At 73.5% G+C, this 56,079-nt stretch carries 51 protein-coding genes and 1 riboswitch (2 of these 52 cut by a window edge); of the genes, 31 read left to right on the plus strand and 20 right to left on the minus strand.

Annotation, left to right across the window (positions count from 1 at the left end; genetic code table 11):
• On the minus strand, positions 1–197 hold the beginning of the coding sequence (locus tag BX285_RS28060) for an ABC transporter substrate-binding protein (protein ID WP_121178624.1). The gene continues 817 nt to the left of window position 1, outside the view; 197 of the gene's 1,014 nt are visible here — the first part of the coding sequence; its start codon is at positions 195–197; its stop codon lies beyond the left edge, outside the window.
• 58 nt (positions 198–255) lie between these two features.
• A complete protein-coding gene (locus BX285_RS28065; RefSeq protein ID WP_259470818.1) occupies positions 256–1,059 on the minus strand; it encodes a MerR family transcriptional regulator in 804 nt (267 codons plus the stop codon).
• Between the two features lie 186 nt (positions 1,060–1,245).
• On the opposite strand from BX285_RS28065, the gene BX285_RS28070 reads away from it, so the two are divergent.
• From BX285_RS28070 to BX285_RS28080, 3 genes are read left to right on the plus strand one after another with little or no spacing between them, the layout of a single operon-like run.
• Positions 1,246–2,859, plus strand: a complete 1,614-nt coding sequence (locus BX285_RS28070; RefSeq protein ID WP_121178626.1) for an NAD(P)/FAD-dependent oxidoreductase — start codon at positions 1,246–1,248, stop codon at positions 2,857–2,859.
• The gene (locus BX285_RS28075; RefSeq protein WP_121178627.1) at positions 2,856–3,890 is read left to right on the plus strand and encodes an alpha/beta fold hydrolase; all 1,035 of its coding nucleotides are present in this window, start codon (positions 2,856–2,858) and stop codon (positions 3,888–3,890) included. Before BX285_RS28070 ends, BX285_RS28075 begins: the two co-directional genes overlap by 4 nt.
• On the plus strand, positions 3,887–4,792 hold the full coding sequence (locus BX285_RS28080; protein WP_097235344.1) for an SDR family oxidoreductase: 906 nt from the start codon (positions 3,887–3,889) through the stop codon (positions 4,790–4,792). The genes BX285_RS28075 and BX285_RS28080 overlap by 4 nt, the downstream gene beginning before the upstream one ends.
• Positions 4,793–4,892: 100 nt before the next feature.
• Here BX285_RS28080 and BX285_RS28085 read toward each other — a convergent pair whose 3' ends face one another.
• Positions 4,893–6,233, minus strand: a complete 1,341-nt coding sequence (locus BX285_RS28085; protein ID WP_121178628.1) for a PLP-dependent aminotransferase family protein — start codon at positions 6,231–6,233, stop codon at positions 4,893–4,895.
• A 152-nt stretch (positions 6,234–6,385) separates the two neighbouring features.
• Here BX285_RS28085 and BX285_RS28090 point away from each other — a divergent pair, with 152 nt between their 5' ends.
• The 4 genes from BX285_RS28090 to BX285_RS28105 all read left to right on the plus strand — a co-directional run bounded on the left by BX285_RS28090 (position 6,386) and on the right by BX285_RS28105 (position 10,033).
• Complete coding sequence (locus BX285_RS28090) at positions 6,386–7,048, plus strand: LysE family translocator (protein ID WP_121178629.1); 663 nt, start codon at positions 6,386–6,388, stop codon at positions 7,046–7,048.
• Between the two features lie 5 nt (positions 7,049–7,053).
• Entirely contained in the window at positions 7,054–7,242 is a 189-nt protein-coding gene (locus BX285_RS28095; RefSeq protein ID WP_121178630.1) for a hypothetical protein, read from the plus strand.
• 56 nt (positions 7,243–7,298) lie between these two features.
• The gene (locus tag BX285_RS28100) at positions 7,299–8,072 is read left to right on the plus strand and encodes an SDR family oxidoreductase (protein ID WP_097235341.1); all 774 of its coding nucleotides are present in this window, start codon (positions 7,299–7,301) and stop codon (positions 8,070–8,072) included.
• A 125-nt stretch (positions 8,073–8,197) separates the two neighbouring features.
• Complete coding sequence (locus BX285_RS28105; RefSeq protein WP_121178631.1) at positions 8,198–10,033, plus strand: ABC transporter ATP-binding protein; 1,836 nt, start codon at positions 8,198–8,200, stop codon at positions 10,031–10,033.
• 34 nt (positions 10,034–10,067) lie between these two features.
• On the opposite strand, the gene BX285_RS28110 is transcribed toward BX285_RS28105, so the two are convergent.
• A complete protein-coding gene (locus BX285_RS28110; RefSeq protein WP_097235339.1) occupies positions 10,068–10,736 on the minus strand; it encodes a 1-acyl-sn-glycerol-3-phosphate acyltransferase in 669 nt (222 codons plus the stop codon).
• A 175-nt stretch (positions 10,737–10,911) separates the two neighbouring features.
• Here BX285_RS28110 and BX285_RS28115 point away from each other — a divergent pair, with 175 nt between their 5' ends.
• Complete coding sequence (locus tag BX285_RS28115) at positions 10,912–11,124, plus strand: EF-hand domain-containing protein (RefSeq protein ID WP_097235338.1); 213 nt, start codon at positions 10,912–10,914, stop codon at positions 11,122–11,124.
• A 64-nt stretch (positions 11,125–11,188) separates the two neighbouring features.
• Here BX285_RS28115 and BX285_RS28120 read toward each other — a convergent pair whose 3' ends face one another.
• The gene (locus BX285_RS28120) at positions 11,189–13,393 is read right to left on the minus strand and encodes a bifunctional glycosyltransferase family 2 protein/CDP-glycerol:glycerophosphate glycerophosphotransferase (protein ID WP_121178632.1); all 2,205 of its coding nucleotides are present in this window, start codon (positions 13,391–13,393) and stop codon (positions 11,189–11,191) included.
• A gap of 924 nt (positions 13,394–14,317) precedes the next feature.
• On the opposite strand from BX285_RS28120, the gene BX285_RS28125 reads away from it, so the two are divergent.
• Together BX285_RS28125 and BX285_RS28130 are read left to right on the plus strand one after the other, a co-directional pair.
• The gene (locus tag BX285_RS28125; RefSeq protein WP_097235336.1) at positions 14,318–14,584 is read left to right on the plus strand and encodes a hypothetical protein; all 267 of its coding nucleotides are present in this window, start codon (positions 14,318–14,320) and stop codon (positions 14,582–14,584) included.
• Positions 14,585–14,821: 237 nt separating this feature from the next.
• Positions 14,822–15,268 carry a YjbQ family protein gene (locus BX285_RS28130; RefSeq protein ID WP_259470819.1) on the plus strand — a complete coding sequence of 149 codons (447 nt, stop codon included), beginning with the start codon at positions 14,822–14,824 and terminating at the stop codon, positions 15,266–15,268.
• A 30-nt stretch (positions 15,269–15,298) separates the two neighbouring features.
• Here BX285_RS28130 and BX285_RS28135 read toward each other — a convergent pair whose 3' ends face one another.
• Entirely contained in the window at positions 15,299–15,853 is a 555-nt protein-coding gene (locus tag BX285_RS28135) for a DUF1990 family protein (protein ID WP_121179055.1), read from the minus strand.
• A gap of 150 nt (positions 15,854–16,003) precedes the next feature.
• Positions 16,004–17,131 (minus strand): FAD-dependent monooxygenase, encoded by a 1,128-nt coding sequence (locus BX285_RS28140; protein ID WP_121178633.1) that lies wholly within the window; start codon positions 17,129–17,131, stop codon positions 16,004–16,006.
• Positions 17,132–17,367: 236 nt separating this feature from the next.
• On the opposite strand from BX285_RS28140, the gene BX285_RS28145 reads away from it, so the two are divergent.
• Positions 17,368–18,438: a TetR/AcrR family transcriptional regulator C-terminal domain-containing protein gene (locus tag BX285_RS28145; RefSeq protein ID WP_121178634.1), complete on the plus strand. Its 1,071-nt coding sequence runs from the start codon at positions 17,368–17,370 to the stop codon at positions 18,436–18,438.
• Between the two features lie 9 nt (positions 18,439–18,447).
• Complete coding sequence (locus BX285_RS28150) at positions 18,448–18,669, plus strand: hypothetical protein (protein ID WP_121178635.1); 222 nt, start codon at positions 18,448–18,450, stop codon at positions 18,667–18,669.
• A 46-nt stretch (positions 18,670–18,715) separates the two neighbouring features.
• Here BX285_RS28150 and BX285_RS28155 read toward each other — a convergent pair whose 3' ends face one another.
• Positions 18,716–21,757: an AAA family ATPase gene (locus BX285_RS28155; protein WP_121178636.1), complete on the minus strand. Its 3,042-nt coding sequence runs from the start codon at positions 21,755–21,757 to the stop codon at positions 18,716–18,718.
• Positions 21,754–22,923 (minus strand): exonuclease SbcCD subunit D, encoded by a 1,170-nt coding sequence (locus BX285_RS28160; RefSeq protein WP_121178637.1) that lies wholly within the window; start codon positions 22,921–22,923, stop codon positions 21,754–21,756. Before BX285_RS28160 ends, BX285_RS28155 begins: the two co-directional genes overlap by 4 nt.
• 560 nt (positions 22,924–23,483) lie before the next feature.
• Here BX285_RS28160 and BX285_RS28165 point away from each other — a divergent pair.
• From BX285_RS28165 to BX285_RS28175, 3 genes are all read left to right on the plus strand, one after another.
• The gene (locus BX285_RS28165) at positions 23,484–24,410 is read left to right on the plus strand and encodes a hypothetical protein (protein ID WP_121178638.1); all 927 of its coding nucleotides are present in this window, start codon (positions 23,484–23,486) and stop codon (positions 24,408–24,410) included.
• 329 nt (positions 24,411–24,739) lie between these two features.
• A complete protein-coding gene (locus BX285_RS28170; protein ID WP_183107241.1) occupies positions 24,740–25,378 on the plus strand; it encodes a hypothetical protein in 639 nt (212 codons plus the stop codon).
• Positions 25,379–25,783: 405 nt separating this feature from the next.
• Positions 25,784–26,581, plus strand: a complete 798-nt coding sequence (locus BX285_RS28175) for an SGNH/GDSL hydrolase family protein (protein ID WP_097235329.1) — start codon at positions 25,784–25,786, stop codon at positions 26,579–26,581.
• 136 nt (positions 26,582–26,717) lie between these two features.
• Here BX285_RS28175 and BX285_RS28180 read toward each other — a convergent pair whose 3' ends face one another.
• The 3 genes from BX285_RS28180 to BX285_RS28190 form a co-directional block, all read right to left on the minus strand.
• Complete coding sequence (locus BX285_RS28180; protein ID WP_121178639.1) at positions 26,718–27,614, minus strand: nitroreductase/quinone reductase family protein; 897 nt, start codon at positions 27,612–27,614, stop codon at positions 26,718–26,720.
• A 341-nt stretch (positions 27,615–27,955) separates the two neighbouring features.
• The gene (locus BX285_RS28185) at positions 27,956–29,113 is read right to left on the minus strand and encodes a polysaccharide deacetylase family protein (protein WP_121178640.1); all 1,158 of its coding nucleotides are present in this window, start codon (positions 29,111–29,113) and stop codon (positions 27,956–27,958) included.
• A gap of 248 nt (positions 29,114–29,361) precedes the next feature.
• Positions 29,362–31,191: a long-chain fatty acid--CoA ligase gene (locus BX285_RS28190; protein ID WP_121178641.1), complete on the minus strand. Its 1,830-nt coding sequence runs from the start codon at positions 31,189–31,191 to the stop codon at positions 29,362–29,364.
• Positions 31,192–31,320: 129 nt separating this feature from the next.
• Here BX285_RS28190 and BX285_RS38740 point away from each other — a divergent pair, with 129 nt between their 5' ends.
• The 6 genes from BX285_RS38740 (at position 31,321) to BX285_RS28215 (ending at position 38,222) form a co-directional block, all read left to right on the plus strand.
• Positions 31,321–31,446 (plus strand): hypothetical protein, encoded by a 126-nt coding sequence (locus BX285_RS38740; protein ID WP_259470820.1) that lies wholly within the window; start codon positions 31,321–31,323, stop codon positions 31,444–31,446.
• Positions 31,447–31,659: 213 nt separating this feature from the next.
• Positions 31,660–34,698, plus strand: coding sequence for a nitrate- and nitrite sensing domain-containing protein (locus BX285_RS28195; RefSeq protein ID WP_121178642.1), 3,039 nt, complete (start codon positions 31,660–31,662; stop codon positions 34,696–34,698).
• Positions 34,695–35,114 carry a roadblock/LC7 domain-containing protein gene (locus BX285_RS28200; RefSeq protein WP_097235324.1) on the plus strand — a complete coding sequence of 140 codons (420 nt, stop codon included), beginning with the start codon at positions 34,695–34,697 and terminating at the stop codon, positions 35,112–35,114. Before BX285_RS28195 ends, BX285_RS28200 begins: the two co-directional genes overlap by 4 nt.
• A 245-nt stretch (positions 35,115–35,359) precedes the next feature.
• Positions 35,360–35,764 carry a DUF742 domain-containing protein gene (locus tag BX285_RS28205; protein ID WP_097239848.1) on the plus strand — a complete coding sequence of 135 codons (405 nt, stop codon included), beginning with the start codon at positions 35,360–35,362 and terminating at the stop codon, positions 35,762–35,764.
• Entirely contained in the window at positions 35,745–36,395 is a 651-nt protein-coding gene (locus BX285_RS28210; RefSeq protein WP_121178643.1) for an ATP/GTP-binding protein, read from the plus strand. The genes BX285_RS28205 and BX285_RS28210 overlap by 20 nt, the downstream gene beginning before the upstream one ends.
• Before the next feature lie 1,161 nt (positions 36,396–37,556).
• A complete protein-coding gene (locus tag BX285_RS28215; RefSeq protein WP_121179056.1) occupies positions 37,557–38,222 on the plus strand; it encodes a winged helix-turn-helix domain-containing protein in 666 nt (221 codons plus the stop codon).
• A gap of 203 nt (positions 38,223–38,425) precedes the next feature.
• Here BX285_RS28215 and BX285_RS28220 read toward each other — a convergent pair whose 3' ends face one another.
• On the minus strand, positions 38,426–39,418 hold the full coding sequence (locus tag BX285_RS28220; protein ID WP_097235322.1) for an aldo/keto reductase: 993 nt from the start codon (positions 39,416–39,418) through the stop codon (positions 38,426–38,428).
• Positions 39,419–39,800: 382 nt separating this feature from the next.
• Between BX285_RS28220 and BX285_RS28225 the strand changes: the two genes are divergently transcribed.
• From BX285_RS28225 to BX285_RS28245, 5 genes are all read left to right on the plus strand, one after another.
• Entirely contained in the window at positions 39,801–40,367 is a 567-nt protein-coding gene (locus BX285_RS28225) for a TetR/AcrR family transcriptional regulator (protein ID WP_121179057.1), read from the plus strand.
• Positions 40,368–40,429: 62 nt separating this feature from the next.
• The gene (locus BX285_RS28230) at positions 40,430–41,023 is read left to right on the plus strand and encodes a DUF4865 family protein (protein WP_121178644.1); all 594 of its coding nucleotides are present in this window, start codon (positions 40,430–40,432) and stop codon (positions 41,021–41,023) included.
• A gap of 47 nt (positions 41,024–41,070) precedes the next feature.
• Positions 41,071–41,580, plus strand: coding sequence for a carboxymuconolactone decarboxylase family protein (locus BX285_RS28235; protein ID WP_121178645.1), 510 nt, complete (start codon positions 41,071–41,073; stop codon positions 41,578–41,580).
• Positions 41,577–42,488 carry a phosphotriesterase gene (locus BX285_RS28240; protein WP_121178646.1) on the plus strand — a complete coding sequence of 304 codons (912 nt, stop codon included), beginning with the start codon at positions 41,577–41,579 and terminating at the stop codon, positions 42,486–42,488. Before BX285_RS28235 ends, BX285_RS28240 begins: the two co-directional genes overlap by 4 nt.
• Positions 42,489–42,649: 161 nt before the next feature.
• Positions 42,650–43,339 (plus strand): Pr6Pr family membrane protein, encoded by a 690-nt coding sequence (locus BX285_RS28245; protein ID WP_121178647.1) that lies wholly within the window; start codon positions 42,650–42,652, stop codon positions 43,337–43,339.
• A 58-nt stretch (positions 43,340–43,397) separates the two neighbouring features.
• Here BX285_RS28245 and BX285_RS28250 read toward each other — a convergent pair whose 3' ends face one another.
• On the minus strand, positions 43,398–44,162 hold the full coding sequence (locus BX285_RS28250; RefSeq protein WP_097235317.1) for an SDR family NAD(P)-dependent oxidoreductase: 765 nt from the start codon (positions 44,160–44,162) through the stop codon (positions 43,398–43,400).
• A gap of 138 nt (positions 44,163–44,300) precedes the next feature.
• On the opposite strand from BX285_RS28250, the gene BX285_RS28255 reads away from it, so the two are divergent.
• Positions 44,301–44,921 (plus strand): TetR/AcrR family transcriptional regulator, encoded by a 621-nt coding sequence (locus tag BX285_RS28255; RefSeq protein WP_257032299.1) that lies wholly within the window; start codon positions 44,301–44,303, stop codon positions 44,919–44,921.
• A 154-nt stretch (positions 44,922–45,075) separates the two neighbouring features.
• Entirely contained in the window at positions 45,076–46,218 is a 1,143-nt protein-coding gene (locus tag BX285_RS28260) for an esterase family protein (RefSeq protein WP_121178648.1), read from the plus strand.
• A gap of 22 nt (positions 46,219–46,240) precedes the next feature.
• On the opposite strand, the gene BX285_RS28265 is transcribed toward BX285_RS28260, so the two are convergent.
• Entirely contained in the window at positions 46,241–46,570 is a 330-nt protein-coding gene (locus BX285_RS28265; protein ID WP_097235315.1) for a MoaF-related domain-containing protein, read from the minus strand.
• 355 nt (positions 46,571–46,925) lie between these two features.
• Positions 46,926–47,090: riboswitch (cyclic di-AMP (ydaO/yuaA leader) on the plus strand.
• 1 nt (position 47,091) lies between these two features.
• Between BX285_RS28265 and BX285_RS28270 the strand changes: the two genes are divergently transcribed.
• Positions 47,092–48,411, plus strand: a complete 1,320-nt coding sequence (locus BX285_RS28270; protein WP_097235314.1) for a glycoside hydrolase family 16 protein — start codon at positions 47,092–47,094, stop codon at positions 48,409–48,411.
• Between the two features lie 54 nt (positions 48,412–48,465).
• Here the strand turns inward: BX285_RS28270 and BX285_RS28275 are convergent, their stop codons facing one another.
• Both BX285_RS28275 and BX285_RS28280 read right to left on the minus strand, forming a co-directional pair.
• Positions 48,466–49,173 carry a hypothetical protein gene (locus tag BX285_RS28275; protein ID WP_147465244.1) on the minus strand — a complete coding sequence of 236 codons (708 nt, stop codon included), beginning with the start codon at positions 49,171–49,173 and terminating at the stop codon, positions 48,466–48,468.
• A 172-nt stretch (positions 49,174–49,345) separates the two neighbouring features.
• The gene (locus BX285_RS28280; RefSeq protein WP_097235312.1) at positions 49,346–50,143 is read right to left on the minus strand and encodes an IclR family transcriptional regulator; all 798 of its coding nucleotides are present in this window, start codon (positions 50,141–50,143) and stop codon (positions 49,346–49,348) included.
• Positions 50,144–50,343: 200 nt separating this feature from the next.
• On the opposite strand from BX285_RS28280, the gene aceB reads away from it, so the two are divergent.
• Positions 50,344–52,023 (plus strand): malate synthase A, encoded by a 1,680-nt coding sequence (gene aceB / locus BX285_RS28285; protein WP_121178650.1) that lies wholly within the window; start codon positions 50,344–50,346, stop codon positions 52,021–52,023.
• 146 nt (positions 52,024–52,169) lie between these two features.
• On the plus strand, positions 52,170–52,571 hold the full coding sequence (locus BX285_RS28290) for a gamma-glutamylcyclotransferase (RefSeq protein WP_097235310.1): 402 nt from the start codon (positions 52,170–52,172) through the stop codon (positions 52,569–52,571).
• A 273-nt stretch (positions 52,572–52,844) separates the two neighbouring features.
• Here BX285_RS28290 and BX285_RS28295 read toward each other — a convergent pair whose 3' ends face one another.
• The 3 genes from BX285_RS28295 to pucL form a co-directional block, all read right to left on the minus strand.
• Positions 52,845–54,230, minus strand: coding sequence for an 8-oxoguanine deaminase (locus tag BX285_RS28295; RefSeq protein ID WP_097235309.1), 1,386 nt, complete (start codon positions 54,228–54,230; stop codon positions 52,845–52,847).
• A gap of 76 nt (positions 54,231–54,306) precedes the next feature.
• The gene (locus tag BX285_RS28300) at positions 54,307–55,767 is read right to left on the minus strand and encodes a nucleobase:cation symporter-2 family protein (protein WP_121178651.1); all 1,461 of its coding nucleotides are present in this window, start codon (positions 55,765–55,767) and stop codon (positions 54,307–54,309) included.
• 296 nt (positions 55,768–56,063) lie between these two features.
• Positions 56,064–56,079, minus strand: the 3' end of a protein-coding gene (gene pucL / locus BX285_RS28305; protein WP_097235307.1) for a factor-independent urate hydroxylase. The gene runs 905 nt beyond the window's last position; 16 of the gene's 921 nt are visible here — the last part of the coding sequence; its start codon lies beyond the right edge, outside the window — the gene reads right to left on this strand; the stop codon is at positions 56,064–56,066.

Genomic DNA, 56,079 nt, shown 5'->3' on the forward strand with positions numbered 1-56,079 from the left:
ACGGCGCTCTCGCCGCGCGCGTGCCGGACCGTTCGGGCGCCGCTGCCGCCGCTGCCGCCGCTGCCGCCGCCGTTGGCGCCTCCCGGCGAACCGGCGCTCGGCGCACGGGAGTCGGTCCCGCAGGCTGCGAGCGCGAGGCCCGGGGCGAGCCCGGCGGCGAGGCCGAGTGCGGTGCGGCGGCTGAGGGAGCTGGGCATGGCGGCACCTCCGTCGTACGGGCAGGGCGCGGGGATCCCTGCCCGCTCGGCCGTCCGGCTACGCCTCGGAGCTGTCGTCCTCCGGCTGTGCCTCCGAGCCGTTCTCCCGTCGCTGGCGCAGCAGTTGGTCGTACTCGGCGTGCACCCGACGGTCCATCGCGAGGGCGAACTGGGCGTCGGCGACGGTCCTGGCCAGCGGCCGTACCCGCATGATGCGTTCGGTGAGCCGGGCCGCCTCGCCGGGCGGCAGCGGGGTGTCGGCGGCCAGGGCGCTGAGCAGGTGCTCGCTGACCACGTCGATGAAGATCTCGGCGATGGCGTCCACGTGTTCCCGGGTGCGCCGGCTGGCGTCCAGCACCGCCGACAGCGGAACGCCTTCCGCCACCAGCTCGGTGGTGGCGTCCATCAGCCGGCGGCTGACGTGGGTGATGCCGTCCTCCTCGACGGTGATGTAGCCCTGGGCGATCGACTCGGCGGTGTTCTCCTCGGTGAGCTGGTCCCCGAAGGCGGTCTTCAGTTCCTCCCAGTCCAGCCGCACCGGGGTCTCGTCCGACCAGGGTGCGACGATCGCCGCCTCCAGCCCGATCAGCTCGGCGACGTCCCGCCCGCTCTCGCCGGCGCCGATCAGCTCGGCGATGCCGCCCAGGGTGTGGCCGCGGTCCAGCAGCTCGCCGATCATCCGCAGCCGGGCCAGGTGCTCCTCGCCGTACCAGGCGATCCGGCCCTCCTTGCGGGGCGGTTGGAGCAGTTTGCGCTCGCGGTAGAAGCGCAGGGTGCGGGTGGTGATGCCGGCCGCTTCGGCCAGTTCCTCCACCCGGTACTCGCGTTTTCTGTCGTCCGCAGCAGCTCTGACCTTGTCCACGGCGATCAGCATAGGTCCGAGGGCTCGGAACGCTCCCGGAACCGGAGCGGTCGCGCTTCTTCCCTCCGGTGGCGGCAAGGGCTACCCTGCCAACCATGCCAGTGATTACTGGCGCGATTGGCAGGGTTCCGGGGCGCGGCCCCGGAGAGCGCGACGATCACCGCCCCACCCTCAGGAGGAGGCCGCATGGCATCCAGCAGCAAGCGCCCCCGCTCCGGCGTGTCCGGCACGTCCGGCGCCTCCGCGGACACCGGCTCGTCCCCCGAAGCTCGGGAGCCGGAGGAGTCCGTGCCACATGTCCGGGTCGCGGTGATCGGCTCCGGCTTCGGCGGACTCGGCGCCGCGGTCCGGCTGCGTCGCGCCGGCATCACCGACTTCGTGGTCCTGGAGCGGGCGGACTCCGTCGGTGGCACCTGGCGCGACAACAGTTACCCCGGCTGCGCCTGCGACGTGCCCTCGCACCTCTACTCCTTCTCCTTCGCGCCCAATCCCGACTGGCCGCGCAGCTTCTCCGGCCAGCCGGACATCCGCGCCTACCTGGAGAAGGTCGCCACGGTCTTCGGCATTCGCCCCCACCTGCGATTCAACACCGAGGTGCTGGAGGCGCGTTGGGAGAGCGAGGCGACCCGCTGGCGGATCACCACCTCGGCCGGCCAGTGGACGGCCGACGCCGTCGTCGCCGCTGCCGGACCGCTCGCCGACCCGCAGATCCCCGAACTCCCGGGGCTGAGCGCCTTCCCCGGCAAGGTGTTCCACTCCTCCCGCTGGGACCACGAGTTCGACCTGGCCGGCAAGCGCGTCGCCGTGGTCGGCACCGGAGCCTCCGCCGCCCAGATCATCCCGTCGATCCAACCCGAGGTCGGCAAGCTGACCGTCTTCCAGCGCACCCCGGCCTGGGTCCTGCCGCGCCGGGACCGCGAGATCAGCCCGCTGGAGAAGTGGCTGCACGGCCGGCTGCCGGTCACTGCGAAGATCCGCCGCGGCACCCTCTTCGCGCTCCGCGAGCTCCAGGTGGACGCCTTCGTCCGGCGCCCCGGACTGCTGCGCGTCGTCCAGCAACTCGCCGAACGCCACATCGCCCAGAGCGTCCAGGACCCGGCGCTGCGCGCCAAGCTCACCCCGGACTACCGGATCGGCTGCAAGCGCATCCTGCTCAGCAACACCTACTACCCGGCGCTCGCCGCGGCCAACACCGAGGTCGTCTCCTCCGGTCTGCGCGAACTGCGCGGCTCCACACTGGTCGCGGCCGACGGCAGCGAGCACGAGGTGGACGCCATCGTCTTCGGCACCGGCTTCCACGTCACCGACATGCCCATCGGCGCCCGGGTGTTCGGCGCGGACGGCACCACGCTGGCCGAGGAGTGGAAGGGCGGAATGGAGGCGCTGCGCGGCTCGACCGTACGCGGCTTCCCGAACCTGTTCTTCGTCATCGGCCCCAACACCGGCCTCGGCAACAGCTCGATGATCCTCATGATCGAGTCCCAACTGAACTACCTGATCGACGCGTTGACCACGCTCGCCTCGGTCGGCGCCACCGCCATGCAGCCGACCGCGCGCGCCCAGCGGCAGTGGAACCTCGAACTGCAGCACCGGATGGACCGCACCGTCTGGACCACCGGCGGCTGCCGCAGCTGGTACCTCGACCCGAGCGGCAAGAACACCGTGCTCTGGCCCGGCTCCACCACCGCGTTCCGCCGCGCCACTCGCAAGGTGGACCTCGCCGAGTACGAGCTGATCATGCGCACGTCCCCGACCGCTGCCCCGACCACCGCCCGGACCGTCCAGGAGGTCACCGCATGAGTGCCGTCCAGCTGCCCGCCGAGTACGAACCACCCACGCCCGTGGAGGAGTTGAGCGCCCGGTCGGCGGACGGCAGCCGGCTGCACGTCGAGGTGCACGGTCGACCCGGCGCGCCGACCGTGGTGCTGGCGCACGGCTGGACCTGCTCGACCGCCTTCTGGGCCCCCGTGATCCGCGAACTCGCCGACCGATACCGGGTGGTGGCGTACGACCAGCGCGGGCACGGGCACAGCGAGATCCCGCCGAGCCGGGCCCGCTACTCGACCCGGGCGCTCGCCGAGGACCTGTCCGCGGTTCTCGCCCGGACCGTTCCGGCGGGGGAGCGAGCCGTACTCGCGGGGCACAGCATGGGCGGGATGACCATCATGGCCGCCGGCAGCCGCCCCGAGGTGGCCGAGCGCACCGCCGCCGCCGTCCTGATCTCCACCGGGCCGGGCGAGTTGGTGGCCGAGCTCACCGTCCTGCCGCCGACCGTGCGCTCCCCGAAGCTGCGCCGCTTCCTGCACCGGCAGCTGCTGCGCTCCCGGCTGCCGCTCGGACCGGTCTCGCCGGTCAGCCGGGCCGCACTCAAGTACGCCACCATGGGGCCGAGTTCGCCCGCCGGCCAGGTCGAGGCGACCGCCCGCATCGTGCACGCCTGCCCGACCGCCGTCCGAGCCAACTGGGCCGCGGTGCTCGACCGGCTGGACGTCCATGCCGGACTCGGTCGGCTCGCCGCGCCCACCTCGGTCGTGGTCGGCACCGACGACCGGCTGACCCCGCCGGTGCACGCGCACCGGATCGTCGCCGAACTCAAGGACCCGCAGGGTCTGTTGCTGCTGCCCGGGGTCGGGCACATGTCGCCGCTGGAGCGGCCGGCGGAGGTGGCCGGCGAGATCCACCGGATGGCCGCCGAGCACCTGGTCGGTGCGCCCGCCGTGACCGTGGCAGTCCCCGTCGTTCCCGCTCCCACCGTTCCCGCTCCCGCCGTTCCCGCTCCTGCGTCCGCCGATTCCGCTGACCCCACCGATGAGAGGACTGCCGTCGCATGAAGGCCGTACCGCCGTTGTCCGCGCAGGTCGTCGTCGTCACCGGAGCCGCCCGCGGGGTCGGTGCGTCGTTGGCCCGCAAGCTCGCCCGGCGCGGGGCCGAGGTCGCGCTGCTGGGGCTGGAGCCGGAGGAGCTGAAGGCCGTCGCCGCCCAGTGCGGCCCGACCGCGACCAGCTGGGAGGTGGACGTCACCGACCTCGACGCGCTGGAGGACACCGCCCGCCGGATCAAGGAGCACTACGGGCGGATCGACACCGTGGTCGCCAACGCCGGCATCGCCATCGGCGGACCGCTGGCGGACAGCGACCACCGGGCCTTCAGCCGGGTCATCGAGGTCAACCTGCTCGGCAGCGTCGCCACCGCGCGGGCCTTCCTCCCGGCGCTCACCGAGAGCCGGGGCTACCTGCTGCAGATCGCCTCGCTCGCCGCGCTGACGCCCGCGCCGCTGATGAGCGCGTACTGCGCCAGCAAGTCCGGGGTGGAGGCCTTCGCCCACTCGATCCGCGCCGAGGTCGCCTACCAGGGCGTCAAGGTCGGTGTCGGGTACCTGAGTTGGACCGACACCGACATGGTGCGCGGCGCCGACGAGGACGCCGTGCTGAAGCAGATGCGCGCCCGGCTGCCGTGGCCGGCGAACAAGACGTACCCGCTGGAACCCGCGGTGGACCGGATCGTCGCCGGGATCGCCCGCCGGTCGGCTCATGTGTACGCCCAGGCCTGGCTGCGCGGCATGCAGCCGGCCCGCTGGCTGCTGCCGAGCCTGATCGCCGTGGTCGGCTCCCGCGACGTCGCCCGGCTCGCGCCCCAGCTCGCCGCCACCGCCGCGAGCCGGCTACGCGCGATCGGCGCCGGGGGAGCCGCGGACACCGCGACCCGGGGGAGCCGCAACGGCTCGGGCGGCTGACACCCGGCAGGGGACAGCCGGCAGCCGACAGCTGACAGCCGACAACTGACAGACGACAGATAACAACTGACAGATAACAGATTTCGAAATCTGTTATCTGTCAGCTGTCGTCCGTTCCCCGTCCGCCCTCCACGATCCGTGCCAGCGTTTCCAGCGCCCGCGCCAGCACCGGCAGCGGGGGCGAGGCGAGTCCGACCCGGACGGCGGTCGGTGAGCTCCGCGGATCCACGGCGAACGCCGTCGCGGGCGTGATCGAGATCCCGGCGCGCGCCGCCGCCGCGACGAAGGTCTCCGCCCGCCAGTCGCCCGGCAGCTCCCACCACAGGTAGTACGAGTACGGGTCCGCCCGCAGCCGCTGCCCTGTCAGCACCTCGCGCGCCAGCAGCTGGCGGGCCGCCGCGTCGGCCCGCTTCGCCGCCTCCACCGCGGCCAGCGTGCCGTCCCCGATCCAGCGCACCGCCGCCTCCAGCGCGAATCCGCTCGGCGTCCACCCGCCCGAGCGCAGCGCGCCCGCCACCCGCTCGCGCAGCGCGCCCGGGACGACCGCGAACCCGGTGGTCAGGCCCGGGGCGAGCCGCTTGGAGAGACAGTCCACGAGCACCGTCCGCTCCGGTGCCAGCGCGGCCAGCGGCGCGAGTCCGGGCCGCAGGAAGGACCAGATGGCGTCCTCGACCGCCGGCAGGTCGAGCCGCCGCAGCTCCTCCGCGAGCGCTGCCGCCCGCTCGGGCGGCAGGCTCCCACCGAGCGGGTTCTGCAGCCGGGGCTGCACGTACACGGCGCGCAGCGGCGTCGCCCGGTGGGCGGACGTGACGGCCCCGGGTACCAGCCCGTGCTCGTCCATCGCCAGCGGTACCAGCCCGATGCCCAGCCGTTCCGCCGCCGCCTTGACCACCGGGTAGGTGAGCGCCTCGACTCCGAGCCGGTTCCCCGGCGGCACCAGGGCGGAGAGCGCCCCGACGATGGCCTGCCGCCCGCTGCCCGCGAACAGCAGGTCCGCGGGGTCGACCTCCCAGGAACCGGTCGAGGGCAGCCCGGCGAACGCCCGCCGCGCCGCCCCCGTCCCGGCCGCGCCGACCGGCCGCAGCGCGTCCCCGAGCGCGTCCGCGCGCAGCAGCGGCGTCAGTCCGCCCGCGAGCAGTTCGGCCTGCCCGGGGACGGCGGGGTAGTTGAGCTCCAGGTCCACGGGTGCGGCGCCCGGCTCGGCGAGCGCGACCCGCCCGCCGTCCGCCCCGCGCCCGGCCCGGACGAAGGTCCCGCGGCCGACCTCCCCGACGGTCAGTCCGCGCCGGGCCAGCTCCCGGTAGACGCGTCCCGCCGTCGAGCCGGCGATGCCGTGGCTGCGGGCGAACGCGCGCTGGGTGGGCAGTTGTTGGCCTGGCCGCAGCCGCCCGTCGGCGATGTCGGCGGCGATCCTGTCGGCAATCAGGCGGTAGTCGTCCATCGGTGGCAGGCCTCCTGTGGACCTCGGCGTAGGCCCTGGTGCCTCGGCGTAGGCCCGGGCGCAGACCCTGGCGCGTCGGACCCGGTGGCTACATTGCACCGAGTGCAAAGTCATCATTGCATCGAGCTGATCCTCGGTCCTAGCCTCCCAGCATGGACACGTTGACATCGGCCGTGAGCGGCCACGCCGTGCTCGGGATCGCCGCCGTGGCGCTGGGCATGGTGCTCTCGCCGGGGCCCAACATGATCTACCTGGTCTCGCGCTCGATCGCGCAGGGCCGTCGGGCCGGGCTGATCTCGCTGGCCGGGGTGGCGACCGGTTTCCTGGTCTACCTCGTCGCGGTGACGGCGGGGGTGGCGGCGGTGTTCTCGGTGGTGCCCGCCCTCTACACCGCGATCAAGCTGGCCGGCGCCGGCTACCTGCTCTGGCTGGCCTGGAAGGCCGTCAAGCCGGGTGGCACGGCGGTCTTCGCGCCGCAGGAGCTGCCGCCGGACCCGCCGCGCCGACTGTTCGCGATGGGTTTCCTGACCTGCCTGCTCAACCCCAAGATCGCCATCATGTACGTCTCGCTGCTGCCGCAGTTCGTGGCGCCGGAGCGCGGTCACGTCGCCTTGCAGAGCCTGGTGCTGGGCCTGACCCAGATCGCGATCGCCGTCACCGTCAACGGACTGATCGCGGTCAGCGCGGGCAGCATCGCCGCCTTCCTCAACCGCCGCCCCGGCTGGCTGAGGGTCCAGCGGTACGCGATGGGCACCGTCCTCGCCGGCCTCGCCGTGCACATCGCCGCCGACCGCGCCAAGGCGGTGGCGGTATAGACGGTATGGACGGCAAGGACGGTATGGACGGCATGGCGCGCAAACTCGCCCGGAGCAGCTCGTACCCCGCCTGGATGAGCCGCCCGCCCAGCGCCGGTGCCGTGTTCGCCAGGACCGCGATGGCGGCCGAGTGCTTCGAGGCGAACCCGGCGAAGGGGGAGTACGACCGGATGTCTGCATCCGCAGCCCGCTGAACTGGGGCGTTGCACTGGGTGTGGGCTCGGATGCGGCGAGTCGGTACGGTCGGGGCATGACCACAGCCTTGATCACCGGCGCGACCGCCGGCATCGGAGCCGCCTTCGCCCGCCGGCTCGCCCGCAGCGGCTACCAGCTCGTCCTGGTGGCGCGGGACACCGAGCGCCTGGAGCGCGCCGCCGCGGACCTGCAGGGGAAGTACGGAGTCGAGACGGAGGTGCTGACCGCCGACCTCGCGACCGACGAGGGCATCGGCGCCGTCGAGGCCCGCCTGGCCGACTCGGCCCGCCCCGTGGACCTCCTCGTGAACAACGCCGGCTTCGGCAACAAGGGCCAGTTCGGGACCGTCCCGCTCCAGGACGAGCTGGACATGCTGAAGGTGCACATCGAGGCGATCCTGCGGCTGACCACGGCCGCGCTGCCGGGGATGCGCGAGCGCCGCCGGGGTGCGATCGTCAACGTCGCCTCGGTGGCGGCCTTCCTGCCGCGCGGCACGTACGGGGCGAGCAAGGCCTGGGTGGTCAGCTTCACCCAGGGCGTGCTGCGCGACCTGGGTGGTACGGGCGTGCGGATGATGGCGCTGTGCCCGGGCTTCACCCGGACCGAGTTCCACCAGCGGGCGGGCATGGGCACCGGCAACATCCCGTCCTGGTCCTGGCTCTCGGCCGAGCGGGTGGTGGACGAGGCGATGCGCGACCTGGCCCGCGGCCGGTCGTTGTCCGTGCCGGGCAAGCGCTACAAGGCCGCGGTGGCCATCGCCCGGGTGCTGCCGCCGGGCAGGCTCGGGGGCCTGTCCTCCAAGGCGGCGCGCACGTACCGGACCGACTGACCCCGAGGTGGCCGGGCGGGCGGGCGCAAGGGAATAGAGGGAATCTCACTATTAGCTTGTCTAACTATGAGCTATCCTCGCCATATCGACCCCCGCCCGACCGTCCCACCCAGGGAGGCCCGTCCTTGAGGCCAGCCGCCATCGACTGGACCCCGCCCGATCGTGCCGAGGGCGAGCCCCGCCCGCCGGCCCAGTGGCGGCGGATCCTCACGCTCTTCCGCCCGTACCGCGGCCGGCTCGCCACCGTCGGACTGCTGGTCGCCGCCTCCGCCGTGGTCTCGGTGGTCTCGCCGTTCCTGCTGAAGGCCGTGCTGGACACCGCCATCCCGCAGGGCCGCACCGGGCTGCTCAGCCTGCTCGCGCTCGGGATGATCCTCACCGCCGTGGTGAACAGCGTCTTCAACGTGCTGCAGACGCTGATCTCCACCACCGTCGGCCAGCGCGTGATGCACGACCTGCGCACCGCCGTCTACGGCCACCTGCAACGCCAGTCGCTGGCCTTCTTCACCCGCACCCGCACCGGCGAGGTGCAGTCCCGGATCGCCAATGACATCGGCGGCATGCAGTCCACGGTGACCTCCACCGCGACCAGCCTGGTCTCCAACCTCACCGCGGTCGTCGCCTCCGTCGTCGCCATGGTCGCCCTCGACTGGCGGCTCACCGTCGTCTCGCTCGTCCTGCTCCCGCTGTTCGTCTGGATCAGCCGCCGGGTCGGCCAGGAGCGCAAGAAGATCACCACCCAGCGGCAGAAGCAGCTGGCCGCGATGAGCTCGGCGGTCCAGGAGTCGCTCTCGGTCAGCGGCATCCTGCTCGGCCGCACGATGGGCCGCTCCGACTCGCTCGCCCGCGAGTTCACCGGCCAGTCCGACCAGCTCGCCGACCTGGAGGTCCGGGCCAGCATGGCCGGACGCTGGCGGATGAACACCATCCAGATCGTGATGGCCGCGATGCCCGCGCTGATCTACTGGGCGGCCGGACTGACCTCCGCCGCCGGCGCGCCGATCGTCTCGGTCGGCACCCTGGTCGCCTTCGTCACCCTCCAGCAGGGCCTCTTCCGCCCGACCGTGAGCCTGCTCTCCACCGGCGTGGACGTCCAGACCTCGCTCGCGCTCTTCCAGCGCATCTTCGAGTACCTCGACCTGCCGGTGGAGATCGCCGAGCCGGCGCAGCCGGTCACCCTCACCGACATCCGCGGCGAAGTCCGCTTCGAGCAGGTCGACTTCCGTTACGACCCCGCGCAGGAACGCCCGACCCTCTCCGGCGTCGACCTCAAGGTCCGGGCCGGCACCTCACTGGCCGTGGTCGGCGAGACCGGCTCGGGCAAGACCACCCTCAGCTACCTCGTCCCGCGGCTGTACGACGTCACCGGAGGCCGGGTCACCCTGGACGGCGTGGACGTCCGCGACCTCTCCTTCGACACCCTGGCCCGCGCGGTCGGCGTGGTCTCCCAGGAGACCTACCTCTTCCACGCCTCCGTCGCCGAGAACCTGCGCTTCGCCAAACCCGGCGCCACCGACGCCGAACTGGTCGAAGCCGCCCGGGCCGCCCAGGTCCACGACACCATCGCCGCCCTGCCGGACGGCTACGACACCCTGGTCGGCGAGCGCGGCTACCGCTTCTCCGGCGGTGAGAAGCAGCGCCTGGCACTCGCCCGGACGATCCTGCGCAACCCGCCGGTGCTGATCCTCGACGAGGCCACCAGCGCACTGGACAACCGCACCGAACGCGCCGTCCAGCAGGCCGTGGACACCCTGGCCGCCGGCCGCACCACCATCACCATCACGCACCGGCTCTCCACCGTCCGGGCCGCCGACCAGATCGCCGTCCTGGACCACGGCGAGGTGGTCGAACTCGGCACCCACGAGGAGCTGGTGGAGCTGGACGGCCGGTACGCGGCCCTGCTGCGCCGGGAGGCACCGGCGGCGGCCGTCCTGTCGGACACCGCCCTCGGTCACGCGTGAACCGGTCCTCGCGGACCGCTGCGGCGACCGACCGTCAGGCCGCCTTCGGCACCTCGTTGTAGCTCTCCGCGACCTCCTGGCCGGAGAGCCGCTGGATCGCCGCCATCACCTCGTCGGTCACCTGCCGACGCGCCTTCAGCGAGCGGGCCTGCCCGTGCAGCTCGTCGAAGTGCAGCGGCTCGCCGAAGCGGACCGTCACCTTCTTGAGCCGCGGCACCCGCTTGCCCACCGGCAGGATCTGCTCCGGCCCCTCCAGCGCCACCGGCACCACCGGCACGCCCGCGGTCAGCGCGAGCCAGGCGACGCCCGTCTTGCCCCGGTAGAGCCGGCCGTCCAGCGAGCGGGTGCCCTCGGGGTAGATGCCGAAGGCCTTGCCGGCCTCCAGGATCTCCAGCGCCGACTCCAACGAGGCCTGGGCGGAGCGGTAGGTGCCGCGCTCGACCGGCACCGCGCCGATCGCCTCGAAGAAGCCCTTGGAGAGGCGGCCCTTGAAGCCGGTGCCGGTGAAGTACTCGGCCTTGGCGAGGAAGTGGACCCGGCGCGGGGCGGTCAGCGGGATCACCACGCTGTCGATGAACGACAGGTGGTTGCTGGCCAGGATCACCCCGCCCTTGCGCGGCACGTTCTCGATGCCCTCGATGGCCGGGCGCCAGATTCCCCGTGAAACCGGTTTCAGCACCAGCCTGGTGACGAGGTCGAGCACGTTTCCCTCCCTGGACGAACGACCGCCCGGGAGGTGCCCGGGCCCGCAATCAGATCCGCAGACTACGGCACCCGTCCCGGAGCCTCCACTCCCGGCGACCGTGGCGAACACCACGGCCGGGTAGGGTACGGCCGTCCGAAACCGAGCACGACCCAGCAGTACCCAGGAGGGCACGATGGAGACCACCGAGGCGATCAAGGCCTTTTTCGACCGCTTCGACCAGGACGGCGACGGCAAGATCACTGCGGCCGAGTACGCGCTCGCCGCGAACGAGATGGGCGACCACGACGTCACCATCTCGATGGCCGAGGCGCTGATCCACACCATGGACACCGACCACGACGGCGTCCTGACCTTCGAGGAGTTCCTGGCCGCCCGCCGCCGCTGAGCCCGCGCCGACGGGGCCGGTGCCGTACCGGCGGCACCGGCCCCAACCGGCTTCCGTGCAGGCCCTACCGCTTGCCGTCCACCGGGAACACCCGGCGCACCACCCGCTCCGCCGCCCCGCCGTCGTCCCAGACGCAGAACTTCGCCCGGAACCGCGCTCGCGCCTCCGGAGCCGGATCGCCCGCCAGCAGCGCCCGCGCCAGCTCCTCCGCGGTCTCCGTGACCGCGCCCGGCGGCTCCGCGAACAGGTCGAAGTAGACGCCGCGCTCGCGCTGGTACTCCTCCCAGTCCGGCGCGAAGACCACCACCGGCCGGTCCAGCACCGCGTAGTCGAACATCATCGACGAGTAGTCCGTCACCAGCACGTCCGCCGCGAGGTAAAGGTCCTCGACGGTCGGGTGCGCCGAGACGTCCACGATCCGCGCCGCCTCCCCGTCGGCCGTCAGGTCGCCCGGCCCCCCGGTGTGGAAGTAGTGCGTGCGCACCAGCAGCGTGAAGCCCGGGCCCAGCCGCCGGGCCAGCTCGGCCACGTCCAGCAGCGGCACGTAACCGCCCTTGCCGCCGCGGTGGGTCGGCGCGTACAGCACGGCCGTGGTGCCCGGCCGCAGGTCGAACCGCTCGCGCATCGCGCGCACCTGGTCCGGGGTGGCGTCCGCGAGCCGGTCGTTGCGCGGGTAGCCGGTGTCCAGCATCTCGTACCGGCCGGGGAAGGCGCGGGCGAAGTGCTCACTGGTGTGCGGGTTGGGGGAGACCAGGAAGTCCCAGCGGTCGATGGCCTCCTGGAGCAGGTCGAAGTCCATCCCCTCCGCCGCCGCGGGGCGGTCGCGCAGGTCCATGCCCATGGCCTTGAGGGGGGTACCGTGCTGGGTCTGGACGTGCACCGAGCCGGGCCGCTTGGCCATCGTGCGCGGGAAGTTGACGTTGTTGACGAAGTACTTGGCGGTCGCCATCGCCTTGAGGTACGCGGGGGTGTTGACGATCACGTACGGCACCCCGGCCGGCAGCGTGGCGGCCTGCCGGCGGTTCTCCACCACCCACACGCCCCGTACCTGCGGCGCGAGTTCCTTCGCCTTCTCGTAGATCGCCGCCGGACTGCAGGCGTAACCCCGGTGCCAGTACGCGGCGTAGACCGCCAGGTGCTCGTCCAACGGCAGCCGGCGGAAGGCGTTGTACGCGGTGAACCGGGCGCCGCTGCGCATCCCCTTCTTCACCGCGGGCGCCACCGCCCTTGCCCCGCGCTTGAGTTCGCGCGGCAGCCGGCCGGTCCGGCGCAGCTCGGCGTAGGCGATCCGGGCGCCGCGCGCGGCCAGCCGGTACTGCACGCCGCGCAGCCCGCCGGGGAAGCGGTAGCCGGCCGGGCGGTGGCGGTCGAAGTGCCGGGCGATGCGCTGGAAGAAGTCCTTGCGCAGGTCGGTCGGGACCAGGCCGGGGGTGTCGTAGACGTTGAGCGCCTGGCGCACCGTCCGGTCGAAGACCAGGGTGCGCAGCGACTCCGGGACGGGCCGGCCGGGGCGGTCCTGGCGGTCCAGGAAGGCGAAGATCGCGTCGTACTGGGCGAACACGTCCGCGTGCTTGGGCGAGGCGGTGGCGGTGATCGCGCCGTCCCGGCCGCGCCGGTAGAAGTAGCAGGGGCGATCGAGGTAGCGCAGCCGCCCGGCGGCCAGCAGCGCCGGGTAGGTGACCGAGATGTCCTCGTAGTATCCGCGGCCGAAGGAGACGCCCAGGCCGTCCAGGAACTCGCGGCGGAAGACCTTGTTCCACACCGACATCACGGTCTGGAACAGCGCCGGGTGCTCGGCCAGGGTGCAGCCCTCGACCAGCGGGGAGCCGACCAGCACGTGCCGCCAGGGGTTGGGCTCGGTCTCGCCGTCCGGGTAGACGTGGGTGAAGTCGGTGATCAGCACGTCGGCCGGGGCCTCCCGGCGGCGCTCCTGCTCCAGCTCGTCCAGGAGCACGCCGACGGTCCGCTCGGGCACCCAGTCGTCGCTGTCCACGAACCAGACGTACTCGCCGCGCGCCTGCGGCAGGGCGGCGGTGCGGGCGCCGCCGAGGCCCTGGTTCTCGGTGAGGTGCATCACCCGCAGCCGGGGGTCGCGGGCCGCGTAGGCGTCCAGGATCGCGCCCGAGCCGTCGGGGGAGAGGTCGTCGACCGCGATCACCTCGAAGCGGGACTCCTGGGCGGGGGAGTCACCGAGGACGGAGTCGAGGCAGCGCGGCAGGTACCGCTCCACGCCGTGGACCGGGAGCACGATGCTGAGGAGGAGGGACACGCTGGCCGAGTGTACCGACCGACCCGGCGCGACCTGCGCGGACGTCGGGCCGGGAGGCGATGGGGGGCTCTGCGGCGGCTTTGCAGCGGCTTTGCAGCGGCGTCCGGGGCCCTGCAGGGGATCGGTGGGGGGCTGCGCGTGTGCCGGGAGTCTCGCAGGGGGGTGCGGTGATGCGGGGGTGGTGGACCCGGGACCGCCGGTGCCGGGCCCCTTGCGGGGTGGCACCGGCAGTCAGGTGGCGGCCCGGCCGACCCTCTACGGCCGGCCGCCGTTCCGGGCACCCTGCGAGCCTGGCCACCGCAGCGTCGAGGCGGCCGGGCAGTGGCTCGCGGGAGCCGGAGTTCTTCATCACTCGAACACGTACCTGGTGCGGTGCGGGCACCTGGCGTGTGCATCAGATACTGCTTGGAGCTTTCGCGGGAGTCAATCCCTCGAATGTGTTCACTTCATGAAGCCTGGGGTCTCGGTCGGGCGAAGCTCTCGAAGATCACTTTGTCGATCTGGCGGCTGTCCCCTTTATAGGGAGCCCGCTGCGCCGGGTGCTCGTGCGGCGCGTCCGTAGCGCAGGGTGTCCGCCTGTGTACGCGGGTGCGCGGGCGCTCCGCCGGGTGCGGGCCGGGTGCGGGCCGGGTACGGACCGGGTGTGGGGTCGGGGTCCGGGCCGGGTACCGCCGTGGCGCCCCCGTGCGCCGGGCGCGTGTCGCGCACCCGGGCGCCGGGCCCGCACCTCCTGGCCCTGCTGACGGATGGCCGGTCGTGCACCATCATTGATGCCTAGTCGTGACCGGCCCGGTAGCCCCTGGTGCATCGTCAGTTGACGCCGCACGGTACGGTGGCACAACACCAGGACGGTTGCGCGAAGGCCGTCTGTCACGGATAGTCTTCGCCTCACGGCCCTGGCGCCTCGTAGGGGTGGGAAAACTGATGGAACACATGCAAGTGCGGACTCGGCCCCGTGTGCCGGCGATCCAGTGCGGTATCGGTACGACCGGCCGCCGGATCGAGCGACACCTGGCCGTGCTCGGCGCGCCCGCACTCCCGGCGGTGGACACCGCCGAGGCGCTCGGGCTGATAAGGGAGTTGACGCCGCGCGGCGCCGAAGCCCCGGCGACTCGTCGCCGCCATACCAGGATCTCGCTGCTGACGCCGCTGCGTCGGCTGCGTCGGAGCCTCTTCGGGGGGCGCGGCTAGGGGCTTCGCCCCAGTCGCCGTCCCGGCCGGAACCAGACCCGGCGGACCCATCCGGTCCGCCGGGTCATCGGTGTCTCCGGCGGCCGGTCGCGTCGCTGGTCCCGTCACTGGTCCCGGGGTGCGCCGGCCCGCCCGCCGCGTGCTCTGAACCTTGCACCCTATGCCAGTTCACCTCCCAGGCGAGCCGAGTCGGCGAGGCAGTACGCCCGGCCCCCTGACCTGCGCCAGGATGGCGCCATGGCGGACAACAACCACTCCATGTCGACCGGTCTGTTCCAGACCACCACCCTCGAAATCACCACGGGCAGCCGCGAGGTCGCGCTCGACATCACCGACCGCTGCGCCGCGTTCCTCGACGAGCGTGCCGCCGGGCGCGACGGCCTGCTCAACGTCTTCGTCCCGCACGCCACCGCCGGGATCGCCGTCCTGGAGACCGGGTCCGGCAGCGACGACGACTTCCTCGCCACCCTGCGCGAACTGCTCCCGGCCGACGACCGCTGGCGCCATCGGCACGGCAGCCCCGGCCACGGCCGGGACCACGTGGTGCCCGGACTGGTCGCCCCGCACGCGACCCTGCCGGTGCTCGGCGGCCAACTGGCCCTCGGCGTCTGGCAGTCCGTGGTACTGGTCGACACCAACGGCGACAACCCGCGCCGTACCGTCCGGCTCTCGTTCCTCGGCTGATTCCCGTGGCTCCGGGCTCCGGGCTCCCGGCTACCGGTCGCCGACGTGGGCGGCCACGGTCGTGAGGTAGCGCTCGATCGCCAGGTGCTGGCAGAGCAGCGCGACCGGACGGCCCAGGCGGGCGTACCAGGCGGACAGCCGGGAGAACGCGGTGACCTCGAACCACACCTCGCCGTCGGCGCCCATCGACACCAGGAACGCCTCCTCGCCGCACTCCGGGTGCCCGGGGAGCGTCCCGTATGCGAATCCGATCCGGTCCGGCTCGTCCACCGTCCACACCACCCGGCAGGGGATCACCAGCCGGGGCCACCGGCTCGCCGGCAGGCTCAGCCGCAGCAGCACCGTGTGCCCGTCCCGGGCCGGACCGCCCGGGTACACCGCGAAGCCGGTGCCCAACTGAGTGCCCCAGCCGAGCACGTACCGCCCTGCCCGCTCCAGCACCTCGGGGCCGTGCCCGAGGTGCACCCGCCGTCGCAGGTGCGCGTAGCCGTCCGGCAGCCGCCCGCCCCGGGTGGCCCCGACCTCGGCGTACGAGGGGGTGGTGGCGCGGGCGGCGAGCAGGCGCTGGTGGAGATGCGTGGGCATGCCGGTCACGGTAGCTCCGGCGGGCGGGCGCCAGCGAACAGGGTTCAGCGGTCAGCGAACAGATTTCAGATGACAGCTTTCAGCGAACGTTTTCTGAAATCTGTTCGCTGAAAGTTGTTCGCTGAACCTTGTCACCTTCGTCCGCGCCGGTCAGTCGTCCAGCGAGATCGCGTTCTTGGCCCGCTCCACCGACTCCTCGGCGGCCGGCCCGCCGGGATTCTCGGTCGCCAGGGCCTGGTTGAGTTCGACGAACGGGCGCAGCCGCTGCTCGTACGCGGCGAAGGCGGCCCGGTGGTCGCCCTCGGAGCGGCTGCGGGCCTCGGCGAGCGCGTCGGCGAGGACGTGGGCGCCGACCAGGGCGAGGCTGGTGCCCTGGCCCGACAGCGGGGAGGCGCAGTAGCCCGCGTCCCCGAGTAGGACGACCCGGCCGCGCGACCAGCGGTCCATCCGGATCTGCGTCATCGAGTCGCAGTAGAGGTCGGGTGCCTCGGCCAGGGCCTTCAGCAGCCTCGGGGTCTCCCAGTGCAGCGCCGCCATCCGCTCGGCGACGAGCGCCTTCTGCGACTCCGGAGCGCGCCGCTCCTCCGGCAGCGGCTCGCCGGCGAAGCCGAAGGCGATCCGCAGCTCGGAGTTGTCCCGCACCGGGTAGACGCCGTAGCCGGCCTCGCCGTCGCGCAGCCACAGCTGCCAGTCCTCCAGGCCCAGGAAGTTGTCCGCGCTGAAGATGGCCAGATGCGTGCCGAGGTGGCGGGCGAAGCGCTCCTCGGGTCCGAAGGCCAGTCGGCGGACGGCCGAGTGCAGGCCGTCGGCGCCCACCACCAGGTCGTACCGGCGTGGTCCGGCGTGTGCGAAGGAGACCCGGACGCCGTCCTCGTCCTGGTCGAGCGCGGTCACGGCGTCCCCGAACACGAAGCGGGTGCCCGCGTCCTCCGTCGCCCGTTCGTGCAAGATCCGGACGAGGTCGTCGCGCAGCAGCTCGATGTCGTCGCTGTCGAGCCGTCCGCTGCTGATCGTGCTCTCGGTGGAGCGGTACACCTCCCGGCCCTCACCGTCCAGAACGGTCATGCCCCGCATCCGGGTGCGGTGGGCACGGGCTCGCTCCAGCACGCCCAGCCGCTCGACCACCTCCAGGGCGACGCCCCGGATGTCCACGGCCTGTCCGCCGCCGCGCAGCCCGGGGGCGCGCTCCACCACCGTGGGGGCGAAGCCCCGGCGGCTCAGCAGGGCGGCGAGCGCAGTACCGGCGATACCGCCGCCGGAGATGAGCACGGTCTTCATGAGGTCGCTCCTCGCTGTCCGTCCGCGCGCGGTGTCGCGCGTCGGCTCGTACGCTGTACGCGGGTCGAATGTACGGCGTACGCGTTGGCCCGCCAACTGCCGTTTTTGCCAGTACTGACCTAGTACAGAGGACGGATCTGGCGCGGCGCTGCTGGTAGCGTCTGAGCTAGTACAGTCTGTAGTACAGTCCTGGCCGCCGCGGAAAGAGATCCGCGTCACATGAGGGAGCCGGCCGCATGACCGCGAGGCCCGAGTCCGTCCCGCCGTACCGGCGCATCGCCGACGAGATCGCCGGGCGGATTGCCGACGGCACGCTCGCGCCGGGCGCGCAAGTGCCCTCGACCCGGCGGATCGCCCGGGAGTGGAACGTCGCACTGGCCACGGCCACCAAGGTGCTCACCACGCTGCGGCTGGAGGGACTGGTCGAGACCCGGCCCCGGGTCGGCACGGTGGTGGCTGCCCCCGCCGCCGCTTCGGCCACCACCACCCCGGCTACTGCTGTGGCACCCACCGCTGCGGTGTCGCCGGCCGCGGGACCGTCCGTCGAGCTCACCGCGGAGCGGATCGTCCGGGCCGCCACGGAGATCGCCGACCACGAGGGGCTCGCCGCGCTCTCCATGCGCAGCGTCGCGGCCCGGCTCGGCGTCGCCGCGATGTCCCCCTACCGGTACGTCCCGAGCAAGGACGACCTGGTGCTGCTGATGGCGGACGCGGCGTTCGGCGAGGAGTCGTACCCGGCCGAACCGCCGGGGGAGTGGCGGGCACGTCTGGAGCTCGGCGCGCACACGCTGTGGCGGATCTACCGGCGCCATCCATGGCTCGCCCAGGTCGGCGCGCTCACTCGCCCGCTGATGCTGCCCGCCCTGCTGGACCACGCCGAGTGGGCGCTCGCCGCGCTCGACGGGCACGGCCTGGACGCCGAGACCATGCTCGACCTGCACGTCCTGCTCTACAGCTACGTCCAGGGGATCGCCGTCCACCTGGAGCGGGAGGCCCAGGCCGAGGCGACCACCGGTCTCACCGAGGACCAGTGGATGGACCGTCAGGGTTCGGCCCTGACGGCGATCGTCACCGGTGAGCGCCATCCCGTGTTCGCGCGGACGACCGGCAGCCTCGGGGACGGCTACGACCTCGATCTGGACGCGCTGTTCGCCTTCGGACTGAAGCCGCTGCTGGACGGCGTCGCCGCCATGATCGAGTCGGCCGGGAGTGGGAGCGGGCACGAAACCCGGAACGGACGCGCAAGCGGGAACGGACGCGGGGCCGACGCCGGTGCGGCCTTGCGACCGGGCGGGGCGGCGGAGTAGGAAGGCGGCATGAGCGACAGCGTGACGAACGAGCCCGCGGCGGTCTGCGAGCTCACCCCCGACGGCGGCAGCGCCGAGGCCGCGCTGCTGCACGACCCGACGGCGTCCGGGCCGCGCGCCGACTGCGTGCTGTGCGGCGAGCCGACCGAACTGCCCGCCGACCAGCCGGGCAGCACGCTCTGCCCGGTGTGCGCCTGGCAGCAGGCGCAGCGGATCGCCTGCTCGGGCTGACCCCGCGCCCTTCCGGGGAGCTCCGCGAGGCAGTGCCCCCGGCCGGCTACGCGTCCTCGCGTTCGGCCAGGGCCAGGGTCGAGCCGCGCCGGCCCTTGCGGACCAGCAGCTGCGCCGGGATACGGGTGCGCAGGTCGGCGACATGGCTGACGATGCCGACCGCGCGGTCCCGCTCGCGCAGGCCGTCGAGGACGTCCATCACCTCCTCCAGGGACTGCTCGTCCAGGGTGCCGAAGCCCTCGTCGATGAACAGGGTGTCGAGCGGCATACCGCCGGCCTCGTCGGTGACCACGTCGGCCAGGCCGAGGGCGAGGGAGAGCGAGGCGAAGAAGCTCTCGCCGCCGGACAGCGTCGCGGTGTCCCGCTCGGTGCCCGTCCAGGCGTCCACCACCCGCAGGGCCAGGCCCGAGCGCCTGTTGCCGGTGCCCCGGTCGTCGCTGTGCACCAGGGTGTAGCGGCCGCCGGACATCCGGACCAGCCGGTCGCTGGCCGCCGCCGCGACCTGCTCCAGCCGAGCCGCCAGGACGTACGACTCCAGGCGCATCCGCAGCCGGTTCTCGGTGGAGGTGCCGGCGGCCAGGGCGGCGAGCCGGTTGATCCGGCCGTACCGGTCCAGCGCCGGGGCCAGCTCGGCGGCGAGCCCGGCGAGCTGCCGGCCGATCCCGGCCAGGGCTCCGCACCGCTCGTCGGCCGCGGCCCGGACGGCGTGCGCCCGCCCGAGCCGATCGGTGGCCTCGCGGAGCGCGGCCGCGGCGGCGGACAGGTCGACCGGCGGACGGGCCGCGGCCTCGGCCAGCTCCGGCAGTGCCAGCTCGCTGCGGACGGCGGCGGTCTCCGCGCGGTGCCGCTCCAGCCGGGCCTCCAACCGCTCGCGCTCCTCGCGCGGCAGCAGGACGGCCAGTGCCGCCGCGGCGTCCGGGAAGCCCGCCGCGGCGGCGGCCTTGCCCAGTTCGTCCTCGGCCTCGTCGAGCCTGGCCGCCGCCTCCGCGCGGGCCCGGGCGGCTCCGGCCGCAGCGGCTACGTCCTCGGTGAGCCGGGTCAGGGCCGCGGCCCGGTCGGCGACCGAGGCCGCCTCTCCCCGGGCGGCCGCCACCCGGGCGGTCAGCTCCTCCCGCTCGGCGTCGAGCGCCTGCAGCCGGTCGGTGAGGACAGCGGCGCGTTCCCTGGCCTCGTGCAGTTCGTCGCCGCGGCGGGTGCGCTCCCGCGACAGCCGGGCGATCTCCTGCTCGACGCGACCCAGTGCCTCCGCGGTGTGCCGGGCGTCCCGGTGCTCGCGTTCCAGCCCGGCGAGGGCCCGGGCGAGCACGTCCACCGGGTCGGGACCGGCCGCTGCGGCCGCGGCCGCCTCGCGCACCCGCAGGGCGGTCAGTGCCTGGTCGGCTTCCGCCCAGGCCTGCTCGGCGGCGGCCTGGGCCCGCCGGGCCCGCTCCTCGTCCTCGGCGCCGACCCGGCTGCCGGGCGCCGCCTGCGCGGGCGCCGGGTGCTCGGGCGAGCCGCAGACCCGGCAGGGCCGGCCCGCGCGCAGCTGCTCGGCCAGCTCGGCGGCCATGCCCGCCAGCCGCCGGTCCCGCAGGTCCAGACCGTGCTCGCGGGCGTCCAGGGCAGCGGCGCGCAGCTGCGCGACCCGTGGTTCGGCCGCCGAGATCCCGGCGCGCAGGCCGTCGCGCTCCCGGGCTGCGTCCAGACGGGCGGCAGCCTCGGCCCGCTGCCCGTCCAGCTGCTCGACCTTCGTGGTCGCCGCCCGGGCCTCGGAGTGCCGCTCCTCCAGGCGGGCCAGCTCGCCCTCGAACTCGGCCAGCCAGTCCTCGGCGTCCTCGGCCAGCTCCTCGGCGGCACGCCGGTCCGCCGTCAGGGAGCGCTGCTCGCGGACGAGTTCGGCGCAGCGCCGCTCCTCCGCCCGGGCCGCCTCCAGGCGCACCACCTCGGCGCGCAGCCGCAGTTCGGCCTCGGCCAGCCCGGCGGCGTCGGCCCCGTCGAGCCCTCGGACCTCCGTGCCACGCGCGCCGGCCAGCGTCTCGCGGCGGCGGCGCTCCGCCTCCCGGGCACGCCGGAAGGCCTCGGCCGCGCTCTCCCGCAGCCGCAGCGCGGACTCCACCCCGACCGCGTCCTGTGCGGCCGCCAGTCGGCGCCGGTCCTCGGCCGCCGCGGGCTCGAACCCGGCCAGCCGCTCGGCCCGGGCCAGCGCCTCCCGGTGCCGGCGCTGCCGCCCGGCCAGCTCCTCGGCTGCCTCGCGCCGCTGCTGGGCCGTGCGCTGCGCGGCCTCGGCGCCCGCGAGCGCAGCCTCGGCGACGGCGAGCTGTTCGGCCGCGCCGCTGCGCAGCACCGCGGCCCAGCCGAGCACGTCGGCCGTCAGCCCGGCGTCGGCGTCCTCGGCCGGCACCCAGTCCTCGGCGGGCTCGGCCCCGGGACCGGCCGCCTGCTCGGCCCTGCCGACGAGGTCACGCAGCCGGCGCCGGCCGGCCTGGACCGTCGCCTCCTGGGCGCGCCGCTGCTCGGCGAGCCAGTCCTCGACGTGCCGATAACGCTCGGTGTCGAACAGCCGGCGCAGCAGCTTGCCGCGCTCCTCCGAGTCGGCCTTGAGGAAGCGGGCGAAGTCGCCCTGCGGCAGCAGCACCACCTGGCAGAACTGCTCCCGGTTCATGCCGATCAGCCGGTGGATCTCCTCCCCGGCCTCCTGGTGGGACTTGCTGAGCCCCCGCCAGCCCGGCGAGCCGTCGCCGGTGTCCTCGACCCACTCGCGCAGCAGGGTCTGCGCCCGTTCGACGGTGGTGCCCGCGCCGACCTTCTTCGGGCGCCGCTGCTCCGGCAGGCGGGTGATCTGGAGGCGCCGCCCGCCGAGGGTCAGCTCCAGCCGCACCTCGGTCAGTCGCTTCGGGTCGGCGTGGTCGCTGCGCAGCCGGGTGGCCCGGCGGGTGCCGGGCGGCTCGCCGTAGAGGGCGAAGCAGACCGCGTCCAGCACGCTGCTCTTGCCCGCGCCCGTCGCCCCGCGCAGCAGGAACAGTCCGCCGGCGGCGAGCGCGTCGAAGTCCACCGTCTCGGAGCCGGCGAACGGGCCGAAGGCGGTGACGGTGAGCCGGTGCAGCCTCATCGGGGCAGGTCCGCCTTCCGGTCGGTGCTCTCCCGGACCTGCTCGAAGCCGTCGCGCAGCCAGCCGAGCTCGTCCGGCTCCGGCTCGGCGCCGGGGCGGACGTGCCGCAGGAAGCCCTCGGCGATCTCCAGGTCGGCCCGGCCGCTCACCCGCGCCGCGTACGAGCGGGAGGGCTCGGCCTTGCTCTCCGCCGGGTCGAACAGCAGCTGGAGGGTGTGCGGGAAGCGGCGGCGCAGCTTCTCCATCGGCTCGCTCGGCCGGGCCGCGTCGGTGAGCGTGGCCTGCACCCAGGACTGCTCGTGCTCGGCGTACTTCTCCTCGGTGAGCAGGGCTTCGAGGGTGTCGCGCAGGGTGGCGAGGCGGCGCGGCTCGGGGCAGGGGATGCGCTCGGCGGCCACCGAGCCGTCGGCCGCGAGGTCGACCAGCCACATGCTCTTGCGCTGCTTCGCCTCGGAGAAGGAGTAGGCGAGCGGGGAGCCGCTGTAGCGCAGGTGCGGGGCGAGTGTCTGGCAGCCGTGCAGGTGGCCGAGCGCGGCGTAGTGCACCCCGTCGAACACCGAGGCGGGCACCGAGGCGACGCCGCCGACCGCGATGTCGCGCTCGCTGTCGCTCGGCGCGCCGCCGGTGACGAAGGCGTGCGCCAGCACCACCGCGCGGGTGCCGGCCGGGCGCGCCGCGAGGTCGGCCCGCACCTCGTCCATCGCCGACCCGAGCACCGCCGCGTGCCCGCCCCTGGCCAGCCCGAACCGCTCGCGCACCAGCGTCGGCTCCAGGTACGGCAGCCCGTACACCGCCACCGGCCCGTGCTCGTCCGCCAGCAGCACCGGCTCGGCACACCGGCCCGGATCCGTCCGCAGGTGGATCCCGGCCCGCCCGATCAGCCCCGCCCCGACGCCCAACCGGCGGGCCGAGTCGTGGTTGCCGCTGATGAACACCGTCGGCACGCCGAGGTCGGCCAGCCGGTGCAGCACGTCGTCGAACATCGCGACCGCCTCCAGCCCCGGCAGGGCGCGGTCGTACACGTCCCCGGCGACCAGCACGGCGTCCACGCCCTCGGACCGGACCACGTCCACCAGGTGGTCCAGGAAGGCGCGCTGGGCGTCGTGCAGGCTCTCCCGGTGGAACGAGCGCCCGAGATGCCAGTCGGAGGTATGCAGCAGTCGCATGGTCACCGACCCTAACCCGCACCACTGACAATCCCGCCCGGATCGGCTGAGGCATCCGTCCCACCGGCCCCGGGGGTCGCTCGGCGCACCGACGGGGGCCGTCAGGGGCCGTCAGGGGCCGTCAGGGGCCGTCGGGAGCTCCGGGCTCCCCGCCGGCTGCCCGGTGTTCGATTACTGGGGGTGGATTGTCAGTGGCTCTGTGTATGTTCCTCGACGTCGGCGGCACCGTCCTTCGGTGCGGTCGGCGTCCCGGTGCCGTCCGGTGCCGGGTGCCGGGTCCCGGGGGTCGGATCCCGGGCGAGTGAGGAGCAGGAGGAGCCATGGCTGCGGTGCGGAGGTTGGTGCGCGAGGTGGTGGCGGCTGCGGGGAGGCGTCGGCGGGTGCTGGCGTTGTCCGGGCGGAGGCCGGGGGCGGGTGCCGGCGGGGCGCCGGCCGCTGGGCCCGGTGGGGCGCCGCCGCCCGGGGGAGACCGGCCGCCGGGCGGGCGGGCGGGAGCGGGTGGGGCGCGGTCGCGGCGCGGCGGGCGAGCCCGGGGAGCGCCGCCGCCGCAGCCGGTCGCGGTGGCGCTGGCCGTCGGGGCCGGGGACTTCGCCGACTTGGCGCGGTACGGGCTGTTCGGCGAGCTCGGCCACCGGGACTACCTGCGGCGCACGGAGGAGCAGCTGACGGCCCTGTACCGGCAGGGGCTGGAAGTGCACCTGAGGGTCCTGGAGGCGCACGACTTCGAGGACTACTGCGAGGCGCTCGGCCTCGACCCGCGGGCGCCCGCCGCCCGGGTCGCCTACGCGGGCGATCCCGAGCTGGCCGGGGAGCCGTTCGTCTACGCCGGGGAGCGGCTGGCCGAGCTGGCGCCGGTGCTGCTGGACGACCACCGGGCCCGGGTGCGGATGTCCGTGGCCTGCGCGGCCCTGCTGGACGCCGTCGGCGACGACCCGGCCGGGCAGCGCCGGATGGCGGCGGTGATGCGGTACGTGACGTCGGTGTACCTGGCGCTGGTCGACGGCGCGGGGGAGGGCTGCCACCTGCTGACGCTGCGCTGCCACGGCCCCGAGGACGGTGAGGAGCTGACCTCGGCGGTGGACGTCTGCGTGGAGGGCGGTCAGCTCTACCCTGCGGGCCGGGACACCGAGGCGTTCTGCGTCACGCTGGCGGCGGGTGTGGCCTGCGGCGGTGCGGGGGCGCTGCTGCTGCACGGTGATCCGTCGGCGGACGGTCAGGGGAGCCCGGGTCAGGGCGGCCCGGGCGGTGGGAGTTCGACGGGCGATGCGGCGGAGCCCAAGGCCGACGGCGCCCGTGCGCGGCCGCCCGTGCGCGGCTGGGCGCTGGCCGACGGGCGGCTGCGGCCGATGACGGCGCACGAGGTGTTCGACGTGCTGGCCGACGACGCCGCGCGCGGGCTGCCGTTCCCGCCCGGAGTGGATCCGCGGCCGGGGTTCCCGTTGCCCGGGTTCCCGGGCCCCCGGGACGGGGGTGGGCCGCTGGGGTGAGCAGGGCGTCGGCCGCCTCGGCATCCGTCCCCGCATGAGGCTCCGCATCCGCCAAGCGGCGCTGGGGACTGTTCATCGACCGCCTGTTCGGGGAAGATTCGGAGAAGATCAACAGCCAGGAGCGCGGTACCCCACGCCGTCGCTCCGGCCGCTCCGCTCCGTACCGCGCCCCGCAGGCCTCTCCGCGCACCGCCGGTCCGGCGAGCCCGACAGCGAGAGGGGGGACGCATGAGCGAGCGGAGCGAGCTCGGCGCCGGAGGGCGCGTGCCGGCGGGCGCCCCGGCCGGTGACCCGTCCGACGCCCCCGCCGAGCGCTGCGAGGCCGGAGCATGAGCCCGATCGAGTACAGCGCGGAGATCGCCGAACTGCTCGGGAAGGTGCGGCGGCGCCCGACGGCGGGCTGGCCGTGGCGGCCGGGCGAGCAGGTGCCGGACGGGCTGCCGGTCAAGCAGTCCTGGGGGTGGCTGTTCGCCCCGGACGGGCGGGTGCTGACCCTGGTCAACCCCAGGGACGGAATCTGCTCGCTGCCCGGCGGCTCGTTGGAGCCGGAGGACGCCGGGGATCCGGCGGCCGCCCTGGCCCGGGAGGCCGCCGAGGAGGCGCAGGCGGTGATCGGCCGGCCGTACTACCTCGGTTACCTCTACGACCGGGTCGGTTCGGCGAACGGCGGGCACGAGTGCGCTCGGGTCCGGATGGCGGCCGCGCTGCGGGCGGTCGGCCCCAGCGTGACCGACCCGGCCTCGGGCCGGCACTACCGGCGGCTGCTGGTTGCGCCGGGCCTCGCCGTCGAGCTGCTCGGCTGGGGCGGCCCCGGGCTGCGCCAGGCACGGACGGCGGTGGCCACCGCCGTGCGCTGGCTCGGCGTGCCTGCTGCCGCGAACGAGACGATCGAGGAGCTCCCGGTCGAGGGTTGCGTGATCTCCCCGGGCACCGTGTACCCCGGATCGGGCAGCAGCCAGCCGTTCTGACGGCGGCTCACACCCGAGCCTCCCCGCGCAGGTCGGTGCTCGTGCGCCCGCCACGGTCCCCGGGCGCTCGCCGTGGCCCCTGCGTGCCCTGCGCGGTCCCCGGGCGTCCCTCCTCGCCCCGGGCTTACTCCGTCGACGCGCGCGTCGCAACCGGCCCGACGGTGGTCGGAGCTTGACTCCAGGGTGAAGTAGCCCTGAACGCAGGAAAGTTGCCGGTCTACGCGCGCAGTACTACGCGCGTCAAAACACACCTGTGCTGACCAGTACGAACTCACCGACTGTCGGCCGCCGTTCACCTCTGAGCTATCAGACGGTCCGTCAATATCTTTGGCATGAGCGCTTCCGGACGGCCCTACCGCCTGGTATCACTTCTGTGACCCCCCGCCAGCCCCACCTGGAGGTGTGATGATCCGCCCTGCCCGTGCCCTGTCCATCGCCGCGATTGCGGCAGGTCTGACCATGACGACGCTCTTCGCCGCCTCGTCCGCCAACGCCGCCGGTGTCAACTACGTGGCCCTCGGGGACTCGTACTCCTCCGGTGTCGGCGCCGGCAGCTACCTGAGCGACGGCAGCAACTGCAAGCGCAGCACCAACGCGTACCCGTACCTGTGGAAGAACGCGCACGCGCCGTCCACCTTCAAGTTCGTCGCCTGTACGGGTGCCAGAACGGGTGACGTCCTCAACAGCCAGATCTCCGCCCTGGACTCCAGCACCACGCTGGTCAGCATCACGGTCGGCGGCAACGACGCCGGCTTCGCCAGCACCATGCAGACCTGCGTCCTGAGCTCCGACGACGACTGCATCAGCGCCGTCAACACCGCGAAGGACTACGCGCTCAACACGCTGCCCGGCCAGCTGGACAACGTGTACTCGGCCATCAAGGCCAAGGCCCCGAACGCCCACGTCGTGGTGATGGGTTACCCGCGGATCTACAAGATCGGCGGCGACTGCATCTTCGGCATCGGCGACACCAAGCGCACCGCCATCAACGGTGCCGCCGACACCCTGGACGGCGTCCTCGCCAAGCGCGCCGCCAACGCGGGCTTCGCCTTCGGCGACGTCCGCAGCATCTTCACCGGCCACGAGATCTGCGGCAACCTGACCACCTGGCTCAACAGCACCACCCTGCCGGTCGACGAGAGCTACCACCCGAAGGCCGCCGGCCAGTCCGGTGGCTACCTCCCGGTCTTCTCGCAGTCGTGACGACGCGCTGCCGTGACGACGTGCTGCCGTAACGACGTGCTGCCGTAACGGCGTAACGCCGTGAGGACGTAACGCCGTGACAACAACGCCGCCGCCCCCTCCGGAGCCACCCGGAGGGGACGGCGGCAACGCCGTTTCAGCTGCCGTTCGCGGAAGGTCCGGGCCCGGCCGGCGGGAACGGGATGCCGGCCAGCACCGGCAGCAGTTCCGCCTCCTCGTGGTCCAGGTGCGCCTCCAGCTCCGCCGACATCCGGTCCAGCTCGCCGCGGAGCCGTTCCGGTTCGGTGACCGCGATTCCGGCCAGCAGCTCCACCAGCCGCTCCTTGATCAGCCCGATGGCCCGGTGCTGCTCGTCGAGCCGCGCCAGCACGTCGGCCAGCTCCGGGTGGCTGCGCGCGAGGGCGGGGAAGATCGCGGCGTCCTCGCCCTTGTGGTGGTGCGTCAGCCCGTCGCAGAACGCCAGGCAGTGCTGCCGCAGCTGCAGCCCGAGCCCGGCCGGTAGGCCGGGAACGTGGGCGTGCGCCTCCTCCCGTACGTGGCGCAGCTGGGCGCGCAGCCAGGTGTGCGCCTCCAGCACCTTGTCGGCGAGGGTGCGTACCACGGGCGCCGGCCCGTCGGCAGGCGGCTCGGGACGTTCCAGGACGACGACCGGCAACTCGCGCTCGGTCCGCGCCTGGTAGTCGCCGTACCCCGGCGCCGCCCGGACGACGGCGGCGAGCAGTCGCTCCCGGCGGGCGCCTTCGGCAGGGACGGCGATCACGTCGTAGGCCTCGGTGCCGAGTTCGACCCGGGCCACCGGGTGGGCCAGCAGATTGCGGTACCACTGCGGGTGCTCCGGCGCCCCGGCGGCCGAGGCGACGACCAGGAGCAGGCCCTCCGCCCGGACGTACCCGAGCGGCACGGTGTGCGGCCGCCCGGACCGGGCCCCGGTGGTGGTCAGCAACAGCAGGTCGCCGCCCTCGAACGGGCCGCCGACCCGCCCGCCGTTGGCGCGGAACTCCTTGATGACATTCAGGTTGAAGGACATGGGCATGTGTGTGTGGTGGATCTCCAAGAGGTGGGGGAGTCGCGGCCACACGCGGTGACGCTCAGGGGGTGGCGCATCGCGCGCACGGACAGCCCGGGGGCACCGCGGTGACCGCCTGGCGTCAGATCAGGGCAGCGGAGAGAGTCCTCATCGCGCATCGTCCCTTCGGAAAGGTGCTCGCTCGGCTGTCGGCCGGCCCACTGCTCTGTGGCCGACGCCGCGCTGCACGCGCCCATTAGAGCGATGTCCCGGGTGCGCTGTCAACGAGAGTGCGACGACGCGCCGCCGCTCCCCCGGGAGGCGGCGGCGCGTCGGGTCGGTGACGGCCGGGGGACGGGCGCGTCAGGTCAGTGCAGGTAGTCGGCCAGACCGGTCGGCTTGAGGCCGGCGGCGTCGGCGGCGGCCAGGGCGCGCTGGAGGTCGGTGGCCAGGGTGTCGGTCCAGTGCATCAGGACGACGTCGCCGGGCTGCAGCGGGCCCGGGTGCCAGATGTTGGAGGCGCCCCCGCTGAAGTCCGCGTCGGCGGTGAGCACGGTGCGGATGCCGCAGTTGGCGGCGGCCTGCAGGGTGTCGGCGTTCCAGGTGAAGAAGGGCGGACGGAAGACCACCGGCGCGGTGCCGAAGATGCGGGTCAGCGCGTCGCGGGCGTCGCAGATCTCGACCTGCTGCTGGTCCGCCGGGAGCTTGCTGAGGTCGGAGTGGGAGACGCTGTGGTCCTGGATCGAGGAGCCGGGTACGGCGGTGACCCGCTGGAAGAACGCCGGGTCGGCGGCGGCCGGCATCGGCAGCGGGAAGGCGGTGATCGGCAGGCGGTGGTCGGCGATGAACCGCTCCGCCTCGGGGGTGCGCTGCCAGCCGTCGTCCACGGTGAAGAAGACGACCTTGTCGGTGGTCGGCACGGAGCCCGCCGCCGCGGCCGGGGCCGGTGCGGGGCCGTCCACCCGGACGTCGTCCACCGAGAACGGGCCCTGCTGGTACCAGCCGTGCACGTACAGCCGGATGCTGTGCGCGTTCGGGCCGGTGATGAAGCGGGTGGTCAGCCGCTGCCAGCCGCCCTGGGTGCTCTCCGTCCAGTCGGGCGCGACGTCCCGGCCGGTGCCGGTGGCGCCCAGGTAGACGAAGTTGCCGCGCACCCAGGCGGAGGCGGTGTAGGTGGTGTCGGGCTGGACCGAGACGGTCTGCGTGCACTCGCCGGTGGAGTCGGCGTCCGCCGGGGTGACGGTCAGCGCGGAGGCGCCGGAGTGCGGGGCGGTGGTGGTGACGGCGGCCTCGGCCGGACCGCCGGTGCAGCTCCAGCCGGGGATGCTGCCCCAGTCCGCGAGGTTCGGCGCGGGCACCTCGAAGCCGGGGTTGGTCGCCAGGTTGACGGTCGGGGCGGGCGGGGAGCCCGGGCTCGCAGGGGTGTCGGCGGAGGCCGCCGGCACGGCGAGGGCGGTGAACAGCGCGACGGAGGCGGCCAGTGCCGACAGGCGGGTGGAGCCGTGGGTGGGCGGGCGCGTGGACATGGGCACGTGAGGACTCCAGGGTGTGGGGGAGGCGCCCCGTGGGGAGGGCGTGACGGAATCCGGGCGGGAGCGGAAAGGGATGGTGGGTGCGCCGCGCTCGGACCGAAGAGAAACAATGGACTGGACCAATCCACCCGTCAAGGGAACGGCCGGTGAACCGCTACGGCCATTGCGCCTGCGCCACAAGGGACAAGACGGACCGTCAAAGCCCGTATCGGACAAAGCGATCGGGAGACGGGTGGCGGACGTCAGTTCAGGTAGAGCTCCTCGATGTCCTCCGCGTAGTACTCCGCGGCCGCCTCCCTGCGCAGCTTGAGTGAGGGCGTGAGCAGGCCCTGCTCCTGGCTGAACTCCCGTGGCAGCAGCCGGAACGCGCGGATCGACTCGGCTCGGGAGACCGCCGTGTTCGCGGCCGCCACCGCGCGCTGGATCTCGACGTGCAGCTCCTCGTCGGCGAGCACCGCCCACGGGTCCAGCTGCTCCCGTCCGCGGGTCTTCAGCCAGTGCGCCAGCGCCGCCGGGTCGAGCGTGATCAGGGCGGCGACGTACGGGCGGTCGTCGCCCACCACCAGGCACTGGGAGACCAGCGGGTGCGCCTCGACCCGCTCCTCCAGCGCCGCCGGGGCGAGGTTCTTGCCGCTGCTGGTGACGATCAGGTCCTTCTTGCGGCCGGTGATGGTCAGGTAGCCGTCCTCGTCCAGCCGCCCCAGGTCGCCGGTCGCGAACCAGCCGTCGACCATCGACTCGGCGGTGCACCGCGGGTGGTTGAGGTAGCCGTCGAAGACCGAGGCGCCGCGCACCCACACCTCGCCGTCGTCGGCGATCGCCACCGAGGCGCCCGGCACCGGCTGCCCGACCGTGCCGAGCTTCTGCCGTCCGGCCGGGTTGGCGGTGATCGCGGCGGTGGTCTCGGTCAGCCCGTACCCCTCGTACAGCTGGAGGCCGGCGCCGCTGAAGAACAGGCCCAACTCGCGCCGCAGGGTGGAGCCGCCGGACATCACGCTGCGCACCCGGCCGCCCAGCACCGCGCGCAGCCTCGGGTAGACGGTTCGTTCGTACGCCAGGTGGCGCAGCCGTAACGCGGCGCCCGGCCCGGGGCCGCGCCCGAAGGCCTTCTGCTCCCGTGCGGCGGCCCAGTCCACGGCCACCTGCCGGGCCTGTTCGAAGAGTTCGCCCCGCCCGGCGTCCTCGGCGGCCCGCCTGGCCTGCTGGAAGATCTTCTCGAAGACGTAGGGGACGGCGTGCAGGAAGGTCGGCCGGAAGCTCTCCAGCGCGGGCAGCAGGACGGCGGTGGAGACGTCGGGGACGTGGCCGATCCGGAAGCCGCCGCGGATCGCCGCGATCTGCACGGCCCGCCCGTACACGTGGGCGAGCGGCAGGAACAGCAGGGTGGCGGGCCGGCCGCCGCCGGTGTCGCGCAGGACGTCGCCCCAGCCGGCGAGCAGGGCGTCGGCCTCGGCGGCCAGGTTGGCGTGGGTGATCAGGCAGCCCTTGGGACGGCCGGTGGTGCCGGAGGTGTAGACGACGGTGGCGATGTTCCGGGCGGCCACGCCGAGGCGTTGGCGGTGCACCAGCGAGTCGGGCACGCCCCGGCCGTCCTCGGTGATCGCGGCGACGCAGTCGCGGTCCAGCTGCCAGATGCCGGTGAGGTCGGGCAGCGCGTCGCAGACCGCGCCGACCGTCATCGCGGCGTCCTCGTCCTCGACCAGGCAGGCCACCGCCTGGGTCTCGGCGAGGATCCAGCGCACCTGCTCGGGGGCGGCCGTCGGGTAGACCGGGACGGTGATCGCGCCGATCGACCAGAGCGCGTAGTCGAAGAGCGTCCACTCGTAGCGGGTGCGGGACATCAGGGCGACCCGGTCGCCGTAGCGGACGCCGTGGGTGAGCAGGCCCTTGGCCAGGGCGAGCACCTCGTCCCGGAACTCCAGGGCGGTGACGTCCTGCCACGGTTCGTCCGCCGTCCGCCGTCGGGACAGCTGGACCAGGCCGGGGGTCCGGTCGGCGGTGTCGTAGAGGGAGTCGGCGAGTCCTCCGGCGGCCTCGGGGGCGGCCGCGGCGGGGCTGGTGAACTCGCGCACAGTCCTCCCCAGTTCGGCGCCGGTTGTCCGGGTGGAGCGAAACTATCGGATCGCTCCGTCACTGCCCAGGGTTGTGGCGGTGACGCGACGAGATCGGCACCGGCCCGCACCGATGGTGTCGCGGCCGGTGTGGCGGTCGATGTGGCGGTGGGCGTGGTGGTCGGCGTGGCGGCCGGTGTCGCGCTCGACGTGGCGGTCGGTGCGGCGGTCGGTTCGGCGCTCGGTGTCGAGGTCGGTGTCGAGGTCGGTTCCTGACGTGTGCGGGCCAAGGTGGCGAAGCGGACTGGTTCGACCCTCGAACGAGTGGTCAGGGCGTAGTAGAGTCGCGCAGACCCGTGGCCGGGAGCCCCCTCCGTACCCTCCTCACCGTCCCCCACCGCCCCACGCCGCCGTCCCACCGCTCCCACGGCTCCCGCCGTCGCGCCCACCCTCCCCGTCCGCGCCTGGCACTTCCCGACCGAGGACTCCATGCGTCTGCGCAGCAGCTCGATCCGCGCGAAGATCATCGCGCTGCTCCTGGTGCCCATCGTGGCGCTCACCGCCCTGTGGGTGTACGCGACGATCGCCACCACCGGGGACGCCTGGAACCAGCTGGCGATCAGCCGTACGTACAAGGAGTTCTCCGGTCCGGTCGACCAGTACGCCGGCGACCTGCAGAACGAGCGCCGCGCCGCCGTCCAGCGGCTGGCCGACCCGCGCTCGCCCGTCGCCCGGGACGCCTACGAGCACGCCAAGGCCCTCACGGACCGCAGCCTCGCCGTCTTGCGGCAGAAGAAGGACACCTCCGGCAGCAAGCTCTCCGCCCCGCAGCGAGGCCGCTTCGTGCAGATCCTCGCCGCCGCTGACCAGATCGGCCCGCTCCGCGCCCAGGTCGGCCGCGCCGCGCTGAACTGGGAGTTCGCCCTGGACCAGTACAGCGACCTGGTCAAGCCGGTGTTCGGCTTCCGCTCCGCCTACGTCGCCCGGCAGACCGGCCAACTCCCGCGCCAGGGCACCATCCTGATCGAGCTGGTGCGCGCCCGCGAGTACCTGTCGCAGGAGGACGCGGCCATGGAGGGCCTGCGCACCGGCGTCGCCAAGCCCACCGCCGAGCAGTACCAGGTCGCACTGGACGCCCTGCACAACCAGCAGGCGCTGTTCACCGTCTACGTCGCCGAACTGGAACCCGCCGACCAGTCCGATTACATCTCCCTGCGCGGCGGCGAGGCCTGGGGCGCGCTGGCCCGCGCCGAGGCCGACTTCGTCGGCGCCGGTGGCCCCGACCGGGTCGTCCAGGCCCTCAACAGCGACTCCTGGCGGGTGACCGCCGACCGGGCGCTCGGCGACCTCACCTCGATCGACAACCGGATCGCCGCCGGCCTGGACGAGAGCGCCCGCTCCACCGCGATCGCGATGCTCTGGCGCGGCGGCATCGCCGGGGCGGTCGGCCTGATCGCGGTCGTGCTGTCGGTGATGATCTCCTTCCGGATCGGCCGGGGACTGGCCCGCGAGCTGATCGGCCTGCGCAACGCCGCCAACGAACTGGCAAGCACCCGACTGCCCTCCGTCATGCTGCGGCTGCGCCGCGGCGAACCGGTGGACGTGGCCGCCGAGGCGCCCGAACTGCACTTCGGGGACGCCGAGATCGGCCAGGTCGGCCAGGCCTTCAACGCGGTGCAGCGGGCCGCCGTCGAAGCCGCCGTCGAGCAGGCCGACCTGCGCCGCGGCGTCTCGGCCGTCTTCGTCAACCTGGCCCGGCGCAGCCAGGTGCTGCTGCACCGGCAGCTCACCCTGCTCGACACCATGGAGCGCCGCACCGAGGACCCGGCGGAGCTGGCGGACCTCTTCAAGGTCGACCACCTCACCACCCGCATGCGCCGACACGCCGAGGGCCTGATCATCCTGGCCGGCGGCTCGCCCGGGCGCGCCTGGCGCAAGCCGGTCCGGATGGTGGACGTGGTCCGGGCCGCCGTCGGCGAGGTCGAGGACTACGCCCGGGTGACCGTCCGGCCGTTCCCCGGCACCGGCCTGCTCGGCAGCGCCGTCGCGGACGTCACCCACCTGGTCGCCGAACTGGTCGAGAACGCCGCGGTGTTCTCCCCGCCGACCACCCAAGTCACCGTCCAGGGCGAGGTGGTGGCGCACGGATTCGCGCTGGAGATCGACGACCGGGGGCTCGGACTGAGCGAGCAGCTGCTCGCCGAGATCAACGAACGTCTCGCCGTGGAGCAGGAGTTCGACCTCGCCGACACCGACCGGCTGGGCCTGTTCGTGGTCAGCCGGCTGGCCCGGCGGCACGGCATCCGGGTGCACCTGCGGCCCTCCCCGTACGGCGGCACGACGGCGGTGGTGCTGATTCCGCGCGAGCTGCTCGCCGAGGCGCCGGACGGGCTGCCGGAGCCGGCCGCGGCCGGGCGGCGGCCGGCGGGCGGCGGGCGGCGCGGGCAGCGGGACCTGGTCGCGGTGCCGGGTTCGCCGGCGGGGGGTGCGTCCGGGGGGTCCGGAGCGTCGGTCGGAGCGTCGGCTGCTGCGGTGTCCGACGGCGCTACGGGCGGCGTCGGCGCTGCGGGCGGCCCGGGCGACACCGGCGGGCGGCACCGGGATCGGGATCGGGACCGGGGGACGGGTGGGCCCCGGCCCTCCGCGCCGGAACCGGGTCGTACGGCGGGCGGTCTGCCGCGTCGGGCCTCGCGGGCCAAGGGTGGGCCGGTCCTGGTCCCCGTGCCCGGGACGGAGGCCGAGGAGGCGCCGGGGACGGGTCGGCACCGGCGGGAGGACGTGGTGCTGGCTGCCGCCGCCGAGGCCGTCGCGGCCGCCGAGACCGCGGCCGAGGCGGTGACCGGCGTCGGCTCCGGGGGCGCGCCCGTGGACGCCGCACCCCGGACGGCGGGCGGCCTGCCGCGGAGGGTCCGGCAGGCGAACCTGGCACCGCAGCTCAGGGAGCAGCTCACCGAGCAGCTGAAGGAACGATTCCGTGACGAGGGCGGGCCGGAGGACCGGACCGGGGAGGGCACCGCCGGGGACGCACGGGCGGCTCGTGACGCCCGGCAGGCCCGGGAGGCCCGCGAGGTCCGGGAGCGCTCGCCCGAGGAGGCCCGGGCCACCTTCGCGTCGTTCCAGCGCGGCTTCACCCGAGGGCGCGGCGCCACCGCCCCGGCGGACCGCACCGCCCCGGAGGACCGGACCGTCCAGGGGAGCGCCCAGCGACCCGGCCGGCCCAGCGCCGTACCCGCCTGGCAGCCGCCCGAGCAGTCCCGTCGGGCGATCAGCCCGGCGCCCTCCCCGGCGGCGCTGCCCGCGCCCTCGGACACCGGGCGGGCGCCGCTCGCCCGGCGGCTGCCTCCCGGACAACCGGTCCGCCGGAACTCGGACCCCGGATCATCCGTATCACCCGTGTCACCCGCCGTGCCGGTACCGCCCGTACGACCGGAAGCATCGGCTCAACCCGCGTCACCCGCGAAACCCGCATCACCTGTCTCATCTGCACGACCCGCACCACCCGCTCCAGCGGAAGGAACTGATTCATGACCACTTCGACGCAGCCGTCCGGGGACCTCAACTGGCTCCTGGACGACCTGGTGGGGCGCGTCGCAGCCCTGCGGCACGCGGTGATCCTCTCCAGCGACGGGTTGGCCACCGGTGCCTCCCGCGACCTCGACCGCGAGGACGCCGAGCACCTGGCCGCCGTCGCGGCCGGGTTCCACAGCCTGGCCAAGGGAGCCGGCGGGCACTTCAAGGTCGGCGGCGTCCGGCAGACCATGGTCGAACTGGACGAGGCGTTCCTGTTCATCACGGCCGCCGGCGACGGCAGCTGCCTCGCCGTGCTGAGCGACGCCGAGGCCGACATCGGCCAGATCGCCTACGAGATGGCCCTGCTGGTCAAGCGGGTCGGCGAGCACCTGGCCGCCGAGCCGCGCACCGAAACCGCCCCGCCGGTGAGATGAGCGGGCCGATGGCGGATCCGAAGGCGGACGTGCCGGACGGCCCGGAGGTGCCGGTGGGCACGGCCGGGCCGTCCGGTGCGGCGTCCTCACCGGACCGGGACGCTTCGCCGGACGGAGGCGCACCGTCGGACGGGGGCGCGACGGCGGCCCCGGGGTCTTCGGCCGGCCCGGGCGCGTCCCAGGATGCGGACACCACGGCGGACGCGGAACGGGAGGCCCCGGACGGGCCGGGGCCGGAGGTCGACATGTTCCGGCCGCGCACCCCGGTCGACGACCGCTGGTTCGACGACGAGGCCGGCCCGGTGGTGCGGCTCTACTCGATGACCCGCGGCCGCACCCGGCCGGTGGAGGAGGGGCTGTTCGACCTGATCTCGCTGGTCACCGCCGTCGAGCCCGGGCCGGGCTCGGGGGCCGTGCCCGCGCACGCCCTCGACCCGGAACACCAGATGCTGCTGGCCCTGTGCCGGCGCGAACCGCTCTCCGTCGCCGAACTCGGCTCCTACACCGACCTGCCGGTCAGCGTGGTGCGGGTGCTGCTCGGCGACCTCCACGACGCCGACCTGATCAGCGTCACCCGACCCGTTCCGCTCGCCGAGCTGCCGGACGAGCGCCTGCTGCGAGACGTGATCAATGGACTCCGTGCGCTCTGACCACCACCCCCGCCAGGACGGTGCCGCCACCCGCCCGGTGAACGCCAACGACCCGCAGTGGCGCGGCGGTCCGGCCGTCGCGGTGAAGATCCTGGTCGCGGGAGGCTTCGGGGCCGGCAAGACCACCCTGGTCGGCTCGGTCAGCGAGATCCGGCCGCTGCGCACCGAGGAGGAGCTCAGCGAGCTGGGCCGTCCGGTGGACGACACCTCGGGCGTGGAGGCGAAGCGCACCACCACCGTGGCGATGGACTTCGGCCGGATCGACCTGCGACCCGGCCTCGCGCTGTACCTGTTCGGCACGCCCGGGCAGGACCGGTTCTGGTTCGTCTGGGACGAGTTGGCGCGCGGCGCGCTCGGCGCGTTGGTGCTCGCCGACACCCGGCGGCTGGCCGACTGCTTCCCGTCGGTCGACTTCTTCGAACAGCGCGGGATCCCGTTCGTGGTCGCGGTGAACTGCTTCGACGGCACCGACCGGTTCTCGCCGGAGGAGGTCCGCGACGCTCTCGACCTCGACCCCGGCATCCCGGTGCTGCTCTGCGACGCGCGGCTGCGGGAGGACGGGAAGGACCTGCTCGTCGCGCTGGTCGAGCACGCCGCGGCCCGCCGCCGGCACGCCTTCGCCGGGGCCTGACCGCACCCCGGCGCCGCGGGTCCGTCTCATTCCGTCGTCCGCATTTCGGACGGTCGGCGCACGGAAGGTTGCCTAGACAGCCCCGGCCGTGGAAGGCTCTGTGGACGAGGGCCGCCCGGCCATGTCGTCGGGAACGCCGGACACACCCGTTCACACGGGCGTTGCGACCGGCGGACGGTCCTCGGCGATCCGGCGAAGCACCGTCGGCGCGTACCGGCAACGGTGCGTCGTCGCAGGCGGAAGTCGAACAGAGAAGTCTCACGCAGAACGAGGGGGAGGGCAGCAGGATGACCGTCGGCCAGCGACGCATCGCCACCGCCGTGTCCGGACCCCTCGTGCCCGGTCGCGCCACCCCGGGCCCTGCCGCCGCGGTGCTCACCGTCCGCCGCTACATCGACCACGCGCTGATCTGTAGCGCGTGTTGTCGCTGACCGGCCTGCCCCGTCCCGGTACGTCCCCGGCGCCTCCGGCCCACCCGGCCGTCGCCTGACGCACCGTCACCCGTCGACCAGGCCGTAGCGGACACCGCCGTCCGGCGTGCCCGCGGCCGACCAACCGGACCCGCCCAGCGGAGAGACCACCAGTGAACATCGTCTGCCTCGAACCTGCCCCCGGCGTCGCCGGCCGGATCCGAACGACCGGTCCGGCCCTCGCGATGTGCGCGGGTGGTGGACGGACCGGACGGTGGAACGGGCGCGCGAGCCGTGCCGTGGACAGCCGACGGGGTCGCCCCGACCTCGAACCGTTCTGGCCGTCCCGACAGCCGCACCTGTTCGATCAGACGTGTCCGGGCTCGCCCAGCGCGTCCCGGCTCTCCGCCCGCTGACCCGGTTAGGTCCGGCCCAGCCCAGGCAGTACGCCCGGTCGACGCGCAGACGACTCCACCCCGTCCGTCACGCGCGAAATGAGCGGCACACCATGTCTTCTTCTTCCACGGCCACCCTGCCCCTGCCCACCGCGACCCCGCACCTGCGCGCGGTCCGCTCGGTTCCCTCCGTATCCTCCGTCCCCTCCGTCTCGCCCCGCCCCGCCGGTCCCGCCACCGTCCCGGGTGCGCCCGGCCCGGTCGGGATCGCGGGACCGTCCGTCCCCCCGGCGTCGGTGGCCGAGCGGTGGCCCGGGGCGCCGGCCCGTCCGTCCCACGGCGGTCCGGCCCGTCCGCTGGCCGCCCCGACGGGCGTCCTCCCGCAGGCGGGCGCGGCCGCCCAGCAGGCGCCGCAGGCGCTGCTCGCCGCACTGCCGGAGGGGGCGACCGTCGTCGCCGCCCTGCCGCAGGCCGTGCTCCCGCAGGGGCTGCTCGCCCAGTACGGCATGCAGGTCGCCGGTGCGGCCGGCAGCCCGATGGTCGGGTACCTGGTGCTGGTGCCCGCCGAGACCGCAGCGGCGACGGGGGCCCAGGGCCTGCCCGGCGTGCCCGTCGCGTCCACCGCCTCGGCGGCGCCCGGAGCCTCCGGGGTGGCCGGGGTTGCCGGTGCCTCCGGGCTCGGTGGCCCCGTCGCCCAGGCTTCGGCTGGTGTCCGCCCGGTCCGTCCGGCCGGGCGGGGCATCAGCGTCGACACCGAGCGGCGCAACGCGTACGTCGACGGGCGGCTGCTCGACCTCACCTACCTGGAGTTCGAGCTGCTGGCCCATCTCACCGAGCACCCGCAGCGGGTGCACACCCGGGACCACCTGGTCTCCGCGGTCTGGGGCTACGGCCACGTCGGGGACGGGCGGACCGTTGACGTGCACGTCGCCCGACTGCGCCGCAAGCTCGGACCGGCCTACCGGGACACGATCGTGACGGTCCGTCGGGTCGGCTACAAGTACACCCCGGCGTCCGTCTGACGGCACCGGCCGAGCGCCGGTCGGTCGGCCGGTTCGCCGGTGGCGGCTGACAGAGAACAGCCGACAGATAACAGCTGACAGATGACAACCGACAGAAGACAGCCGACAGATAACAGATTTCGAAATCTGTTATCTGTCGGCTGTTATCTGTCAGCTGTCGGTCGTCGCCTGTCCGTCCAGGCCGTCCAGGCCGTCCGGCCCGCTCAGCGGCTCAGCAGGTCGATCTCCGCCAGCTCCTCGGCCGTCAAGGGTCCACCGGCCAGCGCGTCGAGGTTCTGGTCCAGCTGGGCCACGCTGCTCGCGCCGATGATCACCGAGACCACCCGCGGGTCGCGCAGCACCCAGCTCAGCGCCAGCTGCGCCAGCGTCTGCCCGCGCCCCTCGGCGATCTTGTTCAGTGCGCGCAGCTGCTCCAGCTTCGGCCCGGTCAGCGCCTCCTCCTTGAGGAACTTCCCGACCGACATCCGCGACCCCGCCGGCACCTCGCCCGAGAGGTAGCGGTCCGTCAACAGCCCCTGGGCGAGCGGGGAGTAGGCGATCAGGCTGGTCTGGGTGTCGCCCACCGCGTCCAGCACACCGCCCTCCTCCACGGACCGGTTGAGGATCGAGTACGCCGACTGGTTCATCAGCACCGGCGTCCCCAGCTCCCGCAGGATGGCCACCGCCTCCCGGTGTTGCTCCGCCGGGTAGTTGGAGATGGCGGCGTACAGCGCCCTGCCCGAGCGCACCGCACTGTCCAGCGCCCCCATCGTCTCCTCGATCGGGGTGTCCGCGTCGTAGCGGTGCGAGTAGAAGACGTCGACGTAGTCCAGCCCCATCCGGCTCAGCGACTGGTCGAGGCTGGCCAGCAGGTACTTGCGGCTGCCGCCGTTGCCGTACGGGCCGGGCCACATGTCCCAGCCGGCCTTGGTCGCGATGAACAGCTCGTCCCGGTACGGCCGGAAGTCCTGGGCGAACAGGTAGCCGAAGTTGCGCTCGGCACTGCCGTACGGCGGACCGTAGTTGTTCGCCAGGTCGAAGTGGGTGACGCCCCGGTCGAAGGCCCGGCGCAGCACCGCCCGCTGCACCTCCAGCGGCTGGGCGTCACCGAAGTTGTGCCAGAGCCCGAGCGAGACGGCGGGCAGCTGGACGCCACTGCGGCCGGCCTTCCGGTAGGTCATCGAGGCATAGCGGTCATCCGCGGCGAGGTAGCTCATGCCGGACATCCTGCCAGCCGGCGCCGGCGGATCAAGGCCTTGCCCGCAACTGACCGGTGCCCACCTCTCCCCGGCGCGGCCCGTCCTGCTGAGCGTCATCGCCGTTCTCCCGCCGGTCCGCTCGCCCGAGCGCCGCCCGCCCGCGCATTGCGCCGTGCACCCCCTGTGCGGCGCGCACCCCCCTACGCCGCGTGACGCCGGCAACCGTCCGTGACGTGACGCGCGCCACCGATCGCGCGGGAATGGCGCTCGGTGGCGCGGGGGATGACGAACCGTCGAGGGGCCGTGGCCGCCGGGGGGCGGCGCACGGCCCTCAATCGTCCGGCCCGGAATGCGGAAAACCACTAGCCCTCTGTACCTACTGGTATGTACAGTGATCCGCATGAGCACTCAGGACCGCCTCATCGAGAGCACCCAGGCCCTGCTCTGGGAGCGCGGCTACGTCGGCACCAGCCCCAAGGCCATCCAGCAGCGCTCCGGCGTCGGCCAGGGCAGCATGTACCACCACTTCACCGGCAAGCCCGACCTCGCCGCCGCCGCCCTGCGCCGCAGCGCCGAGGAGATGCGGGGCATCGCCGAGGCCGACCTCGCGGCCCCCGGTACCGCCTACGACCGCATCGCCGCGTACCTGCAGCGCGATCGCGACGTCCTGCGCGGCTGCCGGATCGGACGGATGGCCCAGGACCCGGACGTGGTCGTCGACCCGCAGCTGCGCGCTCCCGTCGAGGAGACCTTCGACTGGCTGCGCGGCCGGATCGCCGGCCTGGTCGCCGAGGGGCAGGCCGACGGTGAGTTCGCCCCCGGCCTCGACCCGGCCGACACCGCCGCGGCCGTGGTCGCCGTCGTCCAGGGCGGCTACGTCCTGGCTCGGGCCGCGGACAGCACCGAGCCGTTCGACCGTGCCGTCCGCGGCGCCCTCGGCCTGCTCGCCGCGCACCGCATGGCCTGATCCGCACCACCGGCCCCACCACCAGCCCCGCAGCCACCCCACCCGACCCGAGGAGCCCCGTCGTGCACGCCATGCAGTACGAGATCACCCTCCCCGCCGACTACGACATGGGCACCATCCGCAAACGCGTCGCCGACAAGTGCCATCTACTGGATGCTCACCCCGGCCTCGGCCTCAAGGCGTACCTGCTCCGTGAGCGCGGCCTGGAGGGCTCGCCGGTCAACCAGTACGCGCCGTTCTACCTCTGGCGCACCGCCGAGGGCATGAACAGCTTCCTCTGGGGCTCGGGCTTCCGCGGTCTGAGCGCCGACTTCGGCCGTCCCGTCGTCCACCACTGGCTCGGCACGGGACTGACGAGCGGCGCGGGCAGCGCGGGCGGGGCGGAAGCCCCGACCCCGACCACCGCCACCCGCGAGACCGTACGGCTCCCGGAATCCACCGACCCGGCCGAGGCCGTCGAGCGGGCGCTGGCCGAACTCCCCGCGCACCCGGCCCTGCACACCGCAGCCGTCGCCGTGGACCCGAGCCGCTGGGAACTGCTCCGCTTCGCCCTCTGGCACGGTCCGGCCCCCGAGGACGTGCCCGGCGCCCGCTACCAGGTGCTGCACCTGTCCCGGCCCGAACTCGACCGGCTGCCGTCCGGCCGCCACTGGTGAAAGGCTTCTCCATCCCGATGACTGCGACTCCGACCACCGCAACCCCGATGACTGCGGCCCCGACGGCTCCGGCCGCGCCCGCGCCCGCCCAGCCGATCCCCGCCCAGCCGATCCCCGCCCAGCTGGTGCCCGCCGACCTCGCCCCGGCCACGCTCGACCGCGAAGCCGGCTACGCCCTGCTCGCCGACCTCGCCGGCCCGGTCGCCGCCACCACCCTCGGCGGCCTGGACGCCCTCGCCCCCGGCTTCCCCGACTGGATCGTCACCAGCCTCTTCGGCGGCACCTACCAGCGCCCCGGCCTCGCCCTGCGCGACCGCCAGGTCGCCAACCTGGCCGCCCTCGCCGCCCTCGGCGGCGTGGAGCCCCAGCTCGCCGACCACGTCCGCAACAGCCTGCGGATCGGCATGACGAAGGAGGAGATCACCGAGGTCCTCGTCCACCTCGCCCCCTACGTCGGCGTCCCCAAGACCCTGGCCGGCCTGCGCGTCGCGGCCGCGACCTTCGCCGAGGCATCCGAAGCGCCTGCCGCTCGGGAAACCGCCGAGGAGCAGGCGTGACCCGCACCGTCCGCACCGTCCTCGGCGACCTCGACCCCGCCGACCTCGGTGTCACCGACTCCCACGACCACCTCTTCATCCGCAGCCCGCTGCTGCCCGGCCAGGAGCTGGACGACCCGGCCGCCGCCGAGGACGTCCTGCGCGCCTACGCCGCCGCCGGCGGCCGTTCGTTCGTCCAGTGGACCCCGTACGGCATGGGCCGGGGCGCGGACTCCCTCGCCGCGCTCTCCCGCACGACCGGCGTCCGGATCGTTGCCGCGACCGGCGCGCACCAGGCGGTGCACTACGGGTCGGGCGCCGAATCCGCCTCCGACGGGCTCGCCGAACGCTTCGTCACCGAACTCACCGCCGGTCTGCCGGGCGCAGCCGAGGGAACCCGCGCCGGGCTGATCAAGGTCGCCGACGACCCGGGCCCCACCACCGAGCACACCCGCCGGACGATGGCCGCGGCCGCCGAAGCGCACCACGCCACGGGCTCCCCGATCGCCGTCCACCTCGAACCCGACGGCGATCCGCACGAAGTCCTCTTCCGCCTGGTCACCCGCCACGGCGTCCGACCGGACCGGATCGTCCTGGGCCACCTCACCCGCTTCCCCGACCGCGCCGTGTACCGCAGTCTTGCGGCCGAGGGCGTCCACCTCGCCCTGGACAGCCCCTCCCGGGCCGGCCACCCCGCCGACCTCCAGGCCTTCGACGTGATCGCCGACCTGGTCGAGGCGGGCCACGCCACCCAACTGCTGCTCGGCGCCGACACCACCACCCGGACCGCCCGGCGGGCCGGCGGCCCGACCCGACTGCTCACCGACCTGGCCCCGCGCCTGGCCCGCACCTTCGGCCCCCAACTGCCCGAACTGCTCCTCACCACCAACCCGGCCGCCGCGTTCGCCGCCGACTGGCGCACGCCCTGACCGCACCGAGCCCGCCCCCGTACCGAGCCCGCTGCCACGCCGAGCCCGCCCCCGTACCAAGCCAGCCGCCGCACTCCTGTGGCCGACTCCTCCAGCCCGGGTTTGAATCCGAGTAGCCCTCCCACCGGATGAGGAGCATCCCCAGAGAGGCGGACCCGACGATGCCCGCACCACCGACCGCCTGGACCGCCTCGTGGCTCGCACCCGCCCGGCTCGCCGTCGCGGCCTTCGTCGCCGTCGCCCTCTGCTTCTCCGGCTACCGCGCGGCGAACGACCCCACCGGGGTGGTGAACTTCTTCAGCTACTTCACCAACCTCGCCGCCATCGCCGCCGTCGCCGTCCTGGGCTACGGCGGCTTGGCGGGCCTGACCGGCCGCCGCCCGGTGCCGGATACGGTGCGCGGGGCCGTGGTGCTCTACGTGGCGATCACCGGGCTCGTCTACGGGACGGCGCTGGCGGCGTACCCGGAGCAACTGGTGGTCCCGTGGGTGGACGACGTGGTGAACCGGGTGCTGCCGCTCCTCGTGCTCGCCGACTGGCTGCTCGACCCGCCCGCCCGGCGCCTCCGCCCGGTCACGGTGCTCGGCTGGCTGGCGTTCCCGCTGCTCTACCTGACGTACGCACTGCTGCGCGGCCGGGCCGCCGACTGGTACCCGTACCCGTTCCTCGACCCGAACCTGCACGGCGGCTACCGCCGGGTGGCCGGTGCCTGCGTCCTGACGGCGGCGGGCTTCCTGCTGGTCGGATCCGCCGTGGCCGCGGTGGGCAACGCCCTCGCCGCCCGGCGCGCCGCCCGGTCCGGAGCGGTCCCGAGCGGCCGCCACGCCCGCCCGGGGACGGCTGACACCTGACGGCCGACCGTGCGCTGGCCGAGAACGAGGGCGGGGCCTCACGGGGAGGGCAGGCGGGTCACATGTGGGTGCCGCCGTCGATGCGGAGCTCGGTGCCGGTGACGAAGGCGCCGTCGTCGGAGGCGAGCATGGCGATCACGCCGGCGACGGTCTCGGGGCCCGCGAAGCCCTGGCCGAGGGCGGGGGAGAGCTTGGCGAGCAGGCTGAAGTCGGCGTCGGCGGGCAGGCCGGGGTTGTTGGTCATGCCGCTGTCGATGCTGCCCGGCGCGACGCAGACCGCGCGCAGGCCCTGCTTCGAGTACTCCGAGGCGATGGCGTGGGTGAAGGACTGGATGCCGCCCTTGGTCGCGGCGTACGCGGCCATGTAGGGGTGGGCGAAGCTCGCGGAGGTGGAGCTGAAGTTGACGACCACGCCCTTGCCGCCGGCGAGCAGCGCGGGGAGCGCCTCGCGGGTCATCAGGAAGGTGCCGGTCAGGTTCACCGCGAGGAGCTTGTTCCAGAACTCCAGGGTGGTCTCGTGGGTGTGCGAGGAACGGAGGATGCCGGCTGCGTTGACCAGGACGTCCAGGCCGCCGAGCCCGGCAACTGCCTCGGCCACGCCCGCGACGACGGCGGCCTCGTCGGCGATGTCCAGGACCTGGAGGGTCAGGCGGTCCGCGGTGCCGTCGGCGGTCGCGCGGTCCAGGGTCCTCTTCAGGCCGTCCTCGTTGACGTCGACGGCGACGACCTTTCCGCCCTCGGCGAGGATCCGGTGCACGGTTGCCTGGCCGATGCCCGAGCCGCCGCCGGTGATCAGGACGTTCCGTCCGCTGAAGCGCTCCATGGTGGTACTCCGTTCGTTCGTGGCCTCTCGACCTCACGAGGCACGGTACGCCCAAGTGGCACGGTGTGCCAACAAGTCGTTGTGTGCCACACGGGCACGAAGCGCCACTGTGGCACCCGTGCGCGTAGGCTGACTCCCGTGACCGGACGCCCGACCCTGAACCAGCGCCGCCGTGACGCCACCCGGCTGGAGATCGCCCGTACCGCCGCCGCGCTCTTCGCCGAGCAGGGCGCGGAGGCGACCACCGCCGAGGAGATCGCCCTGGCCGCGGGCATCTCGCTGCGCACCTTCTACCGGTACTTCTCCGTCAAGGAGGACGCCGTCGCGCCGCTGCTCGCGGCGGGCGGGCGCCAGTGGGTCGACCGGCTCGCCGAGGGCTCGGCCGACCTGCCGCTGCGCGAGGCGCTGGAGAGCGCCGCGGCCGCCTCGCTGACGCCGGCCGACGAGGCGGGCGCCGAGATGATGCTGTGGACCCGCAGCCTGCTGCGCGACCCGCGCCTGGAAGGCGCCTGGCAGCGCGTCCATGCCGACTCGGAGGTGCGGCTGCGCGCCGTCCTCGCCGAGCGCTGTCCCGAGGGGACCGACCCGCTGGAGATCCGGCTGGCCGCCGCGGCCGCCACCGCCGCGATCCGGGTCGCCCTGGAGCAGTGGGCCTTCTCCGACGCCCCCGCCGCCGGCTCCGGCTCCCCGCAGGAGCTCGGCGCGCGCTGCATGCGCGAGCTCACGGCGGGGCTGCGGCTCTGGGAGCGGCTGGCCTGACTGAGCCCGGCCGGGCGGACGGATGGATGGGGCGCGGGGTTCCTCCCGGCTGGCGCTAGGGTTGGTCCTCGCGCCCCGGCGGGGGAACCGGGGTGACCTCCTCGGATGTCCCAGCGGTGGGGACTGGAGTTCGAGGCGTGGGAGCAAGCAGGACATGGGTCTGACGAGCCACAAGGTGTTGGCGCTGACCGTATTGATCGCCGTCGTGATGACGGTCGGCACGGTCTGGCTGTGGCCGAGACTCGCCCGGAAGAGCTGGCAGGCGGTGCTCGGCCGGATCGGTGCGCTGCTCGCCACCCAGCTGGCGGTGCTCGCCGCGCTCGGCCTCGTCGCGAACAACTACTTCGCCTTCTACAGCAGTTGGGGCGACCTGCTGGGCACCGGTGACACCGGCCCGGTGGTGATCCACAACAAGGCGGACGCCTCCGGCCGCCTGCTGGTGGAGACGATCGGCCACGCCTCGGTCAAGGGTGGCGGCGCGATGGGCCGCGAGCCGGGCCAGTCCGGTGAGATCCGCAAGGTCCGGATCGACGGCGCGGTCAGCCGGCTGTCCATCGAGGGCTACGTCTACCTGCCCCCGCAGTACTTCCAGCCGGAGTACGCACAGAAGCAGTTCCCGGCCGTGATCGTGAGCACCGGATTCCCAGGAATCGCCGAGAACCTGATCACCCGCTTCAACTACCCCGGCGCGGCGCTCAAGCTGCTGCAGGAGGGCCGGATGCAGCCGACCGTCATGGTCCTGGTGCGTCCCTCGCCCGCCCTGCCGCAGGACACCGAGTGCGAGGACATCCCCAACGGCCCGCAGTCGGACACGTACTTCACCAAGGACGTGCCCTCGGCGATCCAGGCCAGCTTCCGGGTCTCGTCCGATCCGCAGGCCTGGGCCTTCATGGGCAACTCGACGGGCGGCTACTGCGCGCTCAAGCTGGCCATGCGCCACCCGGACGTCTTCCCGACCGCCGTCGCCCTCTCCGCCTACTACGACGCCGCCGACGACCCGACCACCGGCGACCTGTTCGGCGGCAGCAAGCAGCGCCGCGACGAGGCCAACCTGATGTGGCGGCTGAAGAACCTGCCGCAGCCGAAGGTGTCCGTGCTGCTGGCCGGCACGAAGAAGGGCGACGGCAGCTACCGCCAGGAGACCGAGGCCTTCGTCGACGCGGTGCAGAGCCCGATGAAGGTCTCGTACAGCATGCTGGAGAACGGCGGCCACAACTTCGAGACGTGGAGCGCGCTGCTGCCGTCCTCGCTGGAGTGGCTCTCCCAGCACCTCAAGGTGCCGAACCAGACCGTCTGAGCGTCCTCGGGCCGTTTCAGGCTCAGGCCACCTGCTCCAGCGTCCCGGCGTGCAGCTCGCCGACCCGGCCGCCCTCGCCCTCGAAGGTCCAGAAGGCGCGCACCGTCAGCTTGTCGAGGTCCATCACATGGCTGACGGTGATCCCGCTCTGCTCCGTCCAGCTGACGAAGTAGACCTTCGGCGCGACCTCGGCGACGTGCAGCCGTACGTCCTCCCACTGGCCCGCGGACTCGCCGAGGCCCTCCCAGCGCAGCCGGGTGCCGTCGGCCGAGTAGGTGTTGCGGAAGGCCGCGCCGTTGTCGGCCCGGAAGAGGTAGGTGCGGCCGGCGAAGGCGGGCAGGGACGCGGTCATGGTGGGGCGGCTCCTCGTTTCCGGGTTCGGTGCTCTTGTGCACTGCGGAAGATCTCCGGCCTCCAATTTATCCGACCGGGTGCACTCGGTCAGATCTTTGCCACGGTACGGTCCGCCACCGCCGCGTCCGGCCGACACCCCCGGCGGCCTCGACGAGACCACCGGCGCCGCGCCCCGGCCGCGGGACTTGATCAACTCGCCCGCCACACAGTGTCGTTGATCGACACCACTGTGAGCTGCACGACAACCGGCCCGAGGGAGTTGTCCGTTCACGTACGGCCTGCCTAGCCTGCAACGGTCGTCCGCCCACGCGGACCCCGCCGCCGGGACGCCGAGTCCTGTCCACCCGCCGGCGGGTCACCGAGCACCGGAGCGGACAGGAGCGGGGGAACCAAGGTCGGCGCCCGGTCCGTGCGTTCCTCGTACGGCCGTGGCTAGGGGTGAAGCCGCTCCACAGACGGCCGGGCCAACTGCAGCCCGAACCCGACAGCTAACCTCGCAGGCGTCGCAGAGGTCACCCCATGCCCCAGCCTGCCGCTGCCCGGCGTCGTGCGCCGCGCCACGCCCGCCCCTCCCACCGCGGCCGCAACGCCGCCCTCGCCGCGACCGGCGCGCTCGCCATCGGTGGCTCCGGCCTGTTCGGACTGCCGTCCGTCACCGGCGCCCAGGCGGCCACCGCGCCGACCGTCACCCAGGACCGCCTCGGCCCCGCCACCATGGTCGCGGGCCAGGCCACCACCGCCTCGCTCGGTCTGCACTCCTCGGCGTGCTTCACCGCGAAGACCGTGGGCGTGGGTGTGCGCGACGCGCGCGGCACCAACCTGGACTTCCCCGGCAACGCCTCCAACGTGCAGATCTGCCCGAGCGGGGTGAACTTCACCAGCGGTGCGCGCACCCTGCCCGCCGGGACGTACAGCCAGTTCGGCTTCTGGCAGGACCTCGGCGGCGCCTGGCACAACCTGCCGGCGCAGCAGCTGGTGGTCTCGGCCTCCGGGACGGCCACGCCGACCCCGTCCCCGACGGCCACGCCGACCAGCACGCCGACCGCCACCCCCAGCGCCACGTCGACCCCGAGCGCGACGCCGACCCCGAGCGCGACGCCGACCCCGAGCGCCACGGCTGCCCCGACCACCCCGGCGCCGTCCTCCCCGGTCGCCGGCAAGTCGCTGACCTGGTCCGACGAGTTCACCAGCCCGATCAGCTGGGGCCAGCGCTGGGTCGGCGACAAGAGCACCGCGTACAAGTACGGCAACCACAACCCGGACGACAACAAGCTGGACTGGCTGAACAAGAACAACGTCAGCGTCGCCAACGGGGTCGCCACCTTCACCGCCACCTCCGGCGGCCCGGCCCTGGAGAACGGCAAGCAGTCCTGGAACACCGGATTCCTGACCACCGAGGGCTCCAGCGAGGGCTTCCAGGTCAAGACCGGCGACTACGCCGAGACCCGGGTCAAGCTGCCCGCCGGCAGCGGCGCCTGGCCGGCCCTGTGGACCTGGAAGAACGGCAACGGGGAGATCGACTCCTTCGAGTACCACCCCGACAACCCGAACCTGCTGGAGCTGACCAACCACGTCAACCCCGGCAACCCGAAGTACTACACCGACGCGAGCGCCATCGCGAAGGACCAGTGGGTGACCATCGGTACCTACTACGGCGCCACCTCGGTGGACTGGTACGTCAACGGCGTCAAGGTCTTCTCGGACGGCAAGGGCGTCGGCGCCACCTGGTCGGCGTACCTGATCCTCAACCTCTCGGTGTGCGCGGGGCAGTACCACCCGGCTCCGCAGGGGACCGCCCCGATCACCATGGCCGCCGACTACGTCCGCGTCTACCGCTGACCGAACGCGGTCCGGCAAGCCCCCGGGCCCTCGTGGCCCGGGGCCCAGCCGCTCTCAGGAACCGGCAGTCGGCTCGACGACCCTGACGTCGAACGGCTGCCGGTTGTTGCTCTCGTCCCGGTCGTCCGCGCTGTGCACCGCGACCGAGCCGCCGGGGAGGGGGCCGAGCTGCAGGTCGGGGGAGAGCCGGAGCGGGACGAGGGCGGTCGCGCTCTCCAGCGGCGGCAGCCCGGCCCCGAACGCGCAGCGCACCTGCCGGCCGCGCGCCACGACCTGGCAGTCCTGGGGGAAGTACGGGCCCTCGGCGGAGACGCCCTTCGGCAGGGTGACCACGACCGTGAACGGGGAGGCGGTGGTGTCCGGGCCCCGGTTGGCGACGAAGGCGTGGACGGTGGTGGAGCCGCCGGGCGGCGCCGGGTCCGGGTCCAGCCGGACCACTTCCAGGTCGGAGCGGGACGGCGCGGCGACCACGACGGGCAGGGTGGACGCCCCGGCCACCGCGGGCGGCGTGGACGTCTCGGCCGGTGCCGGCAGGGTGGAGGCCTGGGGTGCGCCCGGTGCGACGACCTCCACGGCCGGCCGCGGCTCGGGCCGCCGCAGCGCCCAGGACGGGCCGGTGGCCAGCACCGCCACCGCACAGCCCGCGGCCACCACCGCGACCCACCCGGCGCCGCCGAACCTCCCGGCCCCCGAACCGCTCCCGTTTCCCGTACCGCCCCCCGCGCCGATCCCGGCGGTGCCGTGCACTCCCCGGTGCTCCATGCCGTCCACCCTGCCCTCGCGTTCCGGCGGCCCGCGCCGTTGCGGGCCGCGTCCGCACCAGGGTGGCGGAGCCGCCGTCGCGGCCGGGGTGCAACCCGCCCGCCGTCCGCTCGAACGGAGGACGCCGGGCGAGTCCCGGCACCGCCCGACGACGCGGCAGGTCGACGGAGCGTCAGGGGGCGAGGACCTGCCCCAGCCGGGCGGCGATCTGGTGCATCACCGGTACCAGCGAGGCGGCCCCGGCCTGCTCCTCCAGGGCCCGGATGCGGGCCTCCGGTCCGGAGACCGAGAGTGCGGTGGGCGTCGGCGCGCCCGGGACGGCCAGCGCGATGCAGCGGACGCCGATCTCCTGCTCCTGGTCGTCGACCACGTAGCCGCGCTCGCGCGCCTCGGCGAGCTGGTCCAGCAGCTCCTGCGGGTCGGTGACCGTGTACTCGGTGTGCGCGGGGAGCGGGTTGGGGCCGAGGATCGCGCGGGCCTCTTCCGCGGGGAGCTGGGCGAGCAGGGCCTTGCCGACGCCGGTGCAGTGCGGCTGGACCCGCCGTCCGACCTCGGTGAACATCCGCATCGAGCGCCGCGACTGAACCTGCCCGACGTACACCACCTCGCCGCCCTCCAGGACCGCCAGGTTGGCGGTCTCGCCGGTGGCCTCCATGAGTTCGGCCAGGTAGGGGCGGGCCCAGCTGCCGAGCAGCCGGCCGGCGGTCTCGCCGAGACGGATCAGCCGGGGGCCGAGGGTGTAGCGGCGTGCGGTGTCCTGGCGGACATAGCCCTGCTGGACGAGGGTACGAACCAGGCGGTGGATGGTCGGCATGGGGAGGCCGGAACTGCCGGAGAGTTCGCTGAGGGTGGCCACGCCGCCGGAATCGGCCAGCGCCTCCAGGAGTTGGAAGGCGCGCTCGACGGACTGCACGCCGCCGCTCGCGCGGTCGGCGCCTGTCGTCGATGCTGTGTCGGGGGTCGCAACCACCGGCGTTCCCTTCGCTGTCGGGGAGGAGTAGAGTCCCGGCGACCTCTTCAACAAACCGTTGAAATTCTGTATCGCGGAAACTAGTCTCCACTTTACAGAATCGAACTCGCCGACAGGCGGGTAACGATCGAGGAAGTTCCCGAGGAAGTTCCCACCGGAGCTCCCTCCGCCAGGCTCAACCGCTTAGGAGTGTCCTGCCCATGGCTACCGATCAGGGACCCTCCCCCAGCCTCCGGCCGGGGGTACCCCCAACCGCCTCCACCGCCGCTCCGGTCGTCACTGTCGCCGGTCCTCGCGTCCACCGGGCGGAGGAGGTGCTCACTCCGGAGGCGATCGCCTTCGTCGTCGGCCTCCATCGCGCCTTCGAAGGCCGTCGGCAGGAGCTCCTGGCCCGGAGGAAGGCCCGCCGTGCCGAGATCGCGGCGACCGGCACGCTGGACTTCCTCCCCGAGACCGCGGACGTCCGCGCCGGGGACTGGAAGGTCGCCGAAGCCCCCCGCGCCCTCCAGGACCGCCGGGTCGAGATCACCGGCCCCACCGACCGCAAGATGGTCATCAACGCCCTCAACTCCGGGGCGAAGGTCTGGCTCGCCGACTTCGAGGACGCCACCTCCCCGACCTGGGAGAACGTGGTCAGCGGCCAGATCAACCTGATCGACGCCTTCGAGGGCCGGATCGACTTCACCACCGCCGCCGGCAAGGCGTACACCCTCAAGCCCGCCGCCGAACTCGCCACCGTCGTGGTCCGCCCGCGCGGCTGGCACCTGGACGAGAGCCACCTGCTGGTCGACGGCAACCCGGTGGCCGGCGCCTTCCTCGACTTCGGCCTCTACTTCTTCCACAACGCCGCCCGGCTGCTCGCCAGGGGTGCCGAGGACCCCAACTCCGGGCCGTACTTCTACCTGCCGAAGACCGAGAGCCACCTGGAGGCCCGGCTCTGGAACGACGTGTTCACCCACGCCCAGGCCGCACTCGGCATCCCGTACGGCACCATCCGCGCCACCGTCCTGATCGAGACCATCACCGCCGCCTTCGAGATGGACGAGATCCTCCACGAGCTGCGCGACCACGCGGCCGGCCTCAACGCCGGACGCTGGGACTACCTGTTCTCGATCGTCAAGAACTTCCGCGACGCCGGCGAGCACTACATCCTGCCGGACCGCAACAGCGTGACCATGGCCTCGCCGTTCATGGCCGCCTACACCCGCCTGCTGGTGCAGACCTGCCACAAGCGCGGCGCCCACGCCATCGGCGGGATGGCCGCGTTCATCCCCAGCCGCAAGGACCCCGAGGTCAACGCGGCCGCGCTGGAGAAGGTCAAGGCCGACAAGGACCGCGAGGCCGGCAACGGCTTCGACGGCTCCTGGGTCGCCCACCCGGACCTGGTGCCGGTCGCCCGGGCCTCCTTCGACGCCGTCCTCGGCGAGCGGCCCCACCAGAAGGACAACCCCGGCCCGACCGAGCCGGTCACCGCCGCCCAACTGCTCGACATCGCCGGCGCCGGCGGCACCTGCACGCGCGCGGGGCTGCACAACGCCGTCCAGGTCGGCCTGCGCTACATCGAGGCCTGGCTGCGCGGGCTCGGTGCGGTCGCCATCTTCAACATGATGGAGGACGCCGCCACCGCCGAGATCTCCCGCTCGCAGATCTGGCAGTGGATCCACAACGGGGTCGTGCTGTCCGACACCGGCGAGAAGGCCACCGCCGAGCTGGTCCGCACCCTGGTCGCCGCGGAGCTGGCCGACCTCCTCACCGAGCTGGGCGAGGAGACCTACCGCGCCGGCCGCTGGCGCGAGGCCGCCCGCCTCTTCGAACAGGTCGCCCTGGCCGAGGAGTTCGCGGACTTCCTGACCCTCCCCGCGCTTCCCCTGCTGGGCTGAGCCCAATCTATCCGCCGGCGCCACCGCTGCCGCCTGCCAGGCCGTAGCACTCCGGCGGTCCGTTACTCCGTTCCGTACGGCGACGAATCCACCTGTCCTCTCGTCGCCGTGCGGAACGGTCTTTTCCCCCCCGAGGAGTTCACCCCGTGCCCCGCATCTTCTTCAACGGCCAGGCGATGGTCGGCGGTCCCTTCCACGCCAAGGTCGCCGACGCACTGATCGGCCCCGCCAGGACCGCCCCCGGCTACCGCTTCTTCTCCATCGACCACAGCGGCGGGACGGATGTCTGCCCCGGGCTGCTGCCCGACCCGACCGTCGACACCGCCATCGAGGGCGAGCTGTACGACATCAGCCTGGAGCGGTTGCGGGACGACGTCCTGCCCGGCGAGCCGCGCGAGCTGGAGCTGGGCGTGATCACGCTGGAGGACGGCTCCGCGTGCTTCTCCATGCTGCTCGCCCGGGGCGAGGCCGAGCGCGGGGTGCACCGCGAGATCACCCACCACGGCGGCTGGCGCGCCTACCTGGCGACGCTCGGGCGGACGGCCTGACGGTGGTCAACAGCTGACGGCCGACGGCCGACAACCGACGGCCGACAACCGACAACCGACAGCGAACAGATGACAGATGACAACTTTCATCATCTGTTATCCGTTCGCTGTTGTCTGTTATCTGTCACCTGTCATCCGTCACCCGCCGACCCGGAACGCGCTGCGGCCCCGAACCCTCGCCGTGGGTTCGGGGCCGCAGTCCGTGAGCCCTTCCGGGCCCGCGGAGTCCGGGTGCGCACCGTCCCTGGGCGCTCCCGGAGTCCAGAGGGGTCGTCAGACCGGTCGGGCCGCCAGTTCGCGGGCGGCGCGGGCGCAGTCGCGCGCGATCCGGTCCTCGTTGACCGTGGTGAGCTGACCCTTCTCGACCACCGCGTTGCCGTTGACGAACAGCACCGACAGCGGCGGCAGCGCGCCGAAGGTGAGCGCGGCGACCGGGTCGGCGATCGAGGAGTGCAGGACCCCGTCGATCTTCCACAGCGCCAGGTCGGCGAGCTTGCCGACCTCGATCGAACCGATCTCGTTCTGCCGGCCGAGCACCCGGGCGCCGCCCATGGTGCCCAGGCGCAGCGCCTGGCGCCCGGTCAGGGCGGTGGGGGAGCCGTGCAGCCTGTTGATCAGCAGGGCGTTGCGCAGCTCGGTGCCGAGTTCGCCGGACTCGTTGGAAGCGGTGCCGTCCACGCCGAGGCCGACCGGGACGCCGGCCCGGAGCATGTCGGGCACCCGGGCGATGCCGGCGGCCAGGCGGGCGTTGGAGGACGGGCAGTGGGCGACGCCGGTGCCGGTCTCGGCGAACTTGGCGATGTCGGAGTCGTTCATGTGGACGCAGTGCGCCATCCAGACGTCCTCGCCGAGCCAGCCCACCGACTCGAAGTAGTCGGTCGGGCCCATGCCGAACAGCTCCTTGCAGAACTGCTCCTCCTCGGCCGTCTCCGAGCCGTGGGTGTGCAGCCGTACGCCCTTGCGGCGGGCGAGTTCGGCGGACTGGCGGAGCAGGTCGGTGGAGACGGAGAACGGCGAGCAGGGCGCGATGGCGACGTGCAGCATCGAGCCGAAGGAGGAGTCGTGGTACGTGTCCACGGCGGCCTCGGAGGCGGCCAGGATGTCGTCCAGCTCCTCGACCGCGTGGTCCGGGGGCAGGCCGCCGTCCTTCTTGCTGCGGTCCATCGAGCCGCGCAGCGCGGTGAAGCGCAGGCCGAGCTCCTGGACGGCCTCGATGGAGGCGCCGAGGACGTCGCCGCCGTCCTTGGGGAAGACGTAGTGGTGGTCCGAGGCGGTGGTGCAGCCGGACTTGAGGAGGGCGGCGGCGGAGCCCTGGCTGGCGGCGTGGACGAGCCTCTCGTCGATCCGGGCCCAGGTCGGGTAGAGGGCGACGAGCCAGTCGAACAGGATGTTGTCCTGGGCGAGGCCGCGGGTGATCCACTGGTAGAAGTGGTGGTGGGTGTTGACCAGTCCGGGGGTGATCAGGTGGCCCTCGCCGTTGATCCGGCGCACCACGTTGTCCAGCCAGGCCGGGGCGGGGCCGTCGCCGACCGATTCGATCGTGTTGCCGAGGATGACGACGTGGCCGCGGGCGTACTCGGTGTCGTCGGCGTCGACGGTGGCGATCGCGACGTTCTCGATCACGATCCGCTGGTCTGCGGGCGGGGGCTGGACTGCCATGGTGTCACTCCTATGGGGGAGGGCCGGGAGGGGCGCGCGTCGGGCGGTGTGCGGGCGGCGCGCCCCTCCGGACCGGTCAGGACGGTGTCGCCGTCGGCACCGTCGCGCCGGAGCCCTGGCCGGATCTGGACCGGCGGGTGGTTCCGACGTGGTGGAAGAGCAGGTTGAGCAGGACGGCCATCACGCAGCCGGCCGAGATCCCCGAGTGCATCAGGGTCCGGACGGCCTCCGGGAAGGGGTCGTAGAAGGTCGGCGCGGCGATCGGGATGATGCCGACGCCGAGCGAGACCGACACCAGGATGGTGTGGGAGCTGGACTCCATGCCGGCCTCCGCGAGGGTGCGGATGCCGCTCGCCGCGACCGTGCCGAAGAGCACGATCCCGGCGCCGCCGAGGACGGGTTGCGGCACCAGGGAGACGACCGAGCCCAGCACGGGGAACAGCCCCAGCAGGACCAGGATGCCTCCGCCGGCCGCGACCACGAACCGGCTGCGGATCTTCGTCAGCGCCACCAGCCCGATGTTCTGGGCGAAGGCGCTGGCGGCGAAGCCGTTGAAGACCGGGCTGATCGCGGTGGCCAGGCCGTCGGCGCGCAGGCCGGCGGCGAGGGTGGGCTCGTCGGCCTCGCGGTCGACGATCTTGCCGAGCGCGAGCATGTCGGCGGTGGACTCGGTCATCGAGACCACCATGACGATGCAGAGCGAGACGATCGCGGCCGCGTCGAACATCGGCGCGCCGAAGTGGAACGGGGAGGGGAGCGCGAAGACCTTCGCGTCCCGGACCGCGCCGAAGTCGGCCAGCCCCAGAGGGAGGGCGATCAGGGTGCCGAGCGCCAGGCCGACGAGCAGGGACAGCTGCTGCCAGAAGCCGCGCAGCAGCCGGTTGCAGAGCACCACCGCGACGAGGGTGATCGCGGCGAGGCCGATGGCCCGCATGGAGCCGTACCCGGGGGCGCTCGGCGAGCCGCCGCGCGCCCAGTTGACCGCCACCGGTAGCAGGGACACCCCGATGAGGGTGATCACGGTGCCCTGGACGACCGGGGGGAAGAACCGGATGAGCTTGCAGAAGTACGGCGCCGCGAGGAAGCACAGGAGCCCCGCGACGATCACCGCTCCGAAGATCACCGGGAGGGCGTCCTTCGGTCCGTGCTCCTTGGCGATGGCGATCATGGGCGCGACCCCCGCGAAGGAGACGCCGTTCACGAACGGCAGTCGCGCGCCGATCTTCCAGACGCCGAGGGTCTGGAAGAGGGTGGCCAGTCCGGCGGTGAACAGGCTGGCCGAGATGAGGAGGGCGAGTTCGGCGGGCGAGAGCCCGACGCCGGCGCCGACGATGAGCGGGGGTGCGACGACTCCCGCGTACATCGCGGCGACGTGCTGGAGTCCGGTGGAGACCAGCTTCACCGGGGGCAGCAACTCGTCCACGGGGTGGATCCCCGGCCCGGACTCCTTGCCGGGGAGGCTGGTGGACGTGTCCGGGCCAGGGGGTCTTGCAGGGGTGGAACCGCCGTCTGTACTGCTGGTGTTGCTGGGTGCCATGTCGAGCCCCTCTTGTGCCCGTGGCTCCCGGCGCGCCCGCGGCGCTGGAGACCCCCCGAGGACGGGACGGCGGAGCAAGGATCCCTCGGGGTGCTTCTCCAGTGCCCCGGGCCGGCCGCCGCGAGGCAGGCACGAACTCCGGTGGGTGGGGGTGGAGAAACGGATGGTGCGGGTGGCGAAACAGGTGGCGCAGGTGGTGCGGGTCCTGCGGGTGGACCGGCCCGCCCGGACTCGACCGGCCCGTGCGGGCCGGAGGGTGCGGCGATTCCGGGCGGAGTCCACGGTCGCGGGGGAGGTCAGGCGACCGGGATG

Origin of the sequence: Streptomyces sp. 1114.5, assembly GCF_003635085.1 — a bacterium.
Taxonomy (GTDB): Bacteria; Actinomycetota; Actinomycetes; order Streptomycetales; family Streptomycetaceae; genus Kitasatospora.

Coding starts and splice junctions, on each gene's coding strand:
- BX285_RS28070 (WP_121178626.1), top strand. CDS start 1,246: ATGGCATCCAGCAGCAAGCGCCCCCGCTCCGGCGTGTCCGGCACGTCC.
- BX285_RS28075 (WP_121178627.1), top strand. CDS start 2,856: ATGAGTGCCGTCCAGCTGCCCGCCGAGTACGAACCACCCACGCCCGTG.
- BX285_RS28080 (WP_097235344.1), top strand. CDS start 3,887: ATGAAGGCCGTACCGCCGTTGTCCGCGCAGGTCGTCGTCGTCACCGGA.
- BX285_RS28085 (WP_121178628.1), bottom strand. CDS start 6,233: ATGGACGACTACCGCCTGATTGCCGACAGGATCGCCGCCGACATCGCC.
- BX285_RS28090 (WP_121178629.1), top strand. CDS start 6,386: ATGGACACGTTGACATCGGCCGTGAGCGGCCACGCCGTGCTCGGGATC.
- BX285_RS28095 (WP_121178630.1), top strand. CDS start 7,054: ATGGACGGCAAGGACGGTATGGACGGCATGGCGCGCAAACTCGCCCGG.
- BX285_RS28100 (WP_097235341.1), top strand. CDS start 7,299: ATGACCACAGCCTTGATCACCGGCGCGACCGCCGGCATCGGAGCCGCC.
- BX285_RS28115 (WP_097235338.1), top strand. CDS start 10,912: ATGGAGACCACCGAGGCGATCAAGGCCTTTTTCGACCGCTTCGACCAG.
- BX285_RS28125 (WP_097235336.1), top strand. CDS start 14,318: ATGGAACACATGCAAGTGCGGACTCGGCCCCGTGTGCCGGCGATCCAG.
- BX285_RS28130 (WP_259470819.1), top strand. CDS start 14,822: ATGGCGGACAACAACCACTCCATGTCGACCGGTCTGTTCCAGACCACC.
- BX285_RS28135 (WP_121179055.1), bottom strand. CDS start 15,853: ATGCCCACGCATCTCCACCAGCGCCTGCTCGCCGCCCGCGCCACCACC.
- BX285_RS28140 (WP_121178633.1), bottom strand. CDS start 17,131: ATGAAGACCGTGCTCATCTCCGGCGGCGGTATCGCCGGTACTGCGCTC.
- BX285_RS28145 (WP_121178634.1), top strand. CDS start 17,368: ATGACCGCGAGGCCCGAGTCCGTCCCGCCGTACCGGCGCATCGCCGAC.
- BX285_RS28150 (WP_121178635.1), top strand. CDS start 18,448: ATGAGCGACAGCGTGACGAACGAGCCCGCGGCGGTCTGCGAGCTCACC.
- BX285_RS28155 (WP_121178636.1), bottom strand. CDS start 21,757: ATGAGGCTGCACCGGCTCACCGTCACCGCCTTCGGCCCGTTCGCCGGC.
- BX285_RS28160 (WP_121178637.1), bottom strand. CDS start 22,923: ATGCGACTGCTGCATACCTCCGACTGGCATCTCGGGCGCTCGTTCCAC.
- BX285_RS28170 (WP_183107241.1), top strand. CDS start 24,740: ATGAGCCCGATCGAGTACAGCGCGGAGATCGCCGAACTGCTCGGGAAG.
- BX285_RS28175 (WP_097235329.1), top strand. CDS start 25,784: ATGATCCGCCCTGCCCGTGCCCTGTCCATCGCCGCGATTGCGGCAGGT.
- BX285_RS28180 (WP_121178639.1), bottom strand. CDS start 27,614: ATGCCCATGTCCTTCAACCTGAATGTCATCAAGGAGTTCCGCGCCAAC.
- BX285_RS28185 (WP_121178640.1), bottom strand. CDS start 29,113: ATGTCCACGCGCCCGCCCACCCACGGCTCCACCCGCCTGTCGGCACTG.
- BX285_RS28195 (WP_121178642.1), top strand. CDS start 31,660: ATGCGTCTGCGCAGCAGCTCGATCCGCGCGAAGATCATCGCGCTGCTC.
- BX285_RS28200 (WP_097235324.1), top strand. CDS start 34,695: ATGACCACTTCGACGCAGCCGTCCGGGGACCTCAACTGGCTCCTGGAC.
- BX285_RS28205 (WP_097239848.1), top strand. CDS start 35,360: ATGTTCCGGCCGCGCACCCCGGTCGACGACCGCTGGTTCGACGACGAG.
- BX285_RS28210 (WP_121178643.1), top strand. CDS start 35,745: ATGGACTCCGTGCGCTCTGACCACCACCCCCGCCAGGACGGTGCCGCC.
- BX285_RS28220 (WP_097235322.1), bottom strand. CDS start 39,418: ATGAGCTACCTCGCCGCGGATGACCGCTATGCCTCGATGACCTACCGG.
- BX285_RS28225 (WP_121179057.1), top strand. CDS start 39,801: ATGAGCACTCAGGACCGCCTCATCGAGAGCACCCAGGCCCTGCTCTGG.
- BX285_RS28235 (WP_121178645.1), top strand. CDS start 41,071: ATGACTGCGGCCCCGACGGCTCCGGCCGCGCCCGCGCCCGCCCAGCCG.
- BX285_RS28245 (WP_121178647.1), top strand. CDS start 42,650: ATGCCCGCACCACCGACCGCCTGGACCGCCTCGTGGCTCGCACCCGCC.
- BX285_RS28250 (WP_097235317.1), bottom strand. CDS start 44,162: ATGGAGCGCTTCAGCGGACGGAACGTCCTGATCACCGGCGGCGGCTCG.
- BX285_RS28260 (WP_121178648.1), top strand. CDS start 45,076: ATGGGTCTGACGAGCCACAAGGTGTTGGCGCTGACCGTATTGATCGCC.
- BX285_RS28265 (WP_097235315.1), bottom strand. CDS start 46,570: ATGACCGCGTCCCTGCCCGCCTTCGCCGGCCGCACCTACCTCTTCCGG.
- BX285_RS28270 (WP_097235314.1), top strand. CDS start 47,092: ATGCCCCAGCCTGCCGCTGCCCGGCGTCGTGCGCCGCGCCACGCCCGC.
- BX285_RS28275 (WP_147465244.1), bottom strand. CDS start 49,173: ATGGAGCACCGGGGAGTGCACGGCACCGCCGGGATCGGCGCGGGGGGC.
- aceB (WP_121178650.1), top strand. CDS start 50,344: ATGGCTACCGATCAGGGACCCTCCCCCAGCCTCCGGCCGGGGGTACCC.
- BX285_RS28295 (WP_097235309.1), bottom strand. CDS start 54,230: ATGGCAGTCCAGCCCCCGCCCGCAGACCAGCGGATCGTGATCGAGAAC.
- BX285_RS28300 (WP_121178651.1), bottom strand. CDS start 55,767: ATGGCACCCAGCAACACCAGCAGTACAGACGGCGGTTCCACCCCTGCA.